Raw genomic sequence first — 55842 nt, forward strand, 5'->3', positions numbered from 1 at the left:
GGCTGGTCGGCGTCGACCCGCAGGCGCAGCACGCCGTCGCCGACGTCGTAGCGCGCCCTGGTGCGCTCGCGGCTCGACCACTGCGGCAGGTAGTGCGGGACCCACTGGTCGAGGTCGAGCTCCGGCCCGGAGAAGTCGGCCTCGAAGTCGAGCAGGTCGGGCGCGGGCGGGGGCACGGGAGGAGCCGGCGGCACTGCGGGGGGCATGGGGAAGATCCTGCCGCACGCCGCCGACACGCAGGCCGACCGTCCACAGGCGGGCTCCGGTCATCCTGTCCGGCGACGGGAGGTGATCGCGACGGCCCCGTATTGTCCAACTGTGCAATATGAGGGAGAATGGATCCACCAGACCGACTTGGAGTGATCCCGACATGGGAACGACCGTCTTCGAACGCCGCCGCCCTGCGGCATCCGCCATCGCCCACAGCCTCGCCGACACGCGGCACAGCGTGTTCTGGATCGACGACCTCGCCGAGGAGGCCACGCGCCGGCGCCCGCGCCTCGAGGGCACGCGGGTCGCCGACCTCGCGATCGTCGGCGGCGGGTACACCGGCCTCTGGACCGCCGTGCTCGCCAAGCGCGCGAACCCCGACCTGCACGTCGTGCTCCTCGAGGCGAAGCGCATCGGCTGGGCGGCCTCCGGCCGCAACGGCGGCTTCTGCGAGGCGAGCCTCACGCACGGCCGCGAGAACGGCCTGAGCCGCTGGCCCCACGAGATCGACGAGCTCGATCGACTGGGCCTGGCCAACCTCGACGCGATCGAGGCGGCCGGCGCCGAGTTCGGCATGGACTTCGAGTTCGAGCGCAACGGCGCCCTCGACGTGGCCGTCGAGCCCCACCAGGTCGAGTGGCTGCACGAGATGGCCGCGGATGCCGCGAGCCGGGGCGACGACGGCGTGAAGCTGCTCGACGAGCACCAGGTCCGGGCCGAGGTCGACTCGCCGACCTACCTCGGCGCGGTCTGGAACACCCGGACGAGCGCCATCCTGCACCCGGCGAAGCTCGCGTCCGAACTCGCGCGCGTCGCCGAGGAGGCGGGCGTCGAGATCCACGAGGACTCCCCCGTGAAGCGCCTCGACAGCCCCGGCTCCACGGGCGCCGTGCAGCTGGTCACCGAGCACGGCCGGCTCGACGCCACCCGCGCGGTGCTCGCGACGAACGTGTTCCCGTCGCTCCTCAAGCGCAACCGGCTCATGACCGTGCCCGTCTACGACTACGTGCTCATGACCGAGCCGCTCACCGACGCGCAGCGCGCCTCGATCGGGTGGGCGAACCGCCAGGGCGTCGGCGACATGGCGAACCAGTTCCACTACTCGCGGATGACGCGCGACGGCCGCATCCTCTACGGCGGCTACGACGCGATCTACCACTTCGGCGGACGCGTGCGCGATGGCTACGAGGACCGACCCGAGAGCTACGAGAAGCTCGCGAGCCACTTCCTCACCACCTACCCGCAGCTCGAGGGCATCCGATTCACCCACCGGTGGGCGGGGGCGATCGACACGTCGACGCAGTTCACCGCGTTCACCGGACTGGCCCGCGACGGCCGCGTCGCCTACGCCTCCGGATTCACCGGCCTCGGCGTCGCCTCGACCCGGTTCATGGCCGAGACGATGCTCGACCTGCTCGCGGGGCGCGACACGGAGCGCACCCGCCTGAAGATGGTGCGGACGCGCCCGCTGCCGTTCCCGCCCGAGCCCGCGGCATCCCTCGGCATCAACGCCACGCGCTGGTCGCTCGACCGCGCCGACCACCACGGAGGACGACGCAACGTGCTGCTGAAGACCCTGGACGCCCTCGGCCTCGGATTCGACTCGTGAGCGCCGACGCGCTCGCCCGCCTCGCCGCTGGTGCGGTGACGGATGCCGCGAGCCTGCCGCTCGCGCACGAGCCCGTGCCGGCGGAGCAGGTGGTCGCCGGCTCGCCCGCCACCGGGTACGCGACGCTCGACGAGCCCGCCGACGGCGGCGCCGGCGAACTCGGCGTGTGGGAGATGACGCCCGGCGCGATGCGCGACGTCGAGGTCGACGAGGTGTTCCTCGTGATCTCGGGGGCCGCGACCGTCGAGTTCGTCGACCCGGCCCTGCCCGCGATCGAACTGCGTCCCGGGTCGATCGTGCGCCTCGACGCGGGGATGTCGACGGTCTGGACCGTGACCGAGACCCTGCGCAAGCTCTTCATCTCGCGCTAGATCGCAACGCCGCCCCGTACCCCGACGACCGGAGTCGATGATGACCACCACGCCGCACCATCCCACCCGCGCCCGCGATCTCGGCGTGCCGTTCGACGGCGAGCCCGGCCGGTGGAACGCGATCACCGACGTCCCCGGCGTCGAGGTCGGGTACGCGACGATCATCGAGGGCGCGCCCGGCGACGATGCCGTCGCGCGGACCGGGGTCACCGCGATCCTCCCCCGGGGACGCGATGGTGCCGGCATCCCCTGCGCCGCCGGCGTCCACTCCCTGAACGGCAACGGCGAACTCACCGGTCGCAGCTGGATCGAGGAGTCGGGCTCGCTCACGCTCCCCATCGGCATCACGAACAGCCACGGGGTCGGCGCGGTGCACACGGGCATCGACCGCTGGGCGCACGAGGCGCACCCCGGGCTCGCCGCCGAGTGGATGCTGCCCGTCGTCGGCGAGACCTGGGACGGCTACCTCAACCAGATCAACGCCGGCCACGTGCGCCCCGAGCACGCGATCCTCGCGATCGAATCGGCGGTGAGCGGTCCGGTCGCCGAGGGCAACGTCGGCGGCGGGACCGGCATGAACTGCTACGGATTCAAGGGCGGATCGGGCACGGCGTCGCGCGTCGTGGCATTCGGCGAGGAGACCCACACGATCGGCGTGTTCCTCCAGGCGAACTTCGGAAGCCGGCACGAGCTGCGGCTCGCCGGCATCCCGCTCGGCCGCGAAAGCGCCGCCCCCAATCCGTACGAGGACCTCGAGTGGTTCGTCCGCGACGGCGAGCGCGCGCGTATGCGCGCCGGCGCGGGCAGCGTGATCGGCATCGTGGTCACCGACGCGCCGCTGCTGCCCGGCCAGTGCGAGGCCCTCGCCCGCCGCGTCCCGCTCGGCCTCGCGCGGACCGGCACCGCCGGCAGCCACTTCTCGGGCGACATCTTCCTCGCCTGCTCGACCGGCAACGCCGGCTCGTTCACGTCGAACATCCCGACCGGCGAGGTCGGCGACGACCCGTACGAGACGGCGCGCTACGTGCCGTGGGGCCGCATCGACCCCTACTTCGAGGCCGTCGTGCAGGCGACCGAGGAGGCGGTCGCGAACGCCCTGGTCGCCGCCCGCGACATGGTCGGTCGCGACGGGCACGCGAACGTCGCGCTCCCCCACGACGAGGTCCGCGCCGCATTCACGCACCGGAGCGAGCAGCCCGCGGCCTGAGCCGGCGATCCCGCGCGCGCTCAGCCCGTCAGCCCGAGGTCACCCGGGCCCGGGGATCGGCCGGCACCCGGACGTCGGCGACCTGCTCGAGGTGCGGATGGTCCTGGTCGCCGTCCTCGACCACGCCCGTGTGCCACGTCAGCCGGAGCTCGTCGGGCGCGTCGAGGAGCAGAGCGAGGTTGTTCGCGAACCAGGGCCCCTTCACCGTGCTCCAGCGGAACGGCGCGTCGGGCACCTTGGCGGAGCGTGCGGCGAGCCGGCCGATCGGCGTCGCCGCGCCGTACGACATCACGACCGAGAACCAGCGCATGACGCGCGGCAGCGGATTCCGGATCGGCGAGCAGACGGCCTGCAGGACCCGCGCCCCCGGGACGTCGTCGCGGTCGATCTGGGCGAGGTAGGAGTAGTGCACGTCGCCCGCGAGGAACAGCACGTTCTGCGGTGCGGGCCCGCGCTCGCCGGCGGCGAGCTCTCGGATCATCCGCGCGACCTTCTGGAACGTGTCCTGCCAGGCTCCCCAGTGCTCGAGGTCGACGGCCTGGCGGAGCACCTCGCCCACGCGGGCCGCCCTGCGGCCCCACGCGCCCTGCGAGATCGCCTCGTCCCACGCCTCGACGTTGTGCAGGCCCATCGGGAGCAGGAACGGGAGCGAGGTCGCGATGAGCACGTGCCGGAATCCGCCGCGCAGCTGCGCGTCGAACCAGTCGAGCTCGTCGGGATCGAGCAGGGCCCGGTCATCCGGATCGAGCTGACGCGCCGCGCGCGAGTCGACGACGATGAGGCGGATGTCGTCGTAGTCGCGGGTGTAGCTCCATCGCACGCTCGTCGGCTCCTGGTCGCTGCGGTCGGCGAACGCGTCGACCTCGTCGGTGAGGTCGAGCTCGTCGGCGCCGTCGTGGTGGGCGACCCGCTGCCAGAGCTCGTCGTCGGCCCGCTCCTCGGGGGTCAGGTTGCCGAGGTGCTGGTACACCCAGTACGACCCGAGCCCCGCCACGATGCGGCCGTGCCACCACGACGTGGCCTCCATCTTCTGCTTCCAGTCGTGCGAGGCGTTCCAGTCGTCGCGCACGTCGTGGTCGTCGAAGATCATCGCCGTCGGCACCGTCGAGAGGAGCCACCGGTTCGCCGGGTCCGACCAGGCGAGCCGGTACAGGTGGGCGTACTCCTCGTAGTCCTTCAGCTCCTCGCCCGGTTCCTCGTCGATGTCGCGCTTGTTCCGGATGAACTCCTGCATCTCCTCGGAGGTGATGTCGGCGTAGACCTGGTCGCCGAGGAACATCATGAGGTCGGGTCGCTCGGCGTAGCCCTCGGCGAGCGCGAGCGCGAACGTGCGCATCGCGTCGACGCCGTGCGTCAGGTTGCCCTTCAGGTCGTGCGGCACGCTCGTGCGGCACGACCCGTACGCGAGCCGCAGCCGTCGTCCGGTCTCCCAGGTCGCGATGACGGATGGCGGGTAGTCGGCGTCGGGCTCCGGCCACGCGCGTTCGTCGTCGACGTCGACCTCGTACGGCAGCACCGCACCGGGCTCGAGCCCGTCGAGTTCGACGAGCGCGTAGTGGTGGTCGTGCACGGCGAACGTGCGCGCCTGCCAGCTCCGGCCGTCGACGCGCACGCGCACGGTCGCGGTTCGTTCGGTCTCGACCCAGATGGTCGCCGTGGTCTCCCCGACGTGACGCAGCATGGGTCCCAGGATGAGCGGGGTGGTCGCCATGCCGCCGTTTCTACCCTGCCGACGGGGTGCGCGCCACCGGTTGCGCGGGTGCGTCGGCTGCCGCAGGCCTGCGCGGCCTATCGTCGACGCATGCGCGATGCGACGCCCGAGGCGCCCTCACCGGATCCGACGCCCTACCACCCCGACCTGGCACCGCGCGCGCGGTTCCTGCCTCGCGGCGTCGCCCATCCATGGATGGTCCCGTTCCTCGCTCCCCTGACGCGGCTCACGGGCGCCGCGTCGCCCCGCCGCGGTCGCCGTCGCGTCGCAGTCGGCCGTGCCAGCGTGTTCGTCCACCGTCCGCCCGCCCGACCGTCGACCGAGCCCGGCCCGGCGATGCTCTGGCTCCACGGCGGCGGGTACGTCTCCGGCGACGCACGGCACGACGAGGCCATCCTGCGCCGCTTCGTCGACGACCTCGGGATGGTCGTGGCCTCGGCGCAGTACCGGCTCGCGCCGAGGCATCCGTTCCCCGCCGCGCTCGACGACGGCGTCGAGGCCTTCGACTGGCTCGCCGCGCAACCCGACGTCGACGGGCGGCGGATCGTCGTCGGCGGGCTCAGCGCGGGCGGCGGCCTGGCTGCCGCCCTCGCCCGCCGCCTCGTGGATCGGGGCGGCGCCGCCCCGTCGTTCCAACTGCTGACCTACCCGATGCTCGACGACCGCACCGTCCGGGCTCCGCATCGCATGGACCCGTGGCTGCGGATCTGGGACGCCCCGTCGAATCGCACGGGATGGTCGGCGTACCTCGGCTCCGATCGAGGGAGTCCCCCGTACGGCGCCGTGCCAGCCCGCACCGACGACCTCGCCGGCCTCCCGCCCGCCTGGATCGGGGTCGGCGACCTCGACCTCTTCCACGACGAGGCCCTCGCGTACGCGGCGCGACTGCGCGACGCCGGCGTCGAGGTCGTCACCGAGGTCGTCCCCGGCGCGTACCACGGGTTCGACGTGGCCGACGCGGCGGCGCCGGTCTCGAGGTCGTTCGCCGACGCCCGCCTCCGGGCCGTCGCCGAGCACCTCGACCGCATCGCCGGGTCCGCGTCCTGAGCCGACGTCGACCCGCAGGCCGTCACGCCGCCGCCGCGGCCTCCCCGGCCGGCGGTTCGAGCGTGTCGATCCGGAACGTGAGCGCGAAGCGCGCCGGGCCGTCCGGGTCGCCCGCGAGCACCGTCACCGACCCGGCGCCCGCGCGTCCTGCGATGAGCTCCCGCAGTTCCCCGGGCGCGAGCGCGAACTCGACACTGGCGGCCGCGGCATCCGCCAGGCCCGTCGGCCGTGGCTGCGGCACCGCGTCTGGGCCGATCGGCACCACCTCGAGCGCCGCCCCCTCGACACGCGCCGCGACCGACGCCCGTCCGACGTGGAGCACGTACTCGGTGGGCGGAAGGGTGGCGGCGACCTCGGGGCGGAAGGCCGATCGCAGCGCGATCGCGAGGGACTCGTGGCTGACGGGCTCCTCCGCGCCGGGATCGCCCAGGACCGACCACCCCCAGCGCTCGAGCGCGAGCACGACGGGCTCGAGCTCGCGCCCGAGCGGCGTGAGCTCGTAGCCGCCGCGCACCATCGCGACGCGACGGACGACCCCGGCCTCCTGCAGTTCCTTGAGCCGGTCGCTCAGGATGTTCGTGGGGATGCGCGGCAGCGCCGTCTTCAGGTCGCTGTACCGGCGCGGGCCGACGAGCAGGTCGCGGACGATGAGCAGGGCCCACCGTTCCCCGACCCGCTCGATCGCCCGCGCGACGCCGCTGTACTGGCCGAAGCCGCGCGGCGAACGGGTCGCCATCCGGCGTGCCTCAGGCGCCCGCCGTCGGCGTCGGGGCGCCCTGCTCGGCCAGGTAGGCCTCGGGGCCCTGCTCGGCTGCCGCCGGCACCATGAAGAAGAAGCCGAGGATGTTGCCATCCGGGTCCTCGAGGTCGCGCGAGTACATGAACCCGAGGTCCTGCGCTTCGCGCGGCTCGGTGCCGCCCGCCGCGAGTCCGGTCTCGAGGATCGCATCGACCTCTTCGCGGGAGTCACGGGTGAAGGAGATGCTCGTCTGCGCCTGGGTCCTCGGGTCGATGATCTCCTTGTCGGTGAAGGTGCCGAGGAACTCGCGCGTGAGCACCATGAAGTAGATGCGGTCGTCGAAGACGACGCACGCGGCGTTCTCGTCGGTGAACGCCGGGTTGATGGTGCAGCCGAGGGCCTCGTAGAAGGCCTTGGACCGGTCGAGGTCGGTGGTCGGCAGGTTGACGAAGATGCTGGTGGTCATTGGTTCCCCCCTGGGATGTCGGGTCGCGGCCGGTCGGCCGACATCCGTTAGCTTGCTCTTTGCAAGCTTACTTGTCAAGAGCAAGTAAGCGGATGGCGCGACACCCGCTCAGCGGACGCCGCTGCGCCGCACCAGCAGCGCCAGGTGCAGGGCCGCGAGCGTCTCGCCGTCGTCGAGGTCGGCGTCGAGCAGGTCGCCGATCAGGGCCAGCCGCTGGTAGAACACCGACCGCGACAGGTGGCTCGCCTGCGCCGCCGCCGTGCGGTTGCCGGGATGCGCGAGCATCGCGCCCAGCACGTCGAGCAGGTCGCCCCCGCGGGCGAGGTCGTACTCGATGAGCGGTGCGAGCATCGACTCGCCGAGCTGCTGCATCCGGTGGTCGTCGCGGAGCGCGGTGACCAGCCGCACCAGCGGCCGGTCGTGCGAACGCCGCACCACCGGCCCCCTCGCCTGGCGCGGCACGGGCGTCCGCGCGAGGTCCATGGCCTCCTGGACCGAGCGGAGGAGCCCGTCGAGGTCGTCGGCGCGCGCCCCGATCGCGAGCGCCACGCCCGGAGCGTCGGCCGCGCCCTCCATCGCGGCGAGTCCGAGCGCGAACGTGCGCGCCGCGTCGTCGTCGAAGCGCGCGCCGGCGGGCAGCGACAGGAGCACGACGCGGGCCGAACCGCCGAGCCCCGCCCCCGAGGCGCGGCCGTCGAGCGCACGACCCGCGAGCCGTCGCGCCGCGGCATCCGCGTCGCCGGCGACGTCGCGGCCGGTGACCACGAGTCCGTAGAGGTCGGCGCCGCGCACGGGCAGTCCGGCCGACTCGAGCCGCGCCACCGCCCCGCCCGAGGTCGCGACCCGCGCGCCGAGCAGCGCGTCCACGAGCCGCTGCCGCCCGATGCGGCCCCAGGTGTCGTCGTCCCCGTCGGCGAGCCGGCCCAGTGCGAGCGCGATCGCCCCCTGCTCGAGGACGCCGAGCCGGCCCGCCGGATGCGCGGGGCCCGGCAGCGCGACGAGGTGCCCCCAGCGGATGCCACGGGCCTCGACCGGCACGATGAGCCAGGCCTCCGCACCCGCGCCCGCGCCCGCCGTGCCGGCGATCGACGTCCCGCCGAGGCGGCGACGCCGATCGGCGTCGCGCCGGTGCGCGTCGCGCGAGCGGAGCTGCCAGCCCGTGAGCACCTCCTCCTCCGCGCCCGGCGGCAGGTCGGCCGCGACCACCTCGTGCGCGAGGTTCTCCAGCACCACGGGCGCACCGAGCGTCTGGGCGAGCTGCTGGACGATGTAGTCCGGCGGAGCACCTCGGAGCGCGAGTGCCGTGAAGCGCTCGCGGACGTCGTCGCGGGCGTGCAGCGCCGCGGTCTGCTCGGAGATGATCCGCCGGTGCACCGCCTGGGTGAGGCCGACGAACTTCACCTCGCGGTGCAGGGCGACCAGTGCCAGTCCCCGCTCCGCCGCCGCGCGGTGCACGACGGCGGGCACGTACCGGTAGTGGGCGCCGAGCTCGAGCACGAGCCCGGAGACGCCGGCGTCGACGAGCCCCGCGACGAACGCGCGCAGCTCGTCGGGCTCGGTGGGCCATCCCGACCCGGTCGAGAGCAGCAGCTCGCCGCCGTCGAGCAGGCGCGCGACGCCGGCGCTGTCCGACACGTGCACCCACCGCACCCGGGCCTCGAGGGCGTCATCGCCGACGAGCACCTCGGGCACGCCCGCCGCGACCGCGTCGAGCGCCAGGATCTCGCGCACCGTGGGCAGCGCATCGTCCGTCGGCGACGGCGCCGCGCTAGTCGGACGATCCGTTCGATCTCGTTCGTCTTCGCGACGCTCTGGCATCCGACAGGCCTCTCTGCCTCTGTAAGACTTGGGAAACGCCAGCCTAGTCGACGTCGGTCGATCTGTCCGATTCGGACGGCGGGCGGCACGACCCCATCCACACGAAGGACCGCCATGACCATCACGGACCCCGCCCTCTCGCCCGCCTCCCCCGCGTCGCCCGCCGACGTGCCGCGGATCGGACACTGGATCGACGGCGCGGCGCGCCCGTCGGAGTCCGGCCGGACGGCACCCGTGTACAACCCCGCCACCGGCGCCGTGCAGGCCGAGGTCGCCCTCGCCGACCAGGCCGAGATCGACGAGGCGATCGCCTCGGCCGAGCGCGGGTACCGCGTCTGGAAGGACTACTCGATCGCGAAGCGACAGGGCGTGCTGTTCGCGTTCCGCGAGCTGCTGAACGCGCGCAAGGGCGAGCTCGCCGCGATCATCACGCGCGAGCACGGCAAGGTCTTCTCGGACGCGATGGGCGAGATCCTCCGCGGCCAGGAGGTCGTGGAGCTCGCGACCGGGTTCCCGCACCTCGTCAAGGGCGCGTTCTCGGAGAACGCCTCGTCGGGCATCGACGTGTACTCCCTCAAGCAGCCGCTCGGCGTCGTCGGCGTCATCTCGCCGTTCAACTTCCCCGCGATGGTGCCGATGTGGTTCTTCCCCATCGCGATCGCCGCGGGCAACGCCGTCGTCCTCAAGCCCTCCGAGAAGGACCCGTCGGCCGCGCTGTGGCTCGCCGAGCTGTGGAAGGAGGCCGGCCTGCCCGACGGCGTGTTCACCGTCCTGCAGGGCGACAAGCTCGCCGTCGACGGCCTGCTCACCAGCCCCGTCGTGCAGTCGATCTCGTTCGTCGGCTCCACCCCGATCGCGCAGTACATCTACGAGACCGCCTCCAAGCACGGCAAGCGGGTCCAGGCCCTCGGCGGCGCGAAGAACCACATGCTCGTGCTGCCCGACGCCGACCTCGACCTCGTCGCCGACCAGGCCGTGAACGCCGGCTACGGCGCCGCCGGCGAGCGCTGCATGGCGATCTCGGTCGTGCTCGCGGTCGAGCCGGTCGCCGACGAGCTCATCGAGAAGATCACCGAGCGCATCGGCCGCCTGAAGATCGGCAACGGCGCGGGCGTCGACGGCGTCGAGCCCGACATGGGCCCGCTGATCACCGATGTGCACCGCGACAAGGTCGCCTCCTACGTCGACATCGCCGAGGCCGACGGCGCGACCGTCGTCGTCGACGGCCGCGGACTCACGGTCGAGGGCCACGAGGACGGCTTCTTCTTCGGCCCCACCCTGCTCGACCACGTGCCCACCACGAGCCGCGCCTACACCGAGGAGATCTTCGGACCGGTGCTCTCCGTCGTCCGCGTCGCCTCCTACGACGAGGGCCTGGACCTCATCAACTCCGGCGCGTTCGGCAACGGCACCGCGATCTTCACCAACGACGGCGGCGCCGCACGCCGCTTCCAGAACGAGGTCGAGGTCGGCATGATCGGCATCAACGTGCCCATCCCCGTCCCCGTCGCCTACCACTCGTTCGGCGGCTGGAAGCAGTCCCTCTTCGGCGACAGCAAGGCCTACGGCGTCCACGGGTTCGACTTCTTCACCCGCGAGAAGGCCGTCACCAGCCGCTGGCTCGACCCCGCCACCCACGGCGGGCTCAACCTCGGCTTCCCGCAGAACCACTGACCCGGCGAGGACTCCCACCATGACCGACACGCTCATCCCGACCGAGGCTCCCGAGGCCGAGGCGACCGAGGCGACGGATGCCGCGATCGCGGCCTCGTACGTCGACCGCCACGGCGCACGGCACGCCCTGCCCGATCCGGCCGGCGACGCGCAGGTGCGCGCCGACGACCGCGCCCACGTGTTCCACTCGTGGAGCGCCCAGGCGCTGATCGACCCGCTGCCCGTCGCCTCCGGCGAGGGCGCGACCTTCCGGGACTACCAGGGGAACGCGTACCTCGACTTCTCGAGCCAGCTCGTGAACCTCAACCTCGGCCACCAGCACCCCGACCTCGTCGCGGCGATCCAGCAGCAGGCCGGCCGGCTCGCGACCATCCAGCCGTCGATGGCGAACGACGTGCGCGGCGAGCTCGCGCGCCGCATCGCCGAGGTCGCCCCGGGCGACCTCGAGAAGGTGTTCTTCACCAACGGCGGCGCCGACGCGAACGAGTACGCGGTGCGCATGGCGCGCGAGGTGACCGGCCGCCGCAAGGTGCTCTCGATGTACCGCAGCTACCACGGCGGCACGGCCACGGCGATCTCGCTCACGGGCGACCCGCGTCGCTGGCGGAACGAGCCCTCCGACGGCTCCGTCGCGCACTTCCTCGGACCGTACCCGTACCGCTCGTCGTTCCACGCCGAGAGCCCCGAGCAGGAGACCGAGCGCGCGCTCGCGCACCTCGAGCAGGTCATCACGCTCGAGGGCGCGTCGACCATAGCGGCGATCATCATCGAGACGATCGTCGGCACGAACGGCGTGCTCGTGCCGCCGCCCGGCTACCTGCAGGGCGTCCGGGCGCTCGCCGACAAGTACGGCATCGTCTACATCGCCGACGAGGTGATGGTCGGCTTCGGTCGCATCGGCGAGTGGTTCGCGGTGAACCACTTCGGCGTGACCCCCGACCTCATCACGTTCGCCAAGGGCGTGAACTCGGGCTACGCGCCGCTCGGCGGCGTCGTCATCTCGGAGCGCATCGCCTCGCACTTCGACACCGTGGCCTTCATGGGCGGGCTCACCTACTCGGGCCACCCGCTCGCGTGCGCGCCGGGCCTGGCCACGTTCGAGGTGTTCGAGCGCGACGGCATCCTCGAGCGCGTGCGCGACCTGGGCACCCGTGTCGTGGGACCGCGCCTGGCCGACATGGCCGAGCGCCACCCGTCGGTCGGCGAGGTGCGCGGCCTCGGCCTGTTCTGGGCGATCGAGCTCGTGCGCGACCGCGAGACGCGCGAACCGCTCGTGCCCTTCAACGCCTCCGGCGCGGACGTCGCGCCGATGGCGAAGGTCGCCGCGGCCTGCCGTCGGGCCGGACTGTCGCCGTTCGTGCACTTCAACCGCATGCACGTCGCTCCGCCGCTGGTGATCGGCGAGGCGGACCTCGTCCGCGGCCTCGACATCATCGACGCCGCACTCGACGTGGCCGACGCCGAGATCGCGTAGCGGGACGCGGTCCCGGCCGCCGCGCGGGTGGGCGCGGCGGCCGGACCCGTGCGGGGTCCGGCCGCGGTCGAGCGGCTAGCCTGAGGCACATGGACGCACGGGGGCCCGCGGGCAGGATGCCGCGACGGGCGTTCCTCGCGGCGGGCCTCGGCGGCCTCGCGGTCGCCCTCGCGGCCTGCACCGACGGCGGGCCGCTGCCGACCCCGACCCCGACGCCATCCGAGACCCCGACGCCGGCCCCGGGCGGCCTCCCCGCCCCCACCGCGTTCCGGCGCTCCCGCTGGAGCACCGACCCGTTCGTGCGGGGCGCGTTCAGCTTCGACGCCGTCGGCGCCACCGAGGCGCAGCGCGCGGCACTCGGCGAGCCCGTCGCCGACCGGCTCGTGATCGCCGGCGAGGCCACGTCGGTCGACGCGCCGGGCACCGTGCACGGCGCCTACGCCGAGGGCCTGCGGGCCGCGCGGGCCGTCGCCGGGCTCGCCCAGGACGGCGACCGCGTCGTCGTGATCGGCGCGGGCATCGCCGGTCTCGCCGCTGCCCGCGCCCTCACCGACCGGGGCCTCGACGTCGTGGTGGTCGAGGCCGGCGCCTCCGTCGGCGGGCGCTTGCGCACGGTCGTCGACGACGTGCTCGGCCCGGTCGAGCTCGGCAGTCCCTTCGTCGCCGACGGCGCGACGATGCGCAGCGTGATCGGCGGATCCGGCGTCGAGACCGAGCCCTTCGTCCCCGAGCCCGAAGTGCGCGACACGACCGGCGCCGTCGTGGCGCCCTCACCGGCGGGATGGGACGCGGTCGCGACCGCGCAGGAGTGGGCGCGCGCGCGATCGACCGACGTCTCGCTGACCGAGGCCCTCGTCGGCTCGGGCGCGGTGCCGCTGTCCGGCGAGCCCGGCGAGGACGGCACGAGCCCGCGCGAGTGGCTCGTGCATGCGCTGTCGACCGGGGTCGAGCCGACCACGGGCGCCGTGCCGGGGCGGGTCTCCGCGCAGCGGTTCGACCCCGCGCGGGCCGGCCGGCCCACCTCTCGCGTCACGACCGGCTGGACCCCGCTCCTCGACGCGCTGGGCGACGGCGTCTCGATCGCCGGGTCGAGCGTGGTGACCGCGATCTCGGTCGACGACGACGGCGTGAGTCTCCGCCTGGACTCGGGCGAGTCGCTCCGCGCCCACCGGGTCGTCCTGACCGCCTCGATCGGCGTCCTGAAGACCGACACGATCACGATCGAACCGCCCCTGCCGCTGCTGCACCAGCGCGCCATAAGCGTGCTCGGCATGGGCGCGCTCGACCTGGCCTGGCTCGGCTTCGACGAACCGTTCTGGCGTGGGCCGGCCGGCGGCGACGCGGCCGCCGACCCGAACGTGCTGACGCTCGTCGGCGCGACCCCCACCGTCTCCGCCTGGCTCGACCTCGGCGACCACGACGGCACCTCGATCCTGGTCGGGGTCGTCGCCGCCGAGCATGCCAGGCGGATCGCGGCGCTCGAGGATGCCGACGCGCTCGCCGCGGTGCTCGACGCGCTCGCGGCGCTCACCGGTGCCGCCGCGCCCGCACCGCTCGACTGACCCCCGGGCGCCCCGGTTCACGCGCCCGCGGCGACGCGTCGGCGCACGGCGCGCAGCGCCAGCCGACGATGCACCGCGACGAGCACCGAGGTGATCGCGACGAAGATGAGCAGCACGATGGCGCAGTAGGCGGCGATGCCGCCGTATCCGCCGACCTGGGTCGAATCGAGGAAGAAGTAGGGGTACCAGCCGATGTTCGCGCCGCGGAAGAGCGTGTAGACGAGCCATCCCGCCGGGAAGACGAGGACCCAGGCGGTCGTCGCCCACGGCACCGGCGGGTTCACCGCGATCGCGGCGTCGACGATCCAGGCGAGCAGGGCCAGGAGCGGCACCACGAAGTGCAGCACCGTGTCCGACCACGGCACCTCGAGGCGGTAGTCCCGCGTCGAGGCCTGCACCGCGATGAGGCCGAAGACGATGCCGGAGACCAGCAGGTAGACGGTCGCGATCGTGCGCAACCCGGCCAGCCATGCGGGGTCGCGGTGCTGGGTCAGCGCGTAGCCCGCGGCGATGAGCAGCGTGACGACGGCGACCATCGCGGACTGGATGGTGAAGTAGCTGAAGAAGTTCACCGAGGCGAACAGGGGGAAGCCCAGCACGTACTGGTAGTTCGCCACGAGTGCGACGACCTCGGTCCCGGCGATGAGGAGCCGGAAGAGCCCGAGCGCGCGTCGTCGGGGCGTGACGAGGGCCTGCTGGTGCGCGGCCGCGGCGGCCCGGGCATCCGCCTCGGACGCCGCGGCCACGACGGCCGCCGCCGCGGGTCCGGCCCCGACGGCAGGGTCGAGCAGGCGGGCGGGCATGTGCACACGCTAGTCGCCCCGCCTCGACGTCGGCCCGGACGCCCGCCGGTGAGGCGCCCCGCGCGCCTCAGTCGAGCGGACGCAGGATCCGGTCGAGGAACCGCCGGGTGCGCTCCTCCCGGGGCGCGGTGAAGATCTGCTCCGGCGCGCCGCGCTCGACGATCACGCCCCCGTCCATGAAGAGCACCTCGTCGGCCGCCTGCCTGGCGAACTGGAGCTCGTGCGTGACGACGACCATCGTCCAGCCCTCGTCCGCGAGCTCGGTGATGACCTGCAGCACCTCGCCGACCAGCTCGGGGTCGAGGGAACTCGTCGGCTCGTCGAACAGCAGCAGGTCGGGCTTCAGCGCGAGCGCGCGGACGATGCCGACGCGCTGCTGCTGGCCGCCCGAGAGCTCGAACGGGTACGCGTCGCGCTTCTCCGCGAGCCCGACCCGGTCGAGGAGGGCCTCGGCGTCCGCGACCGCGCGCGCCCTGGGCACCTTCTGCACGCGCACCGGGCCCTCGATGACGTTCTCCAGCACGGTCATGTGCGGGAACAGGTTGTGCTGCTGGAAGACCATCGCCGACCGGTCGCGCATCGCCGCGCGCGCGCCCTTGGCCGGTGGCGCGGCGAAGTCGACCTCGGGGCCGCCGTCGAACGCGAGCCTGCCGGCGTCCGGCGTCTCGAGCCCGTTCAGGGAGCGCAGCACCGTCGTCTTGCCCGACCCGCTCGGGCCGATGAGCGTGACGACCTCGCCTCGCCGCACGGAGAAGTCGATGCCGCGCAGCACCTCGTTCGCGCCGAAGGACTTCCGGATGCCGCGGACGTCGAGGAGCACCGCATCGTCCGTCGCACCCGCCTCGCGCGGCGCGAGCGGGTCGTCGCCGCCGGAGCGGCCCGCGCGGTCCAGGTGGTCAGTGGGCGACATGGCGATCCAACCTCTTCTCCAGCGTGGACTGTCCACCCGCGAGCGCGAGGCAGAACAGCCAGTACACGAGCGCGGCCTCCAGGTAGAGGAGCATGAACTCCTGGCTGAACGCCGCGATCTGCTGCGCCACGCGGAACAGCTCGGTGACGAGGATCAGCGAGGCGAGCGAGGTGTCCTTGACGAGCGAGATGAACGTGTTCGACAGCGGAGGCACCGAGACCCGCGCCGCCTGCGGCAGGATGACGCGACGGAGCGTCGTCGCCCGCGACATCCCGATCGTGTACGCCGCCTCCCACTGGCCCTTCGGCACGGACAGGATGGCCGCGCGGATCACCTCGGCGGCGTAGCCGCCGACGTTGAGCGAGAACGCGATGATCGCGCTCGGCCACGGGTCGATGACCAGGCCCACGGCGGGCAGGCCGTAGAAGATCACGAAGAGCTGCACCAGGAGCGGCGTGCCCCGGATCACGGAGACGTAGGCGCGGGCGACGCCCGACACGACGCGATGCCTCGACAGGCGCATGAGCGCCACGGCGAGCGCCAGCACCAGGCCGGTCGCGAACGAGGCGAGGGCCAGCGGGATGGTCCCGCTGACCCCGCCCCACACGATCGGCCAGAACGATTCGAGGAAGAGCTGCAGGCTCTCGTTCATCGGCTCCCATCCATCCGCTCAGGTCCCCCGGGTCGTCGCGCGCCTACTGCGAGACGTCGGCGCCGAAGTACTTCTCACCGAGTTCGGCGAGCACGCCCTCGGCCTCGAGCTCGGCCAGCGCCTCGTCGATCGCCGCGGCGAGCGCCTCCTTGTCCTGCGTGAGGGCGAACGCGCTCTCGGAGGTCTCGTCGGTCTCGGCCGCGACCGCGATGCCCGCGTCGGGGCTGGTGTTGACGTAGTCGAGGAAGGTCAGCCGGTCGTTGACCGTCGCATCGACGCGGCCCTGCTGCAGGAGCGACACGGACTGCGCCCATCCCTCGACGGCCTCGACCTTCGCACCGGACGCGGTCGCGAGCTCGTACCAGTTGCTGGTGAGCGACTGCGCGGTCGTCTTCCCGGCGAGGTCGTCGAACGAGGCGATCGAGGTGTCGCCCTCGTTCACGACGACGACCCCGCGCGAGACCGTGTAGGGCGCGCTGAACAGGTACTGCTCCTCGCGCTCCGGGGTGATCGACACCTGGTTGGCGATGACGTCGAATCGGCCGGCGTCGAGGCCGGCGAAGATCGCGTCCCACTGCGTCTCCTCGAAGGCGATCTCGAGGCCCAGCCGGTCGGCGACCGCCTCGGCGACCTCGACGTCGTAGCCGACGAGCTCGCCCGAGCCGTCCTCGTGGAAGCTGAAGGGGCGGTACGTGCCCTCGGTGGCGACGGTGAGGGTTCCGGCCCGCATCAGGCCGTACTCGTCGCCCGCGCCTCCGGCCGACGCATCCGTCGCGCTCCCGCCCGTCGAGCACGCGGCGAGCGCGATCACGGCGGTGGTGGCGGCGGCGAGGCCGAGCAGGGTGCGGGTTCGAGACATGGATGGTGCTCCGTTTCGTCGGTGGATCCGTTCCGCGCCGCGCGCGGGGCCGCGGTCGGCGGCCGGCCCCGGGCGACGGTCGAGTCCGCCATGCACGGGGCCGCGTGGTGCAACCGCGCGGACCCCGGATTCATTTCCGATCCGCCGGAACGGATGGCGCATGCGCGCGCGGGCATACACCGTCGAGCGACGTCTCCGCAATGGGCGGCGCCGTGGGATTCGGCGTCGCTAGTCTGGCGCGGTCGAGGGACCGATCCCCTCGTCGCATCACCCCCGCAGAGATCGAAGGAACCGAATGATCACCCTGTCCTGGCTCCTGCTCATCGCCCTCGCCGGCGGCGTCCTCGCCATCGTCGACGGCATCTGGCGCCTGCGCGCCCGTGGCGGCTCGACCATCATCGGCATCATCGAGATCATCGTGGCCGGCCTGTTCGTGCTGTCGCTGTTCCTGACCGGAATCCCGTTCGGCTCGCTCGTGCTCGGCATCGCCACGCTGGTCGTGCTGATCGTCGCGCTCGTCACTCGCGGGCGCCTCGGCATGACGCTCACGCTGATCGCGCTCGCGCTGATCGCGATCTGGCTCGTGCTCGAGAACCGCTGGATCGTGATCCCCGGGCTCAACTGACCGTTCCGGCGCATCGCGCCGGAACCCGTGAGGCCGGCCCTGTGGGGGGAGCCGGCCTCACGCCTCCCCGGCCGGGGCGCGACGCGCCCCGGCCGTTCGGGTGCCTGTGGTCGCCGAGCGACGGGTTCGGCGCTCGGTCAGTCGTCGACGGCGCCCCCGGCATCCGCCGCGTCGTCGCGACGCGCCTGCGTCACCCGGCGCTTCTCGCGCACGTACACCTCGCGGCGCACCCGCGCCACGACGTCGCCGGACGCATCGACGATCTCGGTCTCGAACCACTCGAGCACCTTGCCGCCGCCGTGGGCGCGCCGTCGGAGCTCCTCGACCCGCTCGCGCGGCACCTCGAACCGCGCCGTCAGCACGCCGCGGCCCGGCTTGACGAACTCGATCTCGCCGCGCGTGTCCCAGACCACGTGATCGGACCCGAGCTGGTGGCGCACGAGCATGAAGAAGTACGGGTCGGTCATGGCCGACATCGACCCGCCGAAGGCGGTCTTCACGTAGTTCCGCGTGATCGCGTTCACGTGCAGCTCGACGTCGGCACTCGTCCAGTCCGGCGCGAAACGCCGCACCCGGATGCCGCTGAAGAGGTTCGGCGCCCAGAGGCTCATGCCGATCGCGAGTCGTCGTGGGGTCATCCGCATCGCACCAGTGTGGCGCGGCCACGCGCCATCCGCCCGTCCGTCGTGGGAATCCCACAACCCGGCTCCGGCCGGTCGCCGCACGGACGTGCCGAGGTGCGGTCCGGGGGCGGGCGCTAGAAGGCGTTCAGGCCGGTGAGGGCCCGGCCGATCACGAGCTGGTGCACCTCGTCGGTGCCCTCGTAGGTGCGCACCGACTCCAGGTTGGCGGCGTGCCGCATCACCGGGAACTCGCTCGTGACGCCGTCGCCGCCGAGGATCGTGCGCGCCTCGTGCGCGATCCGGAGCGCCTCGCGAACCGAGTTCAGCTTGCCCACCGAGATCTGCGCCGGCGTGAGCGCGCCGCGCTCCTTCAGCCGGCCGAGGTGCAGCGCCAGGAGGACGCCCTTCTCCACCTCGACGAGCATGTCGGCGAGCCGCGCCTGGATGAGCTGGTTCGCGCCGATCGGCCGCCCGAAGACCTCGCGCGTCGTGGCCCGGCCGAGCGCCGCCTCGAGGCACGACCGGGCGGCGCCCATCGCGCCCCAGACGATGCCGTACCGCGCCTCGTTGAGGCATCCGAACGGACCCGAGAGGCCGCGCGCACCGGGCAGGATGGCGTCGGCCGGGAGCCGCACGCCGTCGAAGGTCACGTCGCACTGCACCGAGGCGCGCATGGAGAGCTTGCCCTCGATGGGGGTGGCGGTGAACCCGTCGGTCCCGGTCGGCACGAGGAAGCCGCGCACCGCGGACCCGCCCTCGCCGAACTCCCCCGACGGGTCGTCGACCCTGGCCCAGACCACGGCGACGTCGGCCAGCGACGCGAGCCCGATCCACCGCTTCGCGCCGTCGAGCACCCACTCGTCGCCGTCGCGGCGGGCGACGGTCGTCATCGCGGCGGGGTCGCTGCCGCCCTGCGGCTCGGTGAGCGCGAAGCACCCGACGAGCTCGCCGGCCGCCATGCCGGGCAGCCACCGCTGCTTCTGCTCCTCGGAGCCGTACTTGTGGATGGCGCTCATGGCGAGCGAGCCCTGGACCGACACGAACGTCCGCCAGCCGGAGTCGGCCGCCTCGAGCTCGAGGCAGACGAGCCCGTACGCGACCGCTCCGGCGCCCGCGCAGCCGTACCCGGTCAGGTGCATGCCGAGGAAGCCGAGTTCGCCCGCCTCGCGCACGAGCTCCCGGCGGAAGTGCTGCGCCTCGAAGTCCTGCTCGATGACCGGCGCGATGCGCTCCTGCGCGAACCTGCGGGCGCGGTCCCGCCACTCGAGCTCGTCGGCGGTGAGCAGGGCGTCGAGGTCGAAGACGGCGTCGATGCGCGGCGCGGTCGGGGCGGCGTGGTCGGTCATCGGTCGGTTCCTTCCGGAGCGTGGTCGGTGCGGTCGGCGCGCGCCGCGTGGCCGTCGTCGACGGGATCGGCGCGGGAATCGGGAGCGGCGGCGTCCCGCCAGTCCGCGCCCCGGTCCGCGTCGAGGCGGGGCGGCGGCGTGCGGTACCCGGGCGGCGCGGCCGCGAGGCGGATCGGGTTCGCGATCGAGCAGACCCCGCCCAGCTCGACGACGGGGTCGAGCCCGAGCTCGCGGGCGAAGGCGATCGCCTCGGCGACGTCGTTCACGAGTCCGGCGGGCACGCCAGCGTCGGTCAGCGTGCCCACCCACTCGGCGGCCGTCGCCCTGCCGAGTGCGCGCTCGAGCTCGGCGTGCAGGAGCTCGCGGTGCGCGACGCGGTCGGCGTTCGTGGCGAACCGCGCGTCGTCGGCCAGCCCGGGCGCCCCGAGCAGTCGCGCGAGCGTGCGGAACTGCCGGTCGTTGCCCACGGCGACCACGAGCTGGCGGTCGGCGGCGCGGAACACCGCGTACGGCGCGATGCTCGGATGCGCGTTGCCCATCCGGCCGGGGGCCCGCCCGGTGCCGAGCGTCGCGCCGGCCTGGTTCGTGAGGGCCGACAGCAGCCCGTGCAGCAGGTTCAGTTCGACGAGCGAGCCCTCGCCCGTGGCATCCCGCCGCCGCAGGCCGAGCAGGATCCCGGCGACCGCGTTCTGGCCGGTGAGCACGTCGACGAGTGCGACGCCCGCCTTCGTCGGCCCGCCGTCGGGCTCGCCGGTGATGCTCATGAGCCCGCCCACCGCCTGTACGAGCAGGTCGTACCCGGCGAGGCCGGCGCCGCGTCCCGCCCCGAATCCCGTGATCGAGCAGTACACGACGCCGGGATTGCCGGCGCGCACCTGCGCGTACCCGAGGCCGAAGCGCTCCATGACGCCGGGCCGGAAGTTCTCGACCAGCACGTCGGCCGTCGCGGCGAGGCGGTGCGCCTCGGCGAGGTCGGCGGGATCGTTCAGGTCGAGCGCGACCGACCGCTTGTTGCGGTTGACGCTGCCGAAGTAGGTGGCCTGCCCGTCCGGTCCGACCGGCGGATGCCAGTGCCGCGTGTCGTCGCCCGAGGGCGGCTCGACCTTCACGACGTCGGCGCCGAAGTCGGCCAGGAGCATCGTGGCGTAGGGCCCGGCGAGCACGCGCGAGAAGTCGGCCACGCGGATGTCGGCGAGCACGCCGTCCGCGGTCCCCTCCGGCTGCGCCATCCGCCCTCCTCGGCCCTCGGGGCCCGGCGACCGGGCCCTCGCGCCACGATACCCACGACGCGCGACGCGCGAGTTTGTACAGTGCGTCGAACGACTCACGGGGATCCGCCACCGCGTCGATCGCGCTCGTGCCGAGTCGGCCTAGGCTTGAGGACGGCGTGCATCGTCGTCGCCGAACGGGTTGACGAGTGCACCGATACCCAGAGGAGTCCCATGACGAACTACGCCGTCGTCAACCCGGCCACCGGAGAGACGGTCAAGACGTTCCCGACCATCACCGACGCCGAGCTCGAGGCCGCGATCGCGAGTGCCGACGGAGCGCACCGCACGTGGGCCAAGTCGACCACCGTCGAGGAGCGCGCCGCCCTCGTCCGCCGCGTCGCCGAGCTGCACGTCGAGCGCCGCCAGGAGCTCGCCGAGATCATCGTGCGCGAGATGGGCAAGCCCATCGAGCAGGCCCTCGGCGAGGTCGACTTCGCCGGCGCCATCTACGAGTACTACGCCGACAACGCGGCCGAGTTCACCAAGGACGAGCCGATCACGCTGCTCGACGGCGAGGGCTCGGCGGTCGTGCGCCGCTCGTCGCTCGGCGTGCTGCTCGGCATCATGCCGTGGAACTTCCCGTACTACCAGGTCGCGCGCTTCGCCGGCCCGAACGTGATCATCGGCAACACGATCCTGCTCAAGCACGCCGAGCAGTGCCCCGAGTCGGCCGCGGCGATCGAGCAGATCTTCCGCGACGCGGGCGCTCCCGAGGGCGTGTACGTCAACATGTACGCGTCGCACGACCAGATCGAGACCGTGATCGCCGACCCGCGCGTGCAGGGCGTCTCGCTCACCGGCTCGGAGCGTGCCGGTGCCGCCGTCGCCGAGGTCGCGGGCAAGCACCTGAAGAAGGTCGTGCTCGAGCTCGGCGGCTCCGACCCGTTCATCCTCCTCTCGACCGACGACCTCGACGCCACGGTCCAGAACGCGGTCGACGCGCGCCTCGACAACAACGGCCAGTCGTGCAACGCCGCGAAGCGGTTCGTGGTCATCGACGAGCTCTACGAGCCGTTCCTCGAGAAGTTCACCGCGAAGATCGCCGAGGTCGAGGCCACCGACCCGACGTCGGCCGACTCGGCACTCGGCCCGCTGTCGTCGCTGCGCGCGGCCGAGGGCCTCGACGGCCAGGTCAAGCGCGCGGTCGAGCACGGGGCGAAGCTCGTGCACGGCGGCTCGCGCGACGGCGCGTTCTTCCAGACGACGGTGCTCACCGACGTCACCCCGGAGAACCCGGCCTCGAAGGAGGAGTTCTTCGGCCCGGTCGCGCAGGTCTTCCGCGCCTCGGACGAGGCGGACGCGGTGCGCATCGCGAACGACACCCCGTTCGGCCTGGGCTCGTACGTCTACTCGACCGACCGCGAGCAGGCGCTGCGCGTCGCCGACCAGATCGAGGCCGGCATGGTCTTCGTCAACGTCGTGCTGGCGGATGGCGCCGAGCTGCCCTTCGGCGGCATCAAGCGATCCGGTTCGGGCCGCGAGCTCGGCCGCTTCGGCGCCGACGAGTTCGTGAACAAGAAGCTCATCCGCATCGGCTGAGCCCGGCCGGACCCGGTCACGACGCGCCCCGCGGCACCTGCCGCGGGGCGCGTCGTCGTCCATGCGCGGACCGGACGTACCCGTCGTGCCGTCCGGGCGGAGGGCGATCCCGATGCCGGACACGTTCCGTTCACCCAGGACGGGGTCAGCCGAACCCGACGTGCCATGTCGCCGCCACCGGCCCCTCCTAGCGTGTGGCGCGTCCGTCACCAACGACAGGACGCGTCAGTCACCACCGACAGGAACAGGATCGACATGCGCTTCCGCACCATCGCCGGTACCGCCGTCTGCGCGACGGCCCTCGCCATGGTCCCCGCCGCCGCCCAGGCGGCGAACGGCCCCATGGGCTTCGACCCGATCGCGGGCACCCCGTACGCGACCGCCTCGTCCGACTGGACCGAGCCCTTCGTCATTCCCGACGGCTTCACCCAGTCGATGGTCTCCGACGAGACCGTCCTCGACATCTACGACGGCGGCGTCGACGACCTCACCGACATGAACACGGTCAACGAGACCGGCCCGCAGGCCGGCCGCTACCTGTACCGCACGCACGAGGTCGGCTCGAACGGCTCGCTCTCGGTCGTCGACCTCGAGACCGGCGAGACGAAGGTCATCGCCCAGCGCGCCGACTGGAGCCGCCTCGACGGCATCCGCTGGACGCCGTGGGGCACGCTCCTCTTCGCCGAGGAGACCGCCGGCGGCCGCCTCTTCGAGGCGTTCCTCGACCCGAAGGACCCGACCAGCATCACGCGCATCGAGCAGCGCAGCGAGGTCGGCATCCTGCGTCACGAGGGCATCGAGGCGACCGCCGACGGCGACGTCTACGTGATCGACGAGCTCAACGGCGGCTCCATCTACCGGTTCGTGCCGACCACGCGCGGCGACCTCTCCGACGGCCAGCTCTACGCGCTGAAGCTCACCGGGCTCACCGACGAGCAGCAGGCCTGGGACTCCTCGGCGTACGACGAGAAGGTCGGCGCGTTCGAGTGGGTCGCACTCGACATGGATCAGGTCGTCGTCGACGGCGACGCCGCCGCGAACGCCGTCGCGGCCACCGAGTTCGGCCGCCCCGAGGACGTCGAGGTCATCGGATCGACGCTCTACGTCGCGAACACCTCGGAGGACCGCGTCGTGGCGATCGACCTCGTCCACCGGGAGCTCACCTCGTTCGTCGAGAAGGGCCTCAACGTGCCGGTCGAGGATTCGGGCGCCGGCGTGACCGGGTTCAACAACCCCGACAACCTCGCCCAGGGCCCCGACGGCCGCCTGTGGGTCGTCGAGGACAACTACCTCTCCGACGTCTGGGTGGCCGGCCTCGACCGCGACGGCGACGGCGCGGCCGACTCGGTCGAGCAGTTCGCCTCGCTCGTCGACACGGGTGCCGAGATCTCCGGCATCTACTTCGGCAAGGACTCGAAGTCGCTCTTCCTGAACGTGCAGCACGCCGAGAAGGCGCTCGCCGACGGCACCTGGAGGATCACCAAGCGCTGACACCGGGCGCAGCGCGGGGGCGGGCCGAACACGGCCCGCCCCCGTTGCGCGTCAGTCGAGGAGCCCCGGCGAGGCCCGGACGTAGTCGATCGCGAGCCCGGCCTCACGCGCCGCCGCGGTCGTCTCGCGCAGCACCTGCCTCGTGATGCCCGAGACCGCCGTGACGTCCTCGAAGTCGAAGCGGACGGTCGTCGCCCCGGTGTGCTCGATCGCCCGGCCGGCATCGTGCACGAGCTGCTCCGCGGCGTCGAAGTCCAGTTCCCCCCGCAGGTGCAGCGTCACGGTCGCCGAGGCCGCGTCCACCGCGATCTCGGCCACGGGCGACACCGGCTCGACGGCGTGATCGAACAGGTGCAACCCGAAGCGCTCGGACAGCTCCTCGAGCATCGCGACCCCGCGGACGCTGTTGCCCGCCTCGTCGAGCGGCGGTGCGAAGACTCCCACCCCGAAGTCGCCGGGCCGGACGGCGACGATCCCGCCGCCGACCCCGGACTTCGCCGGCATCCCCACCCGGAACGCCCAGGCCCCCGACCGGTCGTACATGCCGCACGTGGCCATGACCGAGAGCGCGTCCCGGGCCGCGCGCTCGCCGACCACCCGCTCGCGGGTCAGCGGATGCACGCCATGGTTCGCCAGGGTCGCCGCCATGAGTGCGAGGTCGCGCGTGGTCACCCGGAGCGCGCACTGCCTGAAGTACGCGTCGGTCGCGGCGTCCACGTCCTCGGTCGCCAGCGTGCCCGCGGCGAGCGCGAGGCCCGCGAGTGCGCGATTGCGATGGCCGGTCGCGGCCTCCGAGCGGTAGACCTCCTCGTCGAGGTCGAGTTCGCGGCCCGCGAAGCGCGACAGCGCCTCCTGCACGCGGGCGAACCGCGCGACCGCGTCCGGCGCCTCGACGAGCGAGGTCGTCACGATCGCGCCCGCGTTGATGAACGGGTTCTCCGGACGCCCTCGCTCGTCGAGGCTGATCGCGTTGAACGGTTCGCCGCTCGGCTCGACCCCCACGTGCCGGTGCACGGCATCGGCCCCGAGCTCGTCGTTGACGAACGCGTACACGAACGGCTTGGACACCGACTGGATGGTGAACTCGACCTCGGTCGCACCGGCGCCGTACGTGCGCCCGAGGACGCTCGCGAGGGAGACGCCGAAGGCCTCGGGGTCGGCGTCGGCGAGCTCCGGGATGTAGTCGGCGACGCGCCCGCCCGACTCGCGCCCGGCGACGCGGTCGAGCGTCTCGCGCAGCGCGCGGTCCACCGCCGCGCCGAGCAGCCGTGGCCGGTCCTCGGGGCTCATCCGCGGCGGCGGCCCGAGGCCGCGTCGATCTCGTCGCGCCGGAGCACCACGATGCGCCGGACGGTCTCGCCGGGCAGCGGTCGCTCCGCGGAGAGGCGGATGGCGCCCTTCGACCGCTCGAACCCGTCGAGGGCGTCGGCCACGGCGTCGATGACCGCCGGACTGAAGGGGTAGAGGCCGACGTGGGTCCTCGCCTGCACGACGGCCAGCAGCGGCCGGTCCCGGTAGCGCAGGGCGGGCATGCCGTACGAGACGCCCTCCTCCGCCTCCGGCACGGCATCGCGCGCCGTGCGGACGATCCCGGCGATGACGGACCTCGTCGGCTCGTCCAGGCCTTCGACGTAGTCGGCTACCTCCCCCATGGGCACATGCTACGGCGAGCGGCGCCCGGACGCGCGGGGCGCGCCTCAGGCATCCGTGCGGAGCGGCATGACCGGGGCTACCCTCGGTCCGAAGGGGGTCAGGATGATCCGGCAGCGCGTTGTCGTCCACGGCCGCGTCCAGGCGGTCGGCTTCCGGTTCAGCGCGCGCGTCGAGGCCCAGCGCCTGGGGGTGTCGGGCTGGGTGCGCAACCGCAACGACGGGGCCGTCGAGGCGGAGATCGAGGGCGAGCCGGCCGCGGTCGACGCGATGCTCGGATGGCTCGACGAGGGGCCGCCGGGGGCCGACGTGACCTCGCTCAGCACCGCCGACCTCGAGCCCACCGGCGAGCGCGGCTTCCGAGTCGTGGCCTGAGCCTCCGACGCCCTCCCGTCGCCGCTCCTGCGCACCACCGATGCCGCGATCCGCGCCGGAGCGGGACGCCGCCGCGCCCGCACGCAGAGCACGAGCATGATCGCGGAGGCGATCAGGTAGAAGCTGTGCAGCATCCAGATCGGCCCGAACGGAAGGCTGAAGACGTAGAGCGAGTAGACGACGTTCGCCGCGTTGATCATGCCGATGCTGCCGAGGCTGTAGGACCCGACGTCATGGGTGCGCAGCGCCTTGCCCACCATCGGCAGGTTGCTGATCGCGAACACCACTGCCGCGATCATGCCTGCCATCATCGGTACGTCCATGTTCGCGACGCTACGCGCGGGGGTCCGCGGGCCGCGTCGGGAGAAGCACGCAACTTCATCGGGCCGGCGGATGGGTGGTTCTACCCAGTCGACCGGGCCGGCGCTCAGACCAGTCCGTGCTCGAACGCGTAGGCGGTCGCGGCGGCGCGGCTGCCGAGGTCGAGCTTGGTGAAGATGTTGCTGAGGTGGCGGGCGACGGTCTTCTCGCTGAGGTGGAGCTCGGCGGCGATCTCGCGGTTCGTGATGCCCCGGGTGACGAGCCGGAGCACCTCGACCTCGCGCTCCGTCAGCGGCAGGTCGCTACGCGTCCCGCCGCGCTCCCGCGCGAGGTCCGCGAGCGCGGGCGTGGCCCCGAGCTCGGAGAACGCCGCCGCGGCGAGGTCGAGCTCGAGTTCCGCGGCCTCGTCCTCGTCGAGCGCGCGCCGGGCGCGCGCCATCAGCACGCGGCAGCGCGCGACCTCGTACGGGGCGCCGACCTCGCTCCACGCCTCGCGGGCCTCGCGCAGCCGGCCGAACGCGTCGGCCGGCCGGTCCTCCGCCAGCAGGATCTCCCCGTCGGCGTACGCGACGATGGCGTGGAGCATGACGGAGTCGTTGATCCGCCGCATCGCGTCGAGGTCCGACGCCGCAGCGCGCGCGGCCTCGAGGTTCCCGCCGGCGACCTCGATCGTGACGAGGGCGGGCAGGAGGTGGCACCGCGTGGCGGCGTCGGCGGTCTCGGCGCTGCGGCGGAGGAGGGTGCCCGCCAGCTCGACCCGGCCCTGCGCGAGTCGCAGGAGCGCCAGCCCGGGCTGCGGGTCCCATCCGGATTCGGCGGCGCGCACGTACCGCGCCTCGGCGTCCTCGAACGCCCCCTGCAGCCGCAGCACCTCGGCCTGCTGGTAGTGCGCCCCGAATGCGGCCCCGTAGTCGCCGGCGTCGAGCCGCTGCTCGGCCAGCCGGGCGGCCGCCATGGCGTCGTGCCACGCTCCGTGCAGGCGGAACAGCTCGGCACGATGCGCCTGGCACTGCCCGCTGAACGCGATGAGCGATCCCTGCGCGCGGCACCACCGGTCGAGCGCCCGCGTCCATTCGACGGCACGCGCGAGCTCGAAGGTCAGGTGGCAGTAGCCGATGACCGCGCAGTAGACGATCCCCGACGGGATCGGACCGACCTCGCCCGCCGTGACCGTGACGAGGACCTCGTCGAAGAGCCGGATGCCCCGCGACGAGTCGCCCTGCATGATCGCCGCCTGTCCACTCCCGAGCAGTCCGAACGCCGCCGCGTCGGCGTCGCGCTCGCGCTCGGCGATCTCCGTCGCGGACGCGAAGAGCTCGGCCGCGTGCGCGCCGCGGCCGGCGTACAGCGCTCCGAGCCCCTCGGGGATCATCGCGAACGCGGCGACGGATCCCGGCTCCTCGAGCCCCTCGATGAGCCGCTGCGCGCGCGCCAGCCATCCCATCCCCTGGGCCGGATTGCCCGAGGTGATGGCCTGGAGGCTCGCCCAGACCGCGCTCCGGGCGGCCAGGTCGGGCCGGCCCGCGGCCAGGTGCGCCTCGTGCGCACGGACGCGGAGCGCGAGCGACCGGTCGGTGTGCCCGACGAGGTCGGCGGCCGTGGAGAACCGATCGAGGTCCTCGCCGGGGAGCGATGCATCGGCGTCGCCCGCCGAGTCGTACGCGGAGACGGCATCGCCCCATCGGCGTGCCGCATACGCGGCGCGCGCCCGCTCGAGACTCGTGGTGACGACCATGGCTGTCGGACCCGGAGCGACGGCCTCCGCCGACGCTCCCCGTCCCCCTGCGCGAACGGTACCGCGGCGCCAGGAGCCCGGCAAGGCCTCACCCGGCGACGGCGGCGGGAGCGGCGCCGGTCGCGCGATCGGACGCGGACCGTCGTGCGCCGTCCACCCGCTCCGCGACCAGGTGCCGTGCGATCCAGCGCGCGTCCCTCGCGATCCCCGGAAGGGTGCCCGAGGACTCCGCGTGCAGCAGGTGCTGCCCGATGAGGTACACGCCCGGTGCCGTCTCGACCACGCCGCGCACGTTGGGCGGGCGCACCCCGCCCTCGAACCCGGGCAGGCCGACCCACGAGTAGTCCTCGCGGTAGCCCGTGCACCACACCACGCTCGCCACCTCGGCGACCGAGTCGCCGACCACCGGGAGTCCGTCGCGGACGCCCGTGGTCCGGGGCACCATCCGCACGCCGGCGGCCGCGAGGTCGCGCCGCCGCACCCGGATGAGCAGTTCCGCCCGTCCCTCCATCTTCGAGATGATCCGCCGCCCGACGGGCCAGCCGCGGGTGATCACGTGGGTCATGATCAGGCGCACCACCGGGAAGGCGAAGCGCGCGCCCGTCCGACCGTGCCGGAACGGCAGTTCGCCGCTCGGGGCGCCGGAGATCCACGTCTCATGCGTCCGCGACAGCTCGAGCGCGATCTCGCTCGCGGAGTTGCCGAATCCGACCACGAGCACCCGACCGGGCGGGAGCTGCGACGGCCCGCGGTAGTCGTCCGAGTGCACGCTCACGATCCCGTCGGCGAGGTCGGCGGCGAACCCGGGTCGCCGCGCGACCTGGAACGGTCCGGTCGCGATGACGACGTGGTCGGCGGTGAAGCGACGGCCGTCCTCGGCGGAGACGACGTACCGCCGTCCTCCCGCCTCGAGTCGCGCCACCCGGGTCCGCGGCCGGACGGGGATGCCCTCCGCCTCGGCGTACTCCTCCAGGTAGTCGGCGAACTCGTCCTTCGTCACGAACGCGAACGGGTCGGAGCCGAGCCGGCGGCCCGGCAGCGCGTACTTCGCCGGCGTGTTCAGCCGGAGCGAGTCCCAGCGTCGCCGCCAGGCGTCGCCGACGCGCGCGTGTGCGTCCAGCACGAGGACGTCCCGATCGCGCCGGACGAGCTCGCGTCCGATGGTCAAGCCGGCCTGGCCGCCGCCCACGACGATCGTGTCGTGCGGCTCGATCCCGCGATCGGCGAACTCGACCGTCCTCGTCTCCGCGATGCCGCGCGGGGTGCGTGCGTCGTCCATGATGTCCCTCCCCCGATTCCGGGATCCGCCACGAGGCCGGACCCTCGGGCATCACGCTAGGCATCCGTCCCCGCGCCCGCGTCGGCCGGTTCACCCAATCCCCGCGGAGTCCGCATGGGTCGAACTGCGCATCGACCAGCGCCCGCGCGGGCGCGGGATCGCGGGCGGTCCCGGACCCGAAGCCCTCAGACGAGCCCGTGCTCGTACGCGTACGCGGTCGCAGCGGACCGGGACGAGAGGCCGAGCTTCGCGAAGATGTTGCTCACGTGCCGGTCGACGGTCCGCTCGCTGAGCGTGAGCCGTTCCGCGATCCCCCGGTTGGTCAGCCCGGTGGAGACGAGGCGGAGCACCTCGACCTCCCGCGGGCTGAGGTCGCGGACCTGGCGTTCGCCCATCCGGTCCTCGACCTCGGCGACCGCCGGCTCGGCGCCCAGGGCGAGGAACGTCTCGCGAGCGTCCCGGTACCCGGCGTCGGCCGCCTCGCGGTCACCGAGGACACCGTGCGCGCGCGCCTCGAGCAGCCGCGCCTGCGCCCGCTCGTACGGCGCTCCGACGGCGAGGAGGACCTCCGCGGCGCGCCCGGCCTCCTCGAGCGCCCCTCGCGCGTCCCCGGCGGCGAAGCGGACCCGGGCCGCGGCCAGGGCGACGATCCCGCCGAAGAGCGGCGTCGGCAGCGCCTCCTGCGATTCCCGGAGCTCCTCGAGCGCCCGTCCGGCGGCATCGAGGTCGTGTGCGGCGACCTCGATCTCGACCGCCGCGGGCAGCATCTGCCGTCGGGTGAACGGGTCGAGTCCCGCGAGGATGCGACGCATCGAGGCCTGCGCCTGCGCCGTCCGGCCCATGGCCAGCTCGACCAGCGCCATGCCCGGCTCGGGCTCCCAGCCGGACTCCCCGGCGAGGCGGTAGGCGTCGGCGGCCGCGTGCAACGACCCTCGGAGGCGCAGCAGCTCGCCCGTGGCGTACGGCGCGCCGTGGACCGCCCGGAAGTCTCCCGCGCGGAACCTCGCCATGGCCGCCTCGGCCGACCCCGCGGCGGCGTCCCAGTCTCCGCGGGTCAGCTTCACCCGCGCCTGCAGGGCGTGTCGCTGCCCGCTGAACGCGACCAGCGAGGGCTGGGCCCGGCACCACCGGTCCAGGAGGTCGGTCCACGCGGTGGCCCGATCGAGGTCTCCCGCGACGATCGCATCCGTGATGATCCCGCACAGGACGTCCCCCGTCTGGAAGGGATCGAGTCCGCCGGCCTCGATCACCAGGATCGCGCGGTCGTGGACCTCGAACGCCTCGGCGACCTCGCCGAGCGAGATGAGCGCCTTCGCGAGCACGAGCGAGGCGATCACGAAGAGATCACCGTCGCCGTGGCGCTCGGCGACCCCGCGGATCTCCTCCGCGTTGCGCCGGGCCTCCCCCGATTCCCCGCTGCTCAGCTGCACAGCGGCGGGGACCAGTCGAACCGTCGCGGTCACGAGCGGGTCGTCCAGCGGGTCGGCGACCCGCATCGCACGGGAGGACCACACGAGCGCGGAGGTCGCGTCGCCGAACTCCCCGTGCGCCGTGGCCAGCCAGCACGCCCACCTCGCCGCGGCCGCCGGATCCGACTCGGAGAGATGCGCGGCGTACGCGCGCGCGCCGACCTCGAAGCCGGAGGTCGAGCGGCCGCGGAGGATCGACGCGGTCGCGAGGAGCTCCAGGTCGGATGCCCCGAGCGCGCCGTCGGCGTCGGCTCGGGCGAGGTGCTCCACCGCGTCGGCCCAGCGCAGGTCGCGGGCGGCGGTCCGCCCGGCCTCGAGGGCGCTCGGCGAGGTCATCGTCCTCCTCCGCGTCCGGCGACGGACGTCGTCGGGTCCGGCGCTCCCGTCGAGGCACAAGCTAGCGTCGCGCTCGCGACGGCCGCAAGCAGCTCCCGCACGACGACGAGGGGCCCGCCGGCGAACCGGCGGGCCCCTCGCGACGAGTCAGGCGACTCAGATGGCGTTGACGTCCAGCGGGATGCCGGGGCCGAACGTGGTCGACACGGCGCCCTTCTGGATGTAGCGGCCCTTGGCGCTCGACGGCTTGAGGCGCACGATCTCCTCGAGCGCGGTCGAGATGTTCTCGTCGAGCTGCTCCTGCGTGAACGAGGACTTGCCGACGACGAAGTGCACGTTGGCGTGCTTGTCGACGCGGAACTCGATCTTTCCGCCCTTGATCTCCTCGACGGCCTTGGCCGGGTTCGGGGTCACGGTGCCGGTCTTCGGGTTCGGCATGAGGCCGCGCGGTCCGAGGACCTTGCCGAGACGGCCGACCTGGCCCATGAGCTCGGGCGTGGCGACGGCGGCGTCGAAGGCGGTGTAGCCGTCGGCGACCTTCTGGATGAGCTCGGCGCCGCCGACCTCGTCCGCACCCGCGGCGGTCGCGGCCTCGGCGGCCGCGCCGGTCGCGAAGACGATGACGCGCGCGGTCTTGCCGGTGCCGTGCGGGAGGATGACGGTGCCGCGCACCATCTGGTCGGCCTTGCGGGGGTCGACGCCGAGCTTGAGGGCGACCTCGACGGTCGAGTCGAACTTCGCCGAGCCGGTCTCGCGGGCGATCGCGACCGCGTCGCTCGGGGTGTAGTACTTGCCGGCCTCGATCTTCTCGGCCGCGGCCCGGTAGGCCTTGGACTTCTGTGCCATGTTGGTTCTCCTCGCGAGAGTGTGGTCATCGCGCCTGGCGGGCGCTGCCACGGATGAGAGTTCTGGTGAACGGATGCCGCGCGGCATCCGACGCGGACCGTCGAGCGTGCGCCGTGGTCCGCGGGAAGGCCTTATTCGACCGTGATGCCCATCGAGCGAGCGGTGCCCGCGATGATCTTCGAGGCGGCGTCGAGGTCGTTGGCGTTGAGGTCGGCCATCTTCGTCTCGGCGATCTCGCGGACCTGGTCCGGCGTGATCTTGCCGACCTTGGTGGTGTGCGGGACGCCCGAGCCCTTGGCGACGCCGGCGGCCTTCTTGATCAGCTCGGCGGCGGGCGGGGTCTTGAGGATGAAGGTGAAGCTGCGGTCCTCGTAGACGGTGATCTCGACGGGGATCACGTTGCCGCGCTGGGCCTCGGTCGCCGCGTTGTACGCCTTGCAGAACTCCATGATGTTCACGCCGTGCTGACCCAGGGCCGGGCCGATCGGCGGGGCCGGGTTGGCGGCGCCGGCCTTGATCTGAAGCTTGATCAGACCAGTGACCTTCTTCTTCGGTGCCATGATTTCTCTCTTCCTGTTCGAACGCCCGGCCTGGACCGGGGCACTCTCCCGCAACCCGGACGGCCCGGGGAGCGGTGGTCTGTGTACTGGTGGTGACGCAGCACAACCCTCCGATGATACCGGAGGGTTGCTGCGCCGGGGCTGTGAGCCCCTTAGAGCTTGGTGACCTGGTCGAAGCTGAGCTCGACCGGGGTCTCGCGCTCGAAGAGCGAGACGAGCACCGTGAGCTTGCCGCTCTCGGGCTTGATCTCGTTGATCGTGCCGGGCAGGCCCGCGAACGAGCCGTCCTTGATCGTGATGGTCTCGCCGATCTCGAAGTCGACCTCGGCGGGGACCTGGCGTGCGGCTCCGCCGCCGGCGGCGCCCTTCGAGCCCTTGGCCGGGGCGACGTCCTTCAGCTCGACGAGGGGCTTCAGCATGTTGAAGGCCTCCTCGAACCGCAGCGGGGTCGGGTTGTGGGCGTTGCCCACGAAGCCGGTGACGCCCGGGGTGTGGCGGATGACCGACCAGCTCTCCTCGTTGAGGTCCATGCGGACGAGCACGTAGCCGGGCACGCGCACTCGCGTGACCATCTTGCGCTGGCCGTTCTTGATCTCGACGACGTCCTCCATCGGGACCTCCACCTGGTGGATGAACTCCGCCATGGCCATGGTCTCGCGGCGCTGCTCGACGTTCGCCTTCACGCGGCGCTCGAAGCCCGCGTAGGAGTGGACGACGTACCACTTGCCCGGGAGGAACCGGAGCTCGTTGCGGAACGACTCGTACGGGTCGGCCTCCTCCTCGGCCTCCTCGTCGGTCACCGCGTCCCAGGCGGCGTCCGCCTCGTCCTTGGAGTCGACCTCGAGGGCGTCGTCCACGACGGCGTCGGCCTCGGGGTCGGCCGCATCGGCGATCGCGTCGAGGACGGCGTCGAGGTCGACGTCGTTGCCCTCATCGTCGACGACGTGCACCGCGCGGTGCTCGGCGGGCTCGACGGAGTGCTCGTCGCGCTCGAGCGAGTTGCCCTCCTGCGCCTCGTCGTCCTCGGAGGACTGCTCGGCGGCGGTCGCCCAGTCCACGTCCTGGCGCTCGTTCTTCGACACTTCCTCAATCCTTCTTTCTGCCGTGCCGCGCGGAATCCGGCGACAGGTGTCGGGCCGACGGCCCGATCAGACCCCCGGCTGTCCGAAGACGTACAGGACCAGCCATCCGAAGAGCTGGTCGAGGCCCCAGACGATGGCCATCATGATCGCGACGAAGACCAGCACCACGCCCGTGAAGTTGAACAGCTCGCGACGGGTGGGGGTGACGACCTTCTTCAGCTCGCCGATGACCTGTCGGATGAACAGGGCGATCCGGGCGAAGGGGTTGCGCCGCGCCGCGCTCTCGCGCTTGGCATTGGCGACGACATCCTCGCTGGGTTCGTCGAGTACTTTCCGGGCCACCTCGTACACCTTTCATGGGCCGGCCCTCGCCGGCCGGCTCGCAGGGCGGACAGGACTCGAACCTGCAACCTGCGGTTTTGGAGACCGCTGCTCTACCAATTGAGCCACCGCCCTAAGCGATCCGGTTTCGGATCACTCGGGGTCGAAACCGTCTCGATCCCCCTCTGCGACGGGCAGGTGACCCGCGTCGAGGGCGCGTTCGATCTTCGACGGCTTCAACAACCTCACCAAGTGTATGCGACTCGGAAGGGTGCTCCAAACCGCCGGCCGACGGCGACCGTTCCGCACCGCACCGACTGGCCCGTCGTCGTGGGACGAACGGCCCGCCCGGCGGCGCTCGCGCCCCCGTATCGTGAGGGACGAGCAAGGATTCGGAGTCGCATCGACGACTTCGGAGGAACGCGCCTGTGGGGGCAGGCGCCGGACGCCGCGGCTCGGGGGAACGAATGCCGCGGCGTCCCTTCCGCCCCCGACCATCACCGGACGACGCGTCCGGACCCGCGTCCACCGCCGTGCACTCCCACCCTGACGGCGGCGAGGCCCGCGCCGTAGGCTGGGCTCGTGACCGATCAGCGCCGTCTCTCCGCCCGCATCTCCGCCATCGCCGAGTCCGCGACCCTCAAGGTCGATGCGAAGGCCAAGTCGCTCCAGGCCGAGGGCAGGCCGGTCATCTCGTACGCCGCCGGCGAACCCGACTTCCCGACGCCCGAGCACATCGTCGAGGCTGCGCTCGAGGCCGTCCGCGACCCCCGCAACCACCGGTACACCCCGGCGGCCGGCCTGCCCGACCTTCGCGAGGCGATCGCGGCGAAGACGCGGCGCGACTCGGGGCTCGAGGTCGACGCGAAGCAGGTCGTCGTGACCAACGGCGGCAAGCAGGGCGTCTACCAGGCGTTCCAGGTGCTCCTCGACGACGGCGACGAGGTGCTCGTGCCCACGCCGTATTGGACCACCTACCCCGAGGCGATCAAGCTCGCGGGCGGCCGCCAGGTCGATGTCTTCGCGGGATCCGAGCAGGGCTACCTCGTCACGGTCGACCAGCTCGAGGCCGCGCGCACCGAGCGCACGCGCGCCCTGCTGTTCGTCTCGCCGTCCAACCCGACCGGCGCCGTCTACCCGCCCGACCAGGTGAGGGCGATCGGCGAATGGGCCCTCGAGCACGGCATCTGGGTGATCACCGACGAGATCTACCAGAACCTCACCTACGCCGACGACCCCGAGGCCGCGCCGCCGCGCGCGCTGTCGATCGTCGAGGCCGTGCCCGAGCTCGCCGAGCGCACCATCCTCGTCAACGGCGTGGCGAAGACCTACGCGATGACCGGATGGCGACTCGGCTGGATGGTCGGGCCCGCCGACGTCATGAAGGGCGCGGCGAACCTGCAGTCCCACCTCACCTCCAACGTCTCGAACATCTCGCAGCGCGCCGCGATCGCGGCGCTCACCGGCCCCCAGGAGCCGGTGGAGCAGATGCGGCGCGCCTTCGACCGCCGGCGGCGGACGATCGTCGCGGAGCTGTCGAAGATCGAGGGGATGTCGGTGCCGGTGCCGCAGGGCGCCTTCTACGTCTACCCGGACGTCTCGGGCCTGCTCGGCCGCGAGTGGGAGGGCTCGACGCCCGCCACGTCGCTCGAGCTGGCCGACCTCATGCTCGAGCACGCCGAGGTCGCGGCGGTGCCGGGCGAGGCGTTCGGCCCGAGCGGCTTCCTGCGCTTCAGCTACGCGCTCGGCGACGCCCCGCTGCTCGAGGGCGTGCAGCGGCTCCAGCGGCTGTTCGGCTGACGGACCGGCGCATGGGTCGCGCGTCGCGCCAGGCGGACGAGCCGCGCAGCAGCGCGGACGTCGTCGGCGAGCACTCGCAGTTCCGGCTCGACCTCGAGCGCGTGCGGTTCTCCCCGTACTTCTCGCGGCTGTCGGCGGTGACGCAGGTGATCGGGCAGCCCGGCGCCGGGCCGCTCATCCACAACCGCCTCACGCATTCGATCAAGGTGACGGCGGTCGCGCGCGCGATCGCGGTCAAGCTGACGGATGCCACGGCACCCACGCACGGGTTCGCCGTCGGGCTCGGGTGCGACGCGGTGGTCGTGCAGGCGGCGGCGAGCGCCCACGACCTCGGGCACCCGCCGTTCGGGCACCTCGGCGAGCGCGTGCTGGACCGGATCGCGCGAGACTCGCTGGGCCTCCCCGACGGCTTCGAGGGCAACGCGCAGACCTACCGGATCCTCAGCTCGCTCGACGTCAGCCAGGTGGCCCCGCGCGGCCTGAACCTCACGGCCGCGGTCCGCACCGCCGTCGCGAAGTACCCGTGGACTCGGCACCTCGACGTCGACGCGCTCGGCGACGGGCCGCTCCCGCGCGGGCTGCGCCGAACGCCGCACGGGGTCGACGTCCTGAAGTTCTCGGCCTACGGCATCGACGCCGTCGACCTCGAGGAGGCGCGCGACGGCCTTCCGCCGCTGCGGCAGTCGCTCGAGTGCTCGATCATGGACATCGCCGACGACATCGCGTACTCGATCCACGACGTCGACGACTTCCACCGAGCGGGTCTGCTCGGCCAGGGCGCCGTCGCCCGCGAGTTCCGCGGCTGGATCGACACGAGCACCGAGCTCCGGCGCCTCGACGACGACGAACTGCGGAGCCGGTCGGCACCCGCCGGGGCGGCCCTCGAGGGACTTCGGCGCAAGCTCAACGCGAGCGACCCGTGGATCGCCGACGACGACGTCTTCCACGATGCGGTCGGCGTGGTGGCCGACGACCTCGTCGACGGGCTGCTGGCCACGCCCTTCGACGGATCTATCGCGGCCGAGCGCGCGCTGTCGTCGTTCACGAACCGCTGGATCGACCACCTGCAGTCCTCCGTCGTGCCCTCGCCGGAGGGCGTGGTGCGGGCGGGGCCGGTCACCCTGGACCGCCGCGCCTGGCACGAGGTCGAGATCCTGAAGTTCGTGCACCGGCACTTCATCCTCGACCGGTCCGACATCGTCATGTACCAGCGCGGGCTCAGCCGCGTCCTGACCCGTGCGGTCAAGGGACTCATGGCGTGGATCCACGACGAGGACGACCGCGACCGGGTGCCGCAGCGACTGAAGGAGCTGATCGCGATCGCGACCGACGGGTACGCGGCGCTGCGCGCGACGCGGCCCGCCGACGTGCCGATCCCCGAGGCCGCGGACGTGCACCGGCTCGGGATCGCGCGCGGCGTCGTGGACTACGTCGCGTCGCTGTCGGACGGCCAGGCGTTCGCCGTGTCGGAGGCGATCGACGGCCGACCCGACCGGCTCTGGGACATCGGCCAGAACCTCTGAGGAGGCCGCCCGCGCGGGCGGCCGGGCCCCGCCCGGCCGACACCGGACGACGCGGTCACCCGGCACCGCCTCATCCGGTCACGCGTCGGCGGGCGGGCGCAGGGCGCGCCGCGCCTCGTCGATGAGCCCGTCCGCGATCGCGTCGAGCAGCGGAGAGCCCAGGTTCCACTGCTGCCAGTGCAGCGGCACGTCGATCGGCGGACCGCCGAGCGCGACGAGCCGGCCGTCCGCCAGCTCGTCGTCGCACTGGAACCCGGGCAGCAGCCCCCACCCGAGCCCGAGCTTGACCGCGGTCGCGAAGTCGTTCGAGGCGGGGACGAAGTGCCGGGGCGGCTCCGCGCCGGTCACGCCGATCCGGCGCAGGTACACGCCCTGGAGGTCGTCGCGCCGGTCGAAGTCCACGCGGGGCGCCGGCGCGAGCGCGGCGGCATCCGGCCCGTCCGGACACCAGCGCTCGAGCCATCCCGGCGTCGCCACCGCCGTGTAGCGCATCACGCCGAGCGGCCGCACGAGGCAGCCGGCGACCGGGGTCGCCTGCGAGGTGACCGCGCCCATGACGACGCCCGATTCCAGCAGCCCCGCAGTGAAGTCCTGGTCGTCGCGGTGCAGGTCGAAGACGACGGCGCGACCCTCGGCGACGCGGGCGAGCGCGGGGAGGAACCACGTGGCGAGCGAGTCCGCGTTGACCGCGAGCGGCACCGTCACGGGCCGGGCGGACTCGTCGTCGGAGCGCCCTCCGAAGGCGGCGAGCGCGTCGTGCTCGAGCAGCGCGAGCTGGCGCGCGAGTCGCACCACGGCCGCGCCGGCCTCGGTCGGGCGCACCGGCTTCGAGCGGACGACGAGCACACGGCCCAGGCGCTGCTCGAGCTGCTTGACGCGCTGCGACACGGCCGACGGCGTGACCCGGAGTTCGGCGGCGGCCGCCTCGAAGGTGCCGCCGTCGACGACCGCGGCCAGCGTGCGCGCCAGGTCGAGCGGGATCTGCATGAAGGAATGCTAATGCTCGTGAAGAACCCTGAGCTGGATTTCATGTCGGCCCGCGCCTAGCGTCGGCGCCATGGACCTCACCGCGCTCGCGGCCGGCCTCGGACTCGGCTTCTCGCTCATCGTCGCCATCGGCGCGCAGAACGTGTTCGTGCTCCGCCAGGGCATCCGACGCGAGCACGTCCTCGCGGTCGCGGCGATCTGCACCGCATCCGACGCGGCGCTCATCGCCGCGGGCGTCGGGGGCATGGGCGCGGCGGTGCAGGCCGTGCCGTGGCTCACCGGCGTCGCCCGATGGGCGGGAGCCGCATTCCTGGTCGGGTACGCGCTGCTGGCCGCGCGACGCGCGCTGCGGGGAGGCGAGGACGGGCTGGTCGTCGACGAGGGCGTCGGGGGCGACGGGCGACCCGTCGGGTCCGGGAGCTCGACGCACGCCACGGCGTCCGGTGCACCGCCCGCGGCACCCGCAGGTCGAGGGGCGGACGGGCGGACGGGTGCGACGAGCGTGCGCGAGCGCACCGTCGCCGAGGCCGCATCCGGCCCGACCCGCGGTCGCGGACTCCTCGGCGTGGTGCTCACCTGCCTCGCGCTAACCTGGCTCAACCCGCACGTCTACCTCGACACCGTCTTCCTGCTCGGCTCGATCGGCGCGACCCACGGCAACGCGCGCTGGGTGTTCGCACTCGGCGCGACGATCGCGAGCGCCGCGTGGTTCTTCGGCCTCGCCTACGGCGCGCGCCTCCTCGGCCGGGTGCTCGCGAGTCCCCGCGCCTGGCGGATCCTCGACGGCGTCATCGCCGTCGTCATGCTCGCCATCGCGGCCTCCCTCGTGCTCGGCGCCTGAACCGGGTTGCACCACTCGGTCGCCGCCGTGCTACCGTGTCCGTCATCGTGAGCACCCGCACCTGTCGCTGCTGTCGCCGCTAGGCGGTCGTCTCCCCGACGACCCCAGGGCGCGAATCTCCACGCGCCGCCGACCGCAGCCCAGTGCTCACGCCGCATCCGACGCGTCCGCGTCAGCTCCACGGCATCCGTCCCCGAGGCACTCCCCTCGAACCGGATGACCGGAGCCGACGTCCAGGGATGCCGGGGCCGCATCGTCGGCGCACCACCCTCCGGCACCCTCGAAAGGACCAGCACATGTCCGGCATCCCCGTCCTCGACCTCTCCCTCCTCAACGGCACCCCCGCGCAGCAGGCCGCGTTCCGCGACGACCTCCGACGGGCCACCCACGAGGTCGGCTTCTTCTCGCTCGTCGGGCACGGCGTGCCGGCCGAGCTCATCGACCGCGCCTACGAGGCGGCCCGCGCGTTCTTCGCACTGCCCGAGTCGCACAAGCTCGCCATCGAGAACGTGACGAGCCCGCACTTCCGCGGGTACACGCGCATGGGCGGCGAGCGCACGCTGGGCCGCGTCGACATCCGCGAGCAGATCGACATCGGCGCCGAACGCCCCGCCGTCGCGATGACCGCCGACACCCCCGACTACTGGATGCTCGAGGGGCCGAACCTCTGGCCCGACGCGCTGCCGGAGCTCCGCGAGGTCGCCGAGGAGTGGATCGCCCGCCTCGACGAGGTCGCCACGCGCCTGCTCCGCGCGTGGGCCGAGGCGCTCGGCGCACCGTCCGACACCTTCGACGCCGCGTTCGCGATGCCGTCGCCGCACATGAAGATCGCCCGCTACCCCGGCGTCGCCGCCGAGCAGCCCGCGCAGGGCGTCGGCGCCCACAAGGACCTCGGGGTGCTGACGCTGCTCTCGGTCGAGGAGGGCAAGGCGGGCCTGCAGGTCGAGAAGGACGGCGAGTGGATCGACGTCACGCCTCCCCCTGCGTCGTTCGTCGTCAACATCGGCGAGCTGCTCGAGATCGCCACCGGCGGCTACCTCAAGGCCACGCTGCACCGCGTCGTCTCCCCCGAGCCCGGCACCGAGCGCATCTCGATCCCCTACTTCCACGGGCCGTCGCTCGACGCGACGATCCCGACGATCGACCTCCCGCCGGCGCTCGCCGCGGAGGCGGCCGGCATCACCGACGACCCGGCCAACCCGCTGCACGCGGTCTTCGGCGAGAACTGGCTGAAGAGCCGGCTGCGGGCCCACCCGAACGTCGTCGAGGCCCAGCACCCGCACCTGCTCGTCGGCGCCTGAGCGATCGGACGCCGCGTCCACGTGCCGGAGCGCGGCATCCGACGCCGACCTGTCGAAACCGGCTTCCCCCATTCGTCGTACGTGCGTAGCGTGACCGAGAGAAGGGGAACCACCATGGAATACGCACTGCTCTACGCCGACGGCGCCGACCCGGTGCCGTACGCGCCCGACGCCGACGACATCGGCGACTGGGTCGACGACGTGGTCTCGCGCGGCGTGTCGGAGTACGGCGAGCGCCTGCGCCCCGGGCAGGACGCGACCACGCTCCGAGTCCGTTCCGGCGAGGTGCTCGTGACCGACGGCCCGTTCAGCGAGGCCAAGGAGACGATCGGCGGCTTCGACGTCATCGACGTACGCGACCTCGACGAGGCGATCGAGATCGCGTCCCGGCATCCGGTGGCGTGGTTCGGGCGGGTCGAGATCCGGCCCTTCCTCCGACGGCGCGACCCGGCACCGCGCTCGGGCATCGTGCCCGTCGAGTTCCACGACCGGCCCGAACGGGGGCGACGCTACCTGCTGCTGGTCGTCGCCGAGCGTCCCGACGCCGACCCCCACGCGGACCCGCAGGTCGACGCGGCCGGTTCGGCCTGGGCGAGCGAGATGGAGACCCGGGGCGTCCGCCTGTTCGGTGCGGCCCTGCACCGCCCCGCCGACGCCACGTTCGTGCGACGGCGCCACGGGGAGGTGCTCGTCAGCGACCGCGGCGATGCCCCGACCGACGCGTGGCTCGCCGGCGTGGACCTGATCGAGGTGCGCGACCTCGCCGAGGCGATCGAGGTGGCCGCCGCGCATCCGATGGCCGCGCGCGGCTCGATCGAGCTCCGCCCGACCTGGCCGCTGGACGCGCACGAGGACCACGTCGCACGCGACGAGCGCGAGGCGCCCGACCGGGACCGGCGGATCGAGCCCCGCTCCCGCGACGCGATCGCGGAGGCGCGCCGCTGAACGACGACGGACACGCGGACGCCGCTCCGGCCCCGGAGGGCGGGGAGCCTGCCGCGCGCCCGTCGCCCGGGGCCGCGCTCGCCGCGGCGTACCGGTCCGATCAGGCGCGGATCGTGGCGACGCTCATCCGGACCACGGGCGACTGGGACGTCGCCGAGGACGCGACGTCCGGCGCCTTCGAGCGAGCCGCGCGGACGTGGCCGCGCGACGGGATTCCGCGCAATCCCGGCGCGTGGCTCACGACCGCCGCCCGCAACCTGGCGCTCGACCGGCTGCGCCGGCGCGGCGTCGAGGCCGGGAAGGTCGGGGAGTGGTTCGAGATGGAACGGTTCTCCGGGCGCGCCGACGGCCCGCCCGACCCCGCGGACGTCGCGGCCGCCGCGCTCGACGGCGAGCCCGAGTGGGACGACCGGCTGCGCCTCGTCTTCACGTGCGCGCACCCGGCACTCCCCATGGAGGCGCGCGTCGCCCTCACCCTCCGCACCGTCGGCGGCCTCGACACGGGCGAGATCGCCCGGGCCTTCCACGTGACCGAGGCGACGATGGGCCAGCGCATCTCCCGGGCGAAGCGCCGGATCCGCAACGCCGGCATCCCGTACCGGGTCCCGGTCGCCGACGAGCTGCCCCGACGGATCGACGGGGTCCTCGCCGTGCTCTACCTCATCGCCAACGAGGGATACCTCGCGTCGGGCGGTGACGCGCTGCAGCGGCTCGACCTCACCGCCGAGGCCGTGCGCCTCGCGCGCCTCGTCGTCGCGCTCCTGCCGGAGGCCGACGAAGCGCGGGCGCTGCTCGCGCTTCTGCTGCTGCAGCAGGCCCGCTCGGCCGCGCGCACCGGTGCCGGCGGCGAGCTCGTGCCCCTCCCCGAGCAGGACCGCACCACCTGGGACGCCGCCGGCATCGCCGAGGGGCTGCGGCTGCTCGGGCCGGCGGACGCCGACGGCACCGACGGCGCACCGTCCGGGCGACCGCCCGGCCCGTACCGGCTGCAGGCGGAGATCCAGGCCGCCCACGCCCGCGCCCGCACCGCCGACGACACCGACTGGCCGGAGATCGCGGCTCGCTACGACGCGCTCGCGATGCTCGGCGACTCGCCGTTCGTCGCGCTGAACCGGGCCATCGCCCACGGCATGGCGTCCGGCCCGCGGCGCGGGCTCGACGACCTCGCACTGCTCGAGGCATCCGGCCGGCTCGACGGCTACCACCTGCTGCCCGCAGCGCAGGCCGACCTGCACCGCCGGCTCGGCGAGGCGGATGCCGCGGCCGCGAAGTACCGCGTCGCGATCGCGCTCGCCCGCACGACGCCCGAGCGCCGGTTCCTCGAGCGCCGCCTCGCCGAGCTCCGCTCGGACTGACCGCCGCATCCACCGATCGGTGGAGGGGAAGATCGACCGCTCCACGGCTGCCGCGCCCGGCGCGGACCGAGGAGCATCGAGGGCATGGACCAGACCACGAACCCCGAAGCACCCGCCGTGCGCATCCGCGGCCTGCGGAAGCAGTACGGCGCCCTCGCCGCGGTCGACGGCATCGACCTCGACATCCGCCGCGGCGAGACCTTCGCCCTCCTCGGCCCGAACGGCGCCGGCAAGTCGACGACGATCGAGATCCTCGAGGGCTACCGCCTGCGCACGGCCGGCGAGGTGAGCGTGCTCGGCGTCGACCCGGCGCGGGGCGGACTCGACTGGAAGGCGCGGCTCGGCATCGTGCTGCAGTCCGAGACCGAGAGCGGCGTCATGACCGTGCAGGAGCAGCTCGCGCACTTCGCGCGCTTCTTCCCCCGCCCACGCGACGTCGACGAGGTGATCGCCGCGGTCGGCCTCGAGGCCAAGGCGCGCACGCGCATCTCGAAGCTCTCGGGCGGGCAGCGCCGCCGGGTCGACGTCGCACTCGGCATCATCGGCCGACCCGAGCTGCTGTTCCTCGACGAGCCGACGACCGGGTTCGACCCCGAGGCCCGACGGGAGTTCTGGGAGCTCATCCGCGGCCTGAAGGACGAGGGCACGACGATCGTGCTCACCACCCACTACCTCGACGAGGCCGCCCGGCTCGGCGACCGGGCCGGCATCATCCTCGGCGGTCGACTGGTCGACGTCGGCGCCATCCACGAGCTCGGCGGCGCCGAGGCACGCGTGCCCATCGTGCGCTGGAACGACCGCACGGGCGCGGCCCGGGAGGTGCGCACCGAGCAGCCCGCCGCGCTCGTCACGGCCCTCGTGCGCGAGCATGAAGGCGAGCCCGACGGGCTCGAGGTCATCCGCCCGAGCCTGGAGGACATCTACCTGGACCTGGTGCGCGCGGCCGGAAGCGCCGCCCGCGACGCCGAGGAGGCACTGGCATGAGCACCGTGAACACCCGCAGCGAGGCGCGGCGCGCGCGCCCCGACCTCGTCCGGCCCGCCGCCGCGACCGCCCGACCCGGCCGCCTCGCGGTCGGACTGACCCGCATCGGCTACGAGGTGCGCAGCTACTTCCGCTCACCCGACGCCGTCTTCTTCACCTTCCTGTTCCCGGTGATCATGCTCGGCATCTTCACCGCCGCGTTCAGCGCGTCGGGTGACATCCAGCCCGGCCCGGACGCCGCCTCGGTGAGCATCGGCGCCTACTACCTGCCCGGCATGCTCGCCGCGGGCATGCTCCTCTCGGGCGTGCAGAACCTCGCGATCGACATCGCGACCGAGCGCAGCAACGGCACCCTCAAGCGCCTCGGCGGCACGCCCCTCTCGCCCGTGTCCTACTTCATCGGCAAGATCGGCCAGGTCTTCGTCACCGGCGTGCTCCAGGCGGCACTGCTGCTGCTCGTCGCCTCGACCCTCTACGGCATCGCCCTGCCGACCCGGCCCGAGGCGTGGCTCACGTTCGCCTGGGTGTTCGTGCTCGGCGTGGCCACGTCGGCGCTGCTCGGCATCGCGCTCTCGGCGCTGCCGCGGTCCGGCCGCAGCGCGACCGCCGTCGTCATCCCGATCGTGCTGATCCTGCAGTTCATCTCGGGCGTGTACCTGCGGTTCAACCAGCTGCCCGAGTGGATGCAGAACGTGGCGAGCCTCTTCCCGCTGAAGTGGATGGCGCAGGGCATGCGGGCGGCGTTCCTGCCCGAGGACTTCGCGGTGCTCGAGCAGCACGAGGCGTGGGACCTCGGCTGGGTCGCCGTCGCGCTGCTGGCGTGGCTGGTCGTGGGGCTCGTGATCAGCCGGCTGACGTTCCGCTGGATCCGGCGGGACGCATGACCGCGACGCGGCGGCGGCGCGGCGCCCGGCGTGCCGGCCCTGTGGGAGCCTGAGTCCATGCAGAACGTGCGGTGGTGGGATGCCGCGGCGATCGCGGTCACGGTCGTGATCGCCGCGCTCACCCTGCTCGACCCTCCGTTCGGCCCCGACGACGCCGCCACGTGCGCGACCGCCGGGGCCTTCCTCCTGGTCCACCTGCTGTGGGGGCGGCGCTGCGTGCCGGAGGTCGGGCCGCGGCAGCACCTCGCGATCGCGATCGCCTACGCGGTGCTCCTCGCGGTCGGCACGGCGATCGAGCCGTCGTTCGCGATCCTGCAGGCCTTCCTCTATCCCTTCGTGTGGTCGACGTCGCCGTCGACCCGTAGCGCGATCATCGCGAACCTGCTCTTCGCGGTCTCGATCGTCGCCGGCTATACGGCGCGCTCGGGCGTCGGCGGCCTCTTCGCGGGTGCTGCGGTGGCGGCCCTGTCGGTGGGGTTCAGCATCGCCCTCGGACTCTGGATCACCCGGATCGCGCGATACGGCAACGAACGGGCGCGACTGCTCGACGAGCTCCAGGCGGCGCAGGGCCAGCTCGCGGCGATGCATCGCGACGCGGGCGTCGCCGACGAGCGGGCGCGACTGGCCCGGGAGATCCACGACACCATCGCGCAGTCGCTGACGGGGATGGTCATGGTCGCCCAGCGCACCGGGCGACGACTCGCGGTGGTCGACGACGAGGCCGCCGCGTCCGCGCGGGCCGACGTCGAGCTCATGGAGCAGATGGCGCGCGAGGCGCTCACGGAGGCCCGGGGCCTCGTCGCCTCGCTCGCGCCCGTCCGATCCGATGGCGGGCTGGGCGAGGCGCTGCAGCGGCTCGCCGCGACATTCGAGCGCGAGACGGGCGTGCGCGTCACGGTCACGACGGATGGCGCGGGGCTCGATCGCGAACTCGAGGTCGTGCTCCTCCGCTGCGCCCAGGAGGCGCTCGCGAACGTCCGGAAGCACGCGCGGGCGTCGTCCGCCGAGGTCGTCGTCACGACGGCCGGGATGCCGCCCGAGGTGGTGCTCGCGGTGCGCGACGACGGCGTCGGGCCGGGCGACGGTCGATCCGGCGACGGCGGATTCGGGCTCGCGGGCATGCGGGACCGCGTCGCGCTGGTGGGCGGGCGACTCGAGTTCGGCGCGGGCGCGACCGGCGGAACGGTGCTGCGGGTGGTCGTGCCGGCCGCCGTGGACGAGACGACCGACGGGACGACGGGAGGGACGAGGTGAGGGACGAGGTGGGCGGCGGATCCATCCGCGTGGTGGTCGCCGACGACCATCCCATCGTGCGCGCGGGCATCGTCGGCCTGCTCGAGGCCGAGCCGGGCATCGAGGTCGTCGGCGAGGCCGTCGACGGGCTCGAGGCGGTGGCGCTCGCCACCGAGCTGCGCCCGGACCTCGTGCTCATGGACCTCCGGATGCCGGGCCTCGACGGCGCCGGCGCGACCGAGCGGATCCTCGCCGGCGGCGGGGCGACGCGCGTGCTCGTCCTCACGACGTACGAGACCGACGACCACATCCTCGCCGCGATCGAGGCGGGTGCGAGCGGCTACCTGCTGAAGGCCGCGCCGCAGGAGGAGATCCTCGCCGGCATCCGATCGGTGGCCGCGGGCGAGACGGTGCTCGCGCCGTCGATCGCCGCGAAGCTCGTGAACCGGGTCCGGATGGACGCGACGGGGCCTCTCGCGCCCAGCCTCTCGCCGCGCGAGCTGGAGGTGCTGCGCCTCGTGGCCGACGGCCGGTCGAACCCCGAGATCGCGCGCGCGCTCGTGATCGGCGAGGCGACCGTGAAGACGCACCTCATCCACGTGTTCGAGAAGCTCGAGGTCAACGACCGCACGCGCGCGGTCACGCGGGCCATGGAGCTCGGGCTGCTCTGACGCCGGCATCGCGCCCCGCGGGCCGATCCGCGCCGCGCCGCCCCGCGCAACCCCGCGCCCGGGGCGGCGCGACGGCCGTACGCTGGGGCGGGTGGGGCTGGTCCAGGGGGTTCGGGTGGCGGCGCGCCGCGCGCGCCTGCTGCCGCCCGGTGTGCGCCGGCTCGACGCCGCGGCCGCGCGACGGGTGAACGGATGGCACTCGCATCCCGCCGTCGACCGCTTCTGGTCGCAGCTGACGGGCTTCGCCGACAAGGGCGTGCTCTGGTTCACGATCGCGGGCGTGCTCGCAGTGACCGGCCGCCGACGGGCGGCGGTCCGCGGCCTCCTCTCGCTCGCCACGGCGAGCGCGCTCACGAACCTCATCGCCAAGCGCGTCTTCGGCGGCGACCGGCCCGCGCTCGAGGACATCCCGATCGGCCGGCGGCTGCCCGTGCAGCCGTCGAGCCGCACGTTCCCCTCTGGGCACTCCGCGAGTGCGGCCGCGTTCGCGGGCGGCGTCGCGCTCGAGGCGCCCCGCGTCGGCGCGGCCCTCGCCCCGGCCGCCCTCGGGGTCGCGTACTCGCGCCTGCACGTGGGCGCGCACTGGTTCTCGGACGTCGTCGGCGGGCTGGCCCTCGGCGGCGCCGTCGCGGCGATCGGCGCCGCGGCCGTCCGTCCGCGCCCCGGCCCCCCGGAGCCTCCGCCCGGCCCCGGCCGCGATCGCCGCCTGCCGGCCTCGCCCGACGGGGCGGGCGTGTTCGTCGTGGTGAACCGCGCCGCGGGCACGAGCGTGGTTCGGACCGACCCGGTCGCCGTGCTGCGCGACCGCCTGCCGCGCGCCGAGGTCCATGTGCTCGAGGGCGCGGAGGACCCGGTCGGGGTCGCCGCGGCCGCGCTGGCCCGGGAGGTCCCGCCACAGATCATCGGCGTGTGCGGCGGGGACGGTTCGGTCGGCGCGGTCGCGCACGAGGCCCGCAGGGCCGGGGTCCCGCTGCTCGTGGTGCCGGGCGGCACCTTCAACCACTTCGCCCGCACGGTCGGCGCCGAGACGGTGGACGCGGCCGTCGACGCGGTGCAGCGCGGCGAGGGGGTCCGGGTGGACGTCGCCGAGCTCGCCTTCGGCGAGGCCGAGCCGATCACGGTCGTGAACGCCGCGTCGGTCGGGATCTATCCCGACTTCGTCGCGGAGCGCGAGTCGCTGCGACCGCGCGCGGGCAAGTGGCCCGCGTCGGCGGTCGCGGCGTGGCGGGTGCTCCGTCGGTCGAGTCCGGTCGCCGTGGTGATCGACGGCAGGCGTGCGAATGTCTGGACCCTCTTCGTCGGCGTCGGCCGCAACGACCGCGCGTCGCTCGCGCCGTTGCAGCGCCGCTCGCTCGACGACGGCAGGCTCGACGTGCGAATGCTGCACGCGGGGTCGCGCGCGGGGTCGATCGCCTCACTCGCCTTCGGCCGACGGACTGCCCGGGTGCTGCGCATCCTCCGACTCATCCCCGAGCGGATCGAGTCCTCGTCGACGACCGGGCTGGTCGTGGACGTGCGGCCCAGGCTCGGGCAACCGCCCGGGTTCGCGCACGACGGCGAGGTCGCGCTGGAGTGGCCGATGGCGGCGTCCGCCGAATTGTCGGCCCCCGGGTACCGCACCCGGTTGCGCGTCGTTCCGCTCGCGCTGGACGTGTACCGGCCCGCTGCGGGCGCCCCGCACGTCGCGAGCGAGGCGGGCGGTCATCCTCGGGTCGGCGGGTGACCGACCGGGGCGCCCGATCACCGCCGGCCGAGCCGTCCGATCAGTGCCCCGATCTCGTCGGCGACCGCACGGGGCTCGACGACGAGGAGCGGGGCCTCCAGTGCCAGCCTCACCACCGCCATGACGAGCCACTCCATCCGGTCGGCGCGCAGTCTCACCGTGCAGGAGTCCGCCCGGGCGTCGATGAGCGTGTGGTCGAGGGCGGAGAGCGCCTCGGCGACCCGATCGAGGGGTTCGCCGAGGGCGATGGTCGCCTCCACCCCGAGCGGGGTCGATGCGATCGACGCCGCGACGTAGGCGGCGCCGTCGCCGCCCGGCACCTCGCGCGGCGCGAACCGCGTTCGGACCGACTGCACGCCGCCCAGTCGGTCGAGACGGAACGTGCGCCAATCCGTGCGGCGCACGTCCCAGGCGACGAGGTACCAGCGTCGACCGACGGTGACCAACTGGTGCGGCTCGACGAGTCGCCGGCTGTCGTCGCCGTCGCGGCGCCGGTAGTCGAAGCGGACCTGCTCGTGGTCCCGGCACGCCGTCGCGAGGACGGTGATCGCGTCAGGGTCCACGACCCCGTCGTCGCCGTGCTCCCACGGCATCGACGCGACGTTGGCGTGGAGCGCCGACACCCGACGCTTCAATCGGTCGGGAAGCACCTGCTGGATCTTCGCCAGCGCGCGCACCGACGTCTCCTCGATGCCGGCGATCGCTGCGCCCGCCGCCGCACGGAGCCCGACGGCGACGGCCACGGCTTCGCCGTCGTCGAACAGCAGGGGCGGCAGGTGCGCACCCGCGGCGAGCCGATATCCGCCGTGGCTCCCGGGCACGGCATCGACCGGATACCCCAGGTCGCGCAGCCGGTCGACATCGCGGCGAACGGTCCGCTCGGTCACCCCGAGACGACGAGCCAGGTCGGCGGCGCGCCAGAGCCGATGGGTCTGCAGCAGTGAGAGGAGCCGCAGCGCCCGCGCGGTCGGATCGTTCGCCATGTTCGCACGCTATCGCAGAATGCGGACAGGATCTGTCCGCATCGGCGCGTACGGTCGGTCGTGAGACGGGGACATGCCCCGCACCGATCCGAGAGGAGATCCTGATGTCGATGTCGACCACGTTCCCCGAGCCCACGCTGATCCCGGTGAACGGCGTGGAACTCGAAGTCCACGAAGCGGGCGGGCGCGATGGCGGCGATCCGATCGTGCTCTGCCACGGCTGGCCCGAGCTCGCCTTCACGTGGCGACACCAGGTGCCGGCCCTCGTCGAGGCCGGCTATCACGTGATCGTCCCGAACCAGCGGGGATACGGGAACTCGTCGCGCCCGACCGCCGTCGCCGAGTACGACATCGAGCACCTGACCGGCGACCTGGTCGCACTGCTCGATCACTACGGATACGAGCACGCGACCTTCGTCGGCCACGACTGGGGCGCCATGGTCGTGTGGGGGATGGCGCTGCTGCACCCGAGCCGGGTCGACCGGGTGATCAACCTGAGCCTCCCCTACATGGCCCGCGGCGAGCGGCCCTGGATCGAGTTCCTCGAAGAGGTGTTCGGCGACGACAACCACCTCGTCCACTTCAACCGGCAGCCGGGCGTCGCCGACGCGGTGCTGGACGCGAACACCTCCCGGTTCCTCCGCAACCTGTTCCGGAGGAACGAGCCTCCCGTCGAGCCTCGCCCCGGCATGGCGATGATCGGCCTCGCAACGGCCGAGACGCCGCTCGGGGATCCGCTGATGAGCGAGGAGGACCTTGCGGTCTTCGTCTCCGCGTTCGAGGCGACGGGATTCACGAGCAGCATCGACTGGTACCGCAACCTCGATCGCAACTGGCACCTGCTGGCGGACGCGGACCCGATCGTGCGGCAGCCCACGCTCATGATCCGCGGCGACCGCGACCCGGTCGCGAAGTCCGAGAACCTGAGCGAGTTCGTCCCCGGAGTGGAGGTGATCGACCTGGATTGCGGTCATTGGATCCAGGAGGAGATGCCGGATGCGACGAACCGGGCGATCCTGAGCTGGCTGGCGCGACACGACGTCGCCGCCTCGCGCCGACACTCCCCCGTTCCGGAGATCGGCGGTCGCGCACTCGGCCCGGCGTGATCGTCGTCGAGCGCGCTCAGGCGAACTCCGCGCCCGCGGCGACGCGGCGGAGTCCGTCGACCACGGCGCGGATGGCCGGGCTCTCGGAGCGCGCCGCCCGGGAGACCGCCGACACCTGCCGCACCTGGCTCCGGTCGGCGAGCGGGATCGCGACCGTGCCGTCGGGGAGCGCCCCCCGGCCGAGGCGCGGAACGAGGCAGACCGCGACCCGCTGCCGGGCGAGCTCGACGAGTGACGCGAAGTCGGGGTCCTCGGCGACGATGCGGGGCACGCGGCCGAGGTCGGTGAACAGGCGGAGCAGGGCCTCGTGGCAGATGGCACCCCGCGGCGTGCTCGACCAGGCCTCATCGACGAGGTCGCGCCGGTCCAACGCGGCGCGGTCGGCGAGCGGATGCGACGCCCACAGCACGACGTCGGCCTCGTCGCGGCAGAGTGGCTCGCGCACGAGTCCGTCGGGCACGACGAGCGGGACGGAGTTCCAGTCGTGGACGATCGCGAGGTCGACGTCGCCGCGGTCGACGAGCACGACCGCCTCGAACGGGTCGACGCTGGCGACCGACAGGTCGGTGACGCCCGCGGCGCGCAGGTCGTGCATCGCCGGGCCGACCAGGCCGCGCGTGGCGGTCGAGAACGAGGCGACCCGCACGGGCGCGAGGGCGCCGGACCCGGCATCCGCCTCGCCCGCGACGAGCTGCGCCATGGCATCGAGCAGCGCCCGCCCCTCGGTCGCGACGACGCGGCCCCGCTCGGTGAGCAGCACCCCGCGCCCGCGCCGCTCGAGGAGCGCGGCGCCGACCTCGCCCTCGAGGCGCTTGACCTGCTGCGAGACGGCGGACGGCGTGTAGCCGAGGGCGTTCGCCGCCGCCGCGACGCTCCCGTGCTGCGCCACCCCGACGAGCGCGCGCAGGCCCTGCGGATCGATCATGAAGCAACGCTACGTGATATCCGAAGCGAATCGGAACTGGTGCTGGACGATCGGCCGCGCGACGATGGACCCATGTCCGCTCGGCACTCGCTGCTCGCCGTCCTCGTCGCCGTCATCTGGGGCGTGAACTTCCTCGCCATCGACCTCGGCCTGCGGGACACGCCGCCGCTCGTGCTCGTCGCGCTCCGCTTCGCCGCCGTGGCCGTGCCGCTGGTCCTCATCGTGCCGCGACCGGCGGTGCCGTGGCGGACGATCCTCGCCATCGGCACGTTCATGAGCCTCGGCCAGTTCGCGTTCGTCTTCACGGCGATGCACCTCGGCCTGCCGGCCGGCCTGGCCCCGGTCATCCTGCAGAGCCAGATGATCTTCACGATCGCGATCGCCGCGATCGTGCTGCGGGAGCGCCCGACCCGCGCCCAGGTCGTCGGGGCCGTCGTCGGGCTCGCCGGGCTCGTGCTCGTCGGCGCCGGACGGGTCGACGGCGAGGCGGGCCTCGCGTCGCTGGTCCCGCTCGCCCTCTGCGTCGCCGGGGCGCTGAGCTGGGGCATCGGCAACGTCGTCGCCCGCAGCGCGCCACCCACGAACGGGCTCGGCCTCGTGGTGTGGTCGGCGCTGGTCGTGCCGGTGCCGGCGCTCGCGGCGAGCCTCGTGCTCGACGGGCCCGCCGTCGTCGGCGAGGCGTTCGCGACCCTCGGCTGGCCGACCCTCGCCTCAGTCGCGTTCACCGCGGGCGCCGCCTCGCTGGTCGGCTACAGCATCTGGAACATGCTGCTCGGCCGGTACCCCGCGGCCGACGTGGTGCCGTTCACCCTGCTCGTGCCGCCCGTCGGAGTCACCGCCGCCTGGCTCGTGCTGCACGAGGTGCCGAATGCGCTCGAGCTCGCCGGCAGCGCGGTCCTCGTCGCGGGCGTCGCGATCCCGACCCTCGTGCAGTCGGCGGCCCGGCGCCGCGCGCGGCGGGGCGGCGCGGCACCCGTGGTCGGCCCCGACGTCCGCACGCCCGGGGTCGACACCGCGACCGAGCGGGTGGGCCAGCGCCCCGGCGGTTAGAGCTCGACGCCCACCAGCACGGGCTCGGGGTGCAGCAGGATGCCGAACTCGGACTGCACGCGGCCCTGCACGAAGCGTGCGAGCTGCGCGAGTTCGTCGGCGCTCGCCCCGCCGCGGTTCGTGAGCGCGAGCGTGTGCTTCGACGAGATCGCCGCACGAGAGCCCGCGAGGGCGAACCCGCGGCGGATGCCGCTGTGCTCGATCAGCCACGCCGCCGACAGCTTCACGAGCGGCTCCGCGGGCGCGGCGTGCGCCCTCGCCTCGGCCGCCTCCGCCTCGGCCTGGTGCTCGAGGAACGCGTCGAGGGGCGACCGGCTCTCGAGCTCGGCGAGCAGCACGACCTCGTCGGGCTCCTCGGGCTCGACGTACCAGCGCGGCGCCTCGCCGGGGAGGGTGCGTGCGATCTTCTCGGGGACGATCGGGTTGGTGAAGAACGACCCGGCGCTCACCGAGTCGGGGTCGTCGGGATCGAGCACCATCCCCTTGCCAGAGCGCAGGGCGAGGACGGCCTCGCGGACGTCGGCGACCGGGACGCGGTCGCCGAGCTGCACGCCCAGCGCGCTCGCGAGCTGCGCGTACGCGACGGGCGTGCCGAGCGCCTGGCCGAGCACTTCGCGCTCCGCGGTCGTGTCGTGCAGGGCGAGGTCGATCGAGAGCACCACCCCCGCGAGGCCCTGCTTGAGCACCGAGGTGCGGTAGCCGAGCTCCAGCTCGTCGGCCGACATCTCGCGCGGCCGGTCCGCGCCGTCGTCGAGGAACTCGATGCCGAGGAGCACGTCGGAGAGCTCCTGCCCGTAGGCGCCGATGTTCTGCACCGGCGCTGCGCCGACCGAGCCGGGGATGCCCGACAGGGCCTCCAGCCCGGAGAACCCGCGCTCGACCGCGAACGCGACGAGGTCGTCCCAGGTCTCGCCGGCCTGGACGCGCAGGCGCACGCCGCCGGGCTCGGATCCGGGCTGCACGTCGATGCCGCGCGTGGCGATCCGGATGACGGTGCCGGCGAAGCCCTCGTCGCCGACCAGCAGGTTCGACCCGCCGCCGACGACCATCCACGGTTCGCCGGACGCCTCGACCTCGCGCACGAGGTCGACGAGCTCGTCGCGCGTGGTCGCGGTCGCGAGCCGGGCGATCGGACCGCCCACGCGGAGCGTCGTGAGGTCGGAGAAGCGGGGCTCGCGTGCCGCAGCGTCGGTCGTCGTGGCGGGGTCCGTCATCTCAGGCGAGCACCACTCGCGCCTGCGCCTTGCCGAGCACCGTGGCACCGTCGAATGACACGGTGAGGTCGATGCGCGCGACCCTCGCCTCGGCGTCGAGCTGGCCGACCTTCGCGCTCACGGTGACGTCCGCCCCGGCCTCGGGGTCGACCACGACGGGTCGCGTGAAGCGCACCTGGTAGTCGACGACGCGCGCGGGGTCGCCCGCCCAGTCGACGACCGGCTGCACGGCCAGGCCCATCGTGAGCATCCCGTGCGCGAGCACGCCGGGCAGGCCCACCGACGCGGCGACGTCGTCGCGGTAGTGGATCGGGTTGAAGTCGCCCGAGGCGCCCGCGTAGCGAACCAGGGAGTCGCGGGTCAGGTGCGTCTCGCGCTCGGCGACGACGTCGCCGACGGCGAGCGCGTCGAAGTCGGGGGTGGTGGTCATCAGTCGTCTCCTCGCACGACGAGGGTGGAGATCGCGGTCACGACGTGCTCGCCGTCGGCGTCCGTGATCACGGACTCGGCGGTGACCATCGAGTGCGCGCCGAGGGTCTTCACGCTGGAGACGTTCAGCCGCGCGGTGAGCTCGTCGCCCGCGACGATCGGGCGGGTCGACGTGAACCGCTGGTCGCCGTGCACGACGCGCGAGAAGTCGATGCCCGCGTCGGGCTCGGCGAGCAGCTGCGCGAGCGTGTGCTCCTGCACGACGACGGCGAAGGTCGGCGGTGCGACGAGGTCGGCGTGGCCGGCGGCACGGGCCGCCTCGACGTCGTGGTTGACGGGGTTGGTCGCGAACACGGCGCGCGCGAACTCGCGCACCTTCTCACGACCGACGACGTACGGCGCGGTCGGCGGGAACTCGCGCCCCTGCAGCTCGGGGTTCACTGGCACCGTGCCAGTCTACGCAGCCGCCGGGTGCGGCCCGCGGCGGGGCCTCAGCGCCTGCCGCCGCCGAGGAGGCCGCCCAGGAGGTCGCCGAGCCCGTCGAGTCCCCCGGCCCCGCCGGCGGACGATCCCCCGCCGGCGATGCCGCCGAGCAGCCCACCGAGCAGGTCGCCGATGCCGCCGCCACCGCCGGCCGGTGCGGCCTGCGAGCCCTCGCCCTGCCGGCGCTTCGCGAACTGCCCGGCCAGGAAGCTGAGCACGATCGGCGCGAGGATCGGCAGCAGCTTCCGAATGAGCCCGGGCTCGGCCTTCCCCTCGGTCGCCCCGAGGGTGCGCACCACCTGGTCGGTGTTCGCACCGAAGACGTTGCGGACGATCTTCTCGCCGTCGTCGGTGTCGACCTCGTCGAGGTCGACCCCGCCGTCGAAGAGCTGCGGCGGGTGGTGCTGCACGGCCCGTTCGAGGGACGCGGCGCCCGCGTCGTCCTGCGCGTTGGCGTCCATCCCGCCGAGCAGGGCGGGCAGCGCCTGGTCCACGGCGGCGCGGGCCGTGCCCTCGTCGACGCCGAGCCTCGCGGCGAGGTCGGCGATCGGGATGTTGGCGATGATGTCGTCGTACGCGGCCACGTGGGCTCCTCCCCCTGGCACCCTCCCTCGGGCGCTGACGGACACGCTATCCGCGCCGCGCCCGCTGGGGAACCCGCTGGCGCATGCCTCCGATGGCCGGTACGCGTGTCACCGCCTGACGCGTCGGCTCGGCTCCGAACGCGGAACCGCCCCGCCGGGTGTCGCCGGCGGGGCGGTTCGCGGTGTCGTGCGGGGCCGCCACGGTGAGGAGACGACGGCCTCGCACGGGCTCAGTCGGCGGAGGCCCGGGCCAGGACCTCGCCGCGGAAGAAGGCGGGCCGCTTCGCGGCCTGCCACAGCATGATCGCGACGCCCGTGAGCAGCACGACCATGCCGAGGATGAAGACCAGGCCGACGCCGCCGACTTGGGAGCCCGAACCGTAGTCCGGGTCCATGCTGTCGACGAGGGTGGTCACGAAGAGCACCGACAGGATGACCCCGCCCACGAGCGGGAACAGCAGCGTGAAGAAGAACTCGCGCACCGAGCGGAACCAGGTCCTCCGGAAGAACCACACCGCCGCGAACGCGGTGATGCCGTAGTAGAAGCAGATCATCATGCCGAGCGCCGTGATCGTGTCCCACAGGACGTTCTCGCTCACGAACCGCATGACCGCGTAGAAGACGGACGCCACGACCGCCGACACGATCGTCGCGTACCCGGGCGTGAAGAAGCGCGGGCTGACCCGGGCGAACTTCTCGGGCAGCGCGCCGTAGTGACCCATCGCGAGCAGGGTGCGCGCGGGCGACACGAACGTGGACTGGAGCGAGGACGCCGAGCTCGTGAGCACCGCGAGCGACACGAGGATCGCGAGCGGACCGAGCACCGGGCCGGCGAGCGCG

Annotated in this window: 52 protein-coding genes, 1 tRNA gene and 1 pseudogene (1 of these 54 only partly in view); 24 read left to right on the forward strand and 30 right to left on the reverse strand. The window is 73.3% G+C overall.

Annotated features, from left to right (window positions below; genetic code table 11):
• Positions 1-206, reverse strand: a pseudogene (locus tag ABME01_RS07705) (hypothetical protein); the annotation flags it as partial.
• A 164-nt stretch (positions 207-370) separates the two neighbouring features.
• Here ABME01_RS07705 and ABME01_RS07710 point away from each other — a divergent pair.
• Genes ABME01_RS07710 through ABME01_RS07720 form a run of 3 tightly spaced genes read left to right on the forward strand, consistent with a single transcriptional unit; the run spans position 371 to position 3397 of the window.
• Positions 371-1819, forward strand: a complete 1449-nt coding sequence (locus tag ABME01_RS07710; protein WP_353827800.1) for an NAD(P)/FAD-dependent oxidoreductase — start codon at positions 371-373, stop codon at positions 1817-1819.
• Positions 1816-2190 (forward strand): cupin domain-containing protein, encoded by a 375-nt coding sequence (locus ABME01_RS07715; RefSeq protein ID WP_353827801.1) that lies wholly within the window; start codon positions 1816-1818, stop codon positions 2188-2190. The genes ABME01_RS07710 and ABME01_RS07715 overlap by 4 nt, the downstream gene beginning before the upstream one ends.
• A gap of 40 nt (positions 2191-2230) precedes the next feature.
• Positions 2231-3397, forward strand: coding sequence for a DmpA family aminopeptidase (locus ABME01_RS07720; protein WP_353827802.1), 1167 nt, complete (start codon positions 2231-2233; stop codon positions 3395-3397).
• 28 nt (positions 3398-3425) lie between these two features.
• Here the strand turns inward: ABME01_RS07720 and ABME01_RS07725 are convergent, their stop codons facing one another.
• Entirely contained in the window at positions 3426-5108 is a 1683-nt protein-coding gene (locus ABME01_RS07725; protein WP_353827803.1) for an alkaline phosphatase D family protein, read from the reverse strand.
• 90 nt (positions 5109-5198) lie between these two features.
• Here ABME01_RS07725 and ABME01_RS07730 point away from each other — a divergent pair, with 90 nt between their 5' ends.
• A complete protein-coding gene (locus tag ABME01_RS07730) occupies positions 5199-6155 on the forward strand; it encodes an alpha/beta hydrolase (protein WP_353827804.1) in 957 nt (318 codons plus the stop codon).
• Between the two features lie 22 nt (positions 6156-6177).
• On the opposite strand, the gene ABME01_RS07735 is transcribed toward ABME01_RS07730, so the two are convergent.
• The 3 genes from ABME01_RS07735 to ABME01_RS07745 all read right to left on the reverse strand — a co-directional run bounded on the left by ABME01_RS07735 (position 6178) and on the right by ABME01_RS07745 (position 9091).
• A complete protein-coding gene (locus ABME01_RS07735; RefSeq protein WP_353827805.1) occupies positions 6178-6891 on the reverse strand; it encodes a winged helix-turn-helix transcriptional regulator in 714 nt (237 codons plus the stop codon).
• Between the two features lie 10 nt (positions 6892-6901).
• Entirely contained in the window at positions 6902-7360 is a 459-nt protein-coding gene (locus ABME01_RS07740) for a VOC family protein (protein ID WP_353827806.1), read from the reverse strand.
• Between the two features lie 108 nt (positions 7361-7468).
• The gene (locus ABME01_RS07745; protein WP_353827807.1) at positions 7469-9091 is read right to left on the reverse strand and encodes a PucR family transcriptional regulator; all 1623 of its coding nucleotides are present in this window, start codon (positions 9089-9091) and stop codon (positions 7469-7471) included.
• Positions 9092-9292: 201 nt separating this feature from the next.
• Between ABME01_RS07745 and ABME01_RS07750 the strand changes: the two genes are divergently transcribed.
• The 3 genes from ABME01_RS07750 (at position 9293) to ABME01_RS07760 (ending at position 13888) form a co-directional block, all read left to right on the forward strand.
• The gene (locus ABME01_RS07750) at positions 9293-10852 is read left to right on the forward strand and encodes a CoA-acylating methylmalonate-semialdehyde dehydrogenase (protein WP_353827808.1); all 1560 of its coding nucleotides are present in this window, start codon (positions 9293-9295) and stop codon (positions 10850-10852) included.
• 19 nt (positions 10853-10871) lie between these two features.
• Positions 10872-12326 carry an aspartate aminotransferase family protein gene (locus tag ABME01_RS07755; RefSeq protein ID WP_353827809.1) on the forward strand — a complete coding sequence of 485 codons (1455 nt, stop codon included), beginning with the start codon at positions 10872-10874 and terminating at the stop codon, positions 12324-12326.
• Positions 12327-12415: 89 nt separating this feature from the next.
• A complete protein-coding gene (locus ABME01_RS07760; RefSeq protein ID WP_353827810.1) occupies positions 12416-13888 on the forward strand; it encodes an FAD-dependent oxidoreductase in 1473 nt (490 codons plus the stop codon).
• Positions 13889-13905: 17 nt separating this feature from the next.
• On the opposite strand, the gene ABME01_RS07765 is transcribed toward ABME01_RS07760, so the two are convergent.
• The 4 genes from ABME01_RS07765 to ABME01_RS07780 form a co-directional block, all read right to left on the reverse strand.
• The gene (locus tag ABME01_RS07765) at positions 13906-14691 is read right to left on the reverse strand and encodes a Pr6Pr family membrane protein (protein WP_353827811.1); all 786 of its coding nucleotides are present in this window, start codon (positions 14689-14691) and stop codon (positions 13906-13908) included.
• A gap of 67 nt (positions 14692-14758) precedes the next feature.
• On the reverse strand, positions 14759-15601 hold the full coding sequence (locus ABME01_RS07770) for an amino acid ABC transporter ATP-binding protein (RefSeq protein WP_353827812.1): 843 nt from the start codon (positions 15599-15601) through the stop codon (positions 14759-14761).
• A complete protein-coding gene (locus ABME01_RS07775) occupies positions 15588-16253 on the reverse strand; it encodes an amino acid ABC transporter permease (RefSeq protein WP_353827813.1) in 666 nt (221 codons plus the stop codon). The genes ABME01_RS07770 and ABME01_RS07775 overlap by 14 nt, the downstream gene beginning before the upstream one ends.
• 43 nt (positions 16254-16296) lie before the next feature.
• Positions 16297-17112 carry an amino acid ABC transporter substrate-binding protein gene (locus tag ABME01_RS07780; protein ID WP_353827814.1) on the reverse strand — a complete coding sequence of 272 codons (816 nt, stop codon included), beginning with the start codon at positions 17110-17112 and terminating at the stop codon, positions 16297-16299.
• Positions 17113-17407: 295 nt separating this feature from the next.
• Between ABME01_RS07780 and ABME01_RS07785 the strand changes: the two genes are divergently transcribed.
• Entirely contained in the window at positions 17408-17737 is a 330-nt protein-coding gene (locus ABME01_RS07785; RefSeq protein WP_353827815.1) for a hypothetical protein, read from the forward strand.
• Positions 17738-17874: 137 nt separating this feature from the next.
• On the opposite strand, the gene ABME01_RS07790 is transcribed toward ABME01_RS07785, so the two are convergent.
• The 3 genes from ABME01_RS07790 to ABME01_RS07800 form a co-directional block, all read right to left on the reverse strand.
• Complete coding sequence (locus ABME01_RS07790; protein ID WP_353827816.1) at positions 17875-18381, reverse strand: PaaI family thioesterase; 507 nt, start codon at positions 18379-18381, stop codon at positions 17875-17877.
• Positions 18382-18494: 113 nt separating this feature from the next.
• Entirely contained in the window at positions 18495-19706 is a 1212-nt protein-coding gene (locus ABME01_RS07795; protein WP_353827817.1) for an acyl-CoA dehydrogenase family protein, read from the reverse strand.
• The gene (locus ABME01_RS07800; RefSeq protein ID WP_353827818.1) at positions 19703-20935 is read right to left on the reverse strand and encodes a CaiB/BaiF CoA transferase family protein; all 1233 of its coding nucleotides are present in this window, start codon (positions 20933-20935) and stop codon (positions 19703-19705) included. Before ABME01_RS07800 ends, ABME01_RS07795 begins: the two co-directional genes overlap by 4 nt.
• Positions 20936-21148: 213 nt before the next feature.
• Between ABME01_RS07800 and ABME01_RS07805 the strand changes: the two genes are divergently transcribed.
• A complete protein-coding gene (locus ABME01_RS07805; RefSeq protein ID WP_353827819.1) occupies positions 21149-22516 on the forward strand; it encodes an NAD-dependent succinate-semialdehyde dehydrogenase in 1368 nt (455 codons plus the stop codon).
• Positions 22517-22771: 255 nt separating this feature from the next.
• The gene (locus ABME01_RS07810; RefSeq protein WP_353827820.1) at positions 22772-24007 is read left to right on the forward strand and encodes an alkaline phosphatase PhoX; all 1236 of its coding nucleotides are present in this window, start codon (positions 22772-22774) and stop codon (positions 24005-24007) included.
• Between the two features lie 51 nt (positions 24008-24058).
• On the opposite strand, the gene glsA is transcribed toward ABME01_RS07810, so the two are convergent.
• Both glsA and ABME01_RS07820 read right to left on the reverse strand, forming a co-directional pair.
• Positions 24059-25297 (reverse strand): glutaminase A, encoded by a 1239-nt coding sequence (gene glsA, locus ABME01_RS07815; protein ID WP_353827821.1) that lies wholly within the window; start codon positions 25295-25297, stop codon positions 24059-24061.
• Positions 25294-25659, reverse strand: a complete 366-nt coding sequence (locus tag ABME01_RS07820; protein ID WP_353827822.1) for an iron chaperone — start codon at positions 25657-25659, stop codon at positions 25294-25296. Before ABME01_RS07820 ends, glsA begins: the two co-directional genes overlap by 4 nt.
• Positions 25660-25762: 103 nt before the next feature.
• On the opposite strand from ABME01_RS07820, the gene ABME01_RS07825 reads away from it, so the two are divergent.
• Positions 25763-26032 (forward strand): acylphosphatase, encoded by a 270-nt coding sequence (locus ABME01_RS07825; RefSeq protein WP_353827823.1) that lies wholly within the window; start codon positions 25763-25765, stop codon positions 26030-26032.
• Positions 26033-26459: 427 nt separating this feature from the next.
• Here the strand turns inward: ABME01_RS07825 and ABME01_RS07830 are convergent, their stop codons facing one another.
• The 8 genes from ABME01_RS07830 to ABME01_RS07865 all read right to left on the reverse strand — a co-directional run bounded on the left by ABME01_RS07830 (position 26460) and on the right by ABME01_RS07865 (position 34116).
• A complete protein-coding gene (locus tag ABME01_RS07830) occupies positions 26460-28088 on the reverse strand; it encodes a LuxR C-terminal-related transcriptional regulator (RefSeq protein ID WP_353827824.1) in 1629 nt (542 codons plus the stop codon).
• Positions 28089-28176: 88 nt separating this feature from the next.
• Positions 28177-29367 (reverse strand): flavin-containing monooxygenase, encoded by a 1191-nt coding sequence (locus tag ABME01_RS07835; protein ID WP_353827825.1) that lies wholly within the window; start codon positions 29365-29367, stop codon positions 28177-28179.
• A 185-nt stretch (positions 29368-29552) separates the two neighbouring features.
• Positions 29553-31172, reverse strand: a complete 1620-nt coding sequence (locus tag ABME01_RS07840) for a LuxR C-terminal-related transcriptional regulator (protein ID WP_353827826.1) — start codon at positions 31170-31172, stop codon at positions 29553-29555.
• A gap of 156 nt (positions 31173-31328) precedes the next feature.
• Entirely contained in the window at positions 31329-32018 is a 690-nt protein-coding gene (gene rplA, locus ABME01_RS07845; protein ID WP_353827827.1) for a 50S ribosomal protein L1, read from the reverse strand.
• A 131-nt stretch (positions 32019-32149) separates the two neighbouring features.
• Positions 32150-32578, reverse strand: coding sequence for a 50S ribosomal protein L11 (rplK, locus tag ABME01_RS07850; protein WP_353827828.1), 429 nt, complete (start codon positions 32576-32578; stop codon positions 32150-32152).
• A 152-nt stretch (positions 32579-32730) separates the two neighbouring features.
• Positions 32731-33660, reverse strand: coding sequence for a transcription termination/antitermination protein NusG (gene nusG / locus ABME01_RS07855; protein WP_353827829.1), 930 nt, complete (start codon positions 33658-33660; stop codon positions 32731-32733).
• A gap of 66 nt (positions 33661-33726) precedes the next feature.
• Positions 33727-34002: a preprotein translocase subunit SecE gene (secE, locus tag ABME01_RS07860; protein WP_353827830.1), complete on the reverse strand. Its 276-nt coding sequence runs from the start codon at positions 34000-34002 to the stop codon at positions 33727-33729.
• 41 nt (positions 34003-34043) lie between these two features.
• A tRNA-Trp gene (locus ABME01_RS07865) sits at positions 34044-34116 on the reverse strand.
• A 447-nt stretch (positions 34117-34563) separates the two neighbouring features.
• Here ABME01_RS07865 and ABME01_RS07870 point away from each other — a divergent pair.
• Together ABME01_RS07870 and ABME01_RS07875 are read left to right on the forward strand one after the other, a co-directional pair.
• Positions 34564-35781, forward strand: a complete 1218-nt coding sequence (locus ABME01_RS07870; RefSeq protein ID WP_353827831.1) for a pyridoxal phosphate-dependent aminotransferase — start codon at positions 34564-34566, stop codon at positions 35779-35781.
• A gap of 11 nt (positions 35782-35792) precedes the next feature.
• Positions 35793-37304 (forward strand): deoxyguanosinetriphosphate triphosphohydrolase family protein, encoded by a 1512-nt coding sequence (locus tag ABME01_RS07875; protein WP_353827832.1) that lies wholly within the window; start codon positions 35793-35795, stop codon positions 37302-37304.
• A 78-nt stretch (positions 37305-37382) separates the two neighbouring features.
• Here the strand turns inward: ABME01_RS07875 and ABME01_RS07880 are convergent, their stop codons facing one another.
• On the reverse strand, positions 37383-38291 hold the full coding sequence (locus ABME01_RS07880) for a LysR family transcriptional regulator ArgP (protein WP_353827833.1): 909 nt from the start codon (positions 38289-38291) through the stop codon (positions 37383-37385).
• Positions 38292-38361: 70 nt separating this feature from the next.
• Between ABME01_RS07880 and ABME01_RS07885 the strand changes: the two genes are divergently transcribed.
• The 9 genes from ABME01_RS07885 to ABME01_RS07925 all read left to right on the forward strand — a co-directional run bounded on the left by ABME01_RS07885 (position 38362) and on the right by ABME01_RS07925 (position 48228).
• Entirely contained in the window at positions 38362-39132 is a 771-nt protein-coding gene (locus tag ABME01_RS07885; RefSeq protein WP_353827834.1) for a LysE/ArgO family amino acid transporter, read from the forward strand.
• 296 nt (positions 39133-39428) lie between these two features.
• Positions 39429-40433: an isopenicillin N synthase family dioxygenase gene (locus ABME01_RS07890; RefSeq protein ID WP_353827835.1), complete on the forward strand. Its 1005-nt coding sequence runs from the start codon at positions 39429-39431 to the stop codon at positions 40431-40433.
• A gap of 114 nt (positions 40434-40547) precedes the next feature.
• On the forward strand, positions 40548-41378 hold the full coding sequence (locus ABME01_RS07895) for a YciI family protein (protein ID WP_353827836.1): 831 nt from the start codon (positions 40548-40550) through the stop codon (positions 41376-41378).
• Positions 41375-42733, forward strand: a complete 1359-nt coding sequence (locus tag ABME01_RS07900) for an RNA polymerase sigma factor (protein WP_353827930.1) — start codon at positions 41375-41377, stop codon at positions 42731-42733. The genes ABME01_RS07895 and ABME01_RS07900 overlap by 4 nt, the downstream gene beginning before the upstream one ends.
• Positions 42734-42817: 84 nt before the next feature.
• A complete protein-coding gene (locus ABME01_RS07905) occupies positions 42818-43717 on the forward strand; it encodes an ABC transporter ATP-binding protein (RefSeq protein ID WP_353827837.1) in 900 nt (299 codons plus the stop codon).
• Positions 43714-44601, forward strand: a complete 888-nt coding sequence (locus ABME01_RS07910; protein WP_353827838.1) for an ABC transporter permease — start codon at positions 43714-43716, stop codon at positions 44599-44601. The genes ABME01_RS07905 and ABME01_RS07910 overlap by 4 nt, the downstream gene beginning before the upstream one ends.
• Before the next feature lie 57 nt (positions 44602-44658).
• Positions 44659-45855, forward strand: a complete 1197-nt coding sequence (locus tag ABME01_RS07915; RefSeq protein ID WP_353827839.1) for a sensor histidine kinase — start codon at positions 44659-44661, stop codon at positions 45853-45855.
• Positions 45852-46505, forward strand: coding sequence for a response regulator (locus ABME01_RS07920; RefSeq protein WP_353827840.1), 654 nt, complete (start codon positions 45852-45854; stop codon positions 46503-46505). The genes ABME01_RS07915 and ABME01_RS07920 overlap by 4 nt, the downstream gene beginning before the upstream one ends.
• Positions 46506-46596: 91 nt before the next feature.
• On the forward strand, positions 46597-48228 hold the full coding sequence (locus tag ABME01_RS07925) for a bifunctional phosphatase PAP2/diacylglycerol kinase family protein (protein ID WP_353827841.1): 1632 nt from the start codon (positions 46597-46599) through the stop codon (positions 48226-48228).
• A gap of 17 nt (positions 48229-48245) precedes the next feature.
• On the opposite strand, the gene ABME01_RS07930 is transcribed toward ABME01_RS07925, so the two are convergent.
• The gene (locus ABME01_RS07930; RefSeq protein WP_353827842.1) at positions 48246-49211 is read right to left on the reverse strand and encodes a helix-turn-helix transcriptional regulator; all 966 of its coding nucleotides are present in this window, start codon (positions 49209-49211) and stop codon (positions 48246-48248) included.
• A 104-nt stretch (positions 49212-49315) separates the two neighbouring features.
• Between ABME01_RS07930 and ABME01_RS07935 the strand changes: the two genes are divergently transcribed.
• Positions 49316-50317, forward strand: a complete 1002-nt coding sequence (locus ABME01_RS07935; protein ID WP_353827843.1) for an alpha/beta fold hydrolase — start codon at positions 49316-49318, stop codon at positions 50315-50317.
• A gap of 16 nt (positions 50318-50333) precedes the next feature.
• Here ABME01_RS07935 and ABME01_RS07940 read toward each other — a convergent pair whose 3' ends face one another.
• The gene (locus tag ABME01_RS07940; protein ID WP_353827844.1) at positions 50334-51242 is read right to left on the reverse strand and encodes a LysR family transcriptional regulator; all 909 of its coding nucleotides are present in this window, start codon (positions 51240-51242) and stop codon (positions 50334-50336) included.
• A 72-nt stretch (positions 51243-51314) separates the two neighbouring features.
• Here ABME01_RS07940 and ABME01_RS07945 point away from each other — a divergent pair, with 72 nt between their 5' ends.
• Positions 51315-52292 carry an EamA family transporter gene (locus ABME01_RS07945; RefSeq protein ID WP_353827845.1) on the forward strand — a complete coding sequence of 326 codons (978 nt, stop codon included), beginning with the start codon at positions 51315-51317 and terminating at the stop codon, positions 52290-52292.
• Here ABME01_RS07945 and ABME01_RS07950 read toward each other — a convergent pair.
• From ABME01_RS07950 to ABME01_RS07970, 5 genes are all read right to left on the reverse strand, one after another.
• Positions 52289-53506, reverse strand: coding sequence for a UDP-N-acetylmuramate dehydrogenase (locus ABME01_RS07950; protein ID WP_353827846.1), 1218 nt, complete (start codon positions 53504-53506; stop codon positions 52289-52291). The genes ABME01_RS07945 and ABME01_RS07950 overlap by 4 nt on opposite strands.
• A gap of 1 nt (position 53507) precedes the next feature.
• Positions 53508-53936 (reverse strand): MaoC family dehydratase, encoded by a 429-nt coding sequence (locus ABME01_RS07955; RefSeq protein WP_353827847.1) that lies wholly within the window; start codon positions 53934-53936, stop codon positions 53508-53510.
• Complete coding sequence (locus ABME01_RS07960; protein WP_353827848.1) at positions 53936-54382, reverse strand: FAS1-like dehydratase domain-containing protein; 447 nt, start codon at positions 54380-54382, stop codon at positions 53936-53938. The genes ABME01_RS07955 and ABME01_RS07960 overlap by 1 nt, the downstream gene beginning before the upstream one ends.
• A gap of 44 nt (positions 54383-54426) precedes the next feature.
• Positions 54427-55002, reverse strand: a complete 576-nt coding sequence (locus ABME01_RS07965) for a DUF937 domain-containing protein (protein ID WP_353827849.1) — start codon at positions 55000-55002, stop codon at positions 54427-54429.
• Between the two features lie 230 nt (positions 55003-55232).
• Positions 55233-55842, reverse strand: the end of a protein-coding gene (locus ABME01_RS07970; protein WP_353827850.1) for an APC family permease. 941 nt of this gene lie beyond the right edge of the window; only the last 610 of its 1551 coding nucleotides appear in the window; its start codon lies off the right edge, out of view — the gene reads right to left on this strand; its stop codon occupies positions 55233-55235.

The sequence above is a fragment of the Agromyces litoreus genome, assembly GCF_040496015.1.
GTDB classification, from domain to species: domain Bacteria; phylum Actinomycetota; class Actinomycetes; order Actinomycetales; family Microbacteriaceae; genus Agromyces; species Agromyces litoreus.

Excerpts from the sequence above, each read along its gene's own strand:
- ABME01_RS07710 (WP_353827800.1), top strand. The coding sequence starts at position 371 with ATGGGAACGACCGTCTTCGAACGCCGCCGCCCTGCGGCATCCGCCATC.
- ABME01_RS07720 (WP_353827802.1), top strand. The coding sequence starts at position 2,231 with ATGACCACCACGCCGCACCATCCCACCCGCGCCCGCGATCTCGGCGTG.
- ABME01_RS07725 (WP_353827803.1), bottom strand. The coding sequence starts at position 5,108 with ATGGCGACCACCCCGCTCATCCTGGGACCCATGCTGCGTCACGTCGGG.
- ABME01_RS07730 (WP_353827804.1), top strand. The coding sequence starts at position 5,199 with ATGCGCGATGCGACGCCCGAGGCGCCCTCACCGGATCCGACGCCCTAC.
- ABME01_RS07735 (WP_353827805.1), bottom strand. The coding sequence starts at position 6,891 with ATGGCGACCCGTTCGCCGCGCGGCTTCGGCCAGTACAGCGGCGTCGCG.
- ABME01_RS07740 (WP_353827806.1), bottom strand. The coding sequence starts at position 7,360 with ATGACCACCAGCATCTTCGTCAACCTGCCGACCACCGACCTCGACCGG.
- ABME01_RS07750 (WP_353827808.1), top strand. The coding sequence starts at position 9,293 with ATGACCATCACGGACCCCGCCCTCTCGCCCGCCTCCCCCGCGTCGCCC.
- ABME01_RS07755 (WP_353827809.1), top strand. The coding sequence starts at position 10,872 with ATGACCGACACGCTCATCCCGACCGAGGCTCCCGAGGCCGAGGCGACC.
- ABME01_RS07760 (WP_353827810.1), top strand. The coding sequence starts at position 12,416 with ATGGACGCACGGGGGCCCGCGGGCAGGATGCCGCGACGGGCGTTCCTC.
- ABME01_RS07765 (WP_353827811.1), bottom strand. The coding sequence starts at position 14,691 with ATGCCCGCCCGCCTGCTCGACCCTGCCGTCGGGGCCGGACCCGCGGCG.
- ABME01_RS07770 (WP_353827812.1), bottom strand. The coding sequence starts at position 15,601 with ATGTCGCCCACTGACCACCTGGACCGCGCGGGCCGCTCCGGCGGCGAC.
- ABME01_RS07775 (WP_353827813.1), bottom strand. The coding sequence starts at position 16,253 with ATGAACGAGAGCCTGCAGCTCTTCCTCGAATCGTTCTGGCCGATCGTG.
- ABME01_RS07780 (WP_353827814.1), bottom strand. The coding sequence starts at position 17,112 with ATGTCTCGAACCCGCACCCTGCTCGGCCTCGCCGCCGCCACCACCGCC.
- ABME01_RS07785 (WP_353827815.1), top strand. The coding sequence starts at position 17,408 with ATGATCACCCTGTCCTGGCTCCTGCTCATCGCCCTCGCCGGCGGCGTC.
- ABME01_RS07790 (WP_353827816.1), bottom strand. The coding sequence starts at position 18,381 with ATGCGGATGACCCCACGACGACTCGCGATCGGCATGAGCCTCTGGGCG.
- ABME01_RS07795 (WP_353827817.1), bottom strand. The coding sequence starts at position 19,706 with ATGACCGACCACGCCGCCCCGACCGCGCCGCGCATCGACGCCGTCTTC.
- ABME01_RS07800 (WP_353827818.1), bottom strand. The coding sequence starts at position 20,935 with ATGGCGCAGCCGGAGGGGACCGCGGACGGCGTGCTCGCCGACATCCGC.
- ABME01_RS07805 (WP_353827819.1), top strand. The coding sequence starts at position 21,149 with ATGACGAACTACGCCGTCGTCAACCCGGCCACCGGAGAGACGGTCAAG.
- ABME01_RS07810 (WP_353827820.1), top strand. The coding sequence starts at position 22,772 with ATGCGCTTCCGCACCATCGCCGGTACCGCCGTCTGCGCGACGGCCCTC.
- glsA (WP_353827821.1), bottom strand. The coding sequence starts at position 25,297 with ATGAGCCCCGAGGACCGGCCACGGCTGCTCGGCGCGGCGGTGGACCGC.
- ABME01_RS07820 (WP_353827822.1), bottom strand. The coding sequence starts at position 25,659 with ATGGGGGAGGTAGCCGACTACGTCGAAGGCCTGGACGAGCCGACGAGG.
- ABME01_RS07825 (WP_353827823.1), top strand. The coding sequence starts at position 25,763 with ATGATCCGGCAGCGCGTTGTCGTCCACGGCCGCGTCCAGGCGGTCGGC.
- ABME01_RS07830 (WP_353827824.1), bottom strand. The coding sequence starts at position 28,088 with ATGGTCGTCACCACGAGTCTCGAGCGGGCGCGCGCCGCGTATGCGGCA.
- ABME01_RS07835 (WP_353827825.1), bottom strand. The coding sequence starts at position 29,367 with ATGGACGACGCACGCACCCCGCGCGGCATCGCGGAGACGAGGACGGTC.
- ABME01_RS07840 (WP_353827826.1), bottom strand. The coding sequence starts at position 31,172 with ATGACCTCGCCGAGCGCCCTCGAGGCCGGGCGGACCGCCGCCCGCGAC.
- rplA (WP_353827827.1), bottom strand. The coding sequence starts at position 32,018 with ATGGCACAGAAGTCCAAGGCCTACCGGGCCGCGGCCGAGAAGATCGAG.
- rplK (WP_353827828.1), bottom strand. The coding sequence starts at position 32,578 with ATGGCACCGAAGAAGAAGGTCACTGGTCTGATCAAGCTTCAGATCAAG.
- ABME01_RS07875 (WP_353827832.1), top strand. The coding sequence starts at position 35,793 with ATGGGTCGCGCGTCGCGCCAGGCGGACGAGCCGCGCAGCAGCGCGGAC.
- ABME01_RS07880 (WP_353827833.1), bottom strand. The coding sequence starts at position 38,291 with ATGCAGATCCCGCTCGACCTGGCGCGCACGCTGGCCGCGGTCGTCGAC.
- ABME01_RS07885 (WP_353827834.1), top strand. The coding sequence starts at position 38,362 with ATGGACCTCACCGCGCTCGCGGCCGGCCTCGGACTCGGCTTCTCGCTC.
- ABME01_RS07890 (WP_353827835.1), top strand. The coding sequence starts at position 39,429 with ATGTCCGGCATCCCCGTCCTCGACCTCTCCCTCCTCAACGGCACCCCC.
- ABME01_RS07895 (WP_353827836.1), top strand. The coding sequence starts at position 40,548 with ATGGAATACGCACTGCTCTACGCCGACGGCGCCGACCCGGTGCCGTAC.
- ABME01_RS07905 (WP_353827837.1), top strand. The coding sequence starts at position 42,818 with ATGGACCAGACCACGAACCCCGAAGCACCCGCCGTGCGCATCCGCGGC.
- ABME01_RS07910 (WP_353827838.1), top strand. The coding sequence starts at position 43,714 with ATGAGCACCGTGAACACCCGCAGCGAGGCGCGGCGCGCGCGCCCCGAC.
- ABME01_RS07915 (WP_353827839.1), top strand. The coding sequence starts at position 44,659 with ATGCAGAACGTGCGGTGGTGGGATGCCGCGGCGATCGCGGTCACGGTC.
- ABME01_RS07930 (WP_353827842.1), bottom strand. The coding sequence starts at position 49,211 with ATGGCGAACGATCCGACCGCGCGGGCGCTGCGGCTCCTCTCACTGCTG.
- ABME01_RS07935 (WP_353827843.1), top strand. The coding sequence starts at position 49,316 with ATGTCGATGTCGACCACGTTCCCCGAGCCCACGCTGATCCCGGTGAAC.
- ABME01_RS07940 (WP_353827844.1), bottom strand. The coding sequence starts at position 51,242 with ATGATCGATCCGCAGGGCCTGCGCGCGCTCGTCGGGGTGGCGCAGCAC.
- ABME01_RS07945 (WP_353827845.1), top strand. The coding sequence starts at position 51,315 with ATGTCCGCTCGGCACTCGCTGCTCGCCGTCCTCGTCGCCGTCATCTGG.
- ABME01_RS07950 (WP_353827846.1), bottom strand. The coding sequence starts at position 53,506 with ATGACGGACCCCGCCACGACGACCGACGCTGCGGCACGCGAGCCCCGC.
- ABME01_RS07955 (WP_353827847.1), bottom strand. The coding sequence starts at position 53,936 with ATGACCACCACCCCCGACTTCGACGCGCTCGCCGTCGGCGACGTCGTC.